Source organism: Aeromonas sp. R1-1, assembly GCF_040908495.1.
Lineage (GTDB): Bacteria > Pseudomonadota > Gammaproteobacteria > Enterobacterales > Aeromonadaceae > Aeromonas > Aeromonas veronii.
The window spans coordinates 1-42,763 of sequence record NZ_JBFODV010000293.1; the positions used below are offsets into that span (position 1 = coordinate 1).

Below are 42,763 nucleotides of genomic sequence, written 5' to 3' on the forward strand. Positions count from 1 at the left end.
AGCAGACCCGCCTGACCCGACTGGTGCACGGAGTGCATCGACTCGATGACATGTAACGGGTGATAAGCACCAAACACGCAAGATGACGGCCAAACAAAAGGGCCCGGCAGCAGTGCCGGGCCCTTTCCATTGGATATCTGCTGATTTGCAGTGAGCCTGAGTCAGCCCTGCTGCTCGGCCGCGTAGAGGGCGGCCCCGATAATGCCCGCCTGATTGAGGCTGGCCGCCGGAATAAGCGGCGCCCGGGTCTCGATGCGATCGACAAACTTATCCAGCTTGGCTGCGCTGCCGCCCCCCAGAATGAAGAGGTCGGGGGAGAAGAGAAACTCGAGGCGCGCCAGATACTTGTTGAAACGCTTGCCCCAACGGTTCCAGGAGAGATCTTCCCGTTTGCGCGCCGCATCGGAGCAGTAGTGCTCGGCGGCCATTCCTTCCAGCATCAGATGGCCCAGCTCGGTGTTGGGCAGCAGATGGCCGTTGACGAAGATGGCGGTGCCGATGCCGGTGCCGACCGTGATGAGGATGATGACCCCCTTGCGATCCTTGCCAGCGCCAAAGCGCATCTCTGCCAGACCGGCGGCATCGGCATCGTTCAGCACATAGCAGGGCTTGCCGGTGACATCGGCAAACAGATGCTCGGCATCGGTCTCAATCCAGCTCTTGTCGATATTGGCGGCACTCTTGGCAACCCCGTTGTGGATAGTGGCGGGAAAGCCGCAGCCCACCGGTCCTTTCCAGTCGAAGTGTTCGACCAGCGCCTTGAGGGTATGGGCGATGGCGGCCGGGGTGGCCGGTTGCGGTGTGGCAATGCGATGGCGCTCGCCAATCAATTCGCCGGTTTTGGTATCGACTAGACAGCCCTTGATCCCTGAGCCTCCAATATCCACTCCCAACATATGCATCAGTGTTGTCCTTGTTGTGTGCCGAGCAGTTTGCAGTGACCACGCTGTTATGGGCACTGCAGGTCGGCAGAGCATGAAAAAAGTGCTGCAATCCGGCAAGGGGCAGATCACTTATGCGTGATCCGACAGACCTTTTTCGATGCAGCGGATCAGCAAACGGGTCTTCTTGTTCTCTTCATCCTGACGCCGGGCAAGGGTGGCCAGCGCCCATTCGATATGTTCGGCCACCATGGGATCGGCGGTGGTCAGCCCCAGTTGCAGGGCGGCGATCACCTCGGGGGTCGCCGGGCCATTGCCAAGGGCGACCGCCAGATTGCGGCGCCAGCGTTGGTAGCCGATGCGGCGGATCGGGCTCCCCTCGGTCTGTTTGAGAAAGTCGCTCTCGCTCCAGCACCACAGCGCCAGCAGGGGCGGGCGGTGCAGGTTGGGGCGGGGGCTGAAGTCGGGTTCCGGGCTGGCGTCTGCGTAGCGATTCCAGGGGCAGATAAGCTGGCAGTCGTCGCAGCCGTAGATGCGGTTGCCCATCAGGGGCCGGAACTCTTCCGGAATAGGGCCGTCATTCTCGATGGTGAGATAGGAGATGCAGCGGCGGCCATCCACCACATAGGGGGCGATAATGGCGCCGGTCGGGCAGATGTTGATGCAGGCGACGCACTTGCCGCACTGCTCCTTCTCCACTGGCTGGTCGAGTGGCAGCGGCAGGTTGAGCAACAGCTCACCGAGAAAGAAGAAGGAGCCAGCCGATTCGTTGAGCAGCAGTGAGTGTTTGCCAACCCAGCCTAGGCCCGCCTTGGCCGCCAGTGGCCGCTCGAGGATGGGGGCGGAGTCAACGAAGGGGCGCCACTCACCCAAGGTCTCTTCAGTGCCTTGAAACAGCTCGGCGCAGCGCGCTTCGATGCGATCACCCAGCTGTTTGAGCCGGTTGCGCAGCACCTTGTGGTAGTCACGGCCGAGAGCATAGCGGCTGATGTAGCCGAGGGTCGGATCGCGCAGGGTAGCGGCGAAGCCCGCCTCGAACGGCAGGTAGTTCATCCGCACCGACAACACCCGCACCGTGCCCGGCAGCAGCTCGTGGGGGCGCGCGCGCATCATGCCGTGGCGCGCCATGTAATCCATGCTGCCGTGATAGCCCGCATCCAGCCAGGCCTGCAATCTCGGCTCTTCGATACGCAGGTCGGTGTCGGTGATGCCCGCTTGGTCAAATCCTAGCTCCCGTGCCCAGAGCTTGATATCGTGGGCCAGCTGGTGGAAGTCAGGTGCGCTCATGTGGCTTGGCCTGGCCGGCGTTTGCTGGCGTGGGTCGATTGATAAGAGGCGGGAGCCGTCATGGTAGAGATCATCAGGGGCGCGTTGGGCACAAAAGAGGGGGGCAGTTTACCACAGGGGCTGTGGCAGACTGAACAGATCCGCGCACTGGAGCGCAACTGGGCCGCGCGTGAGGGGCAACCTCTCTATGCCCTGATGGAGCGAGCCGGTGCCGCGCTGCGCACCTATGCCACCCTGCATTGGCCCGATAGTCGCTGCTGGTGGATCTTCGTCGGCCCCGGTAATAACGGCGGTGATGGCTATGTGCTGGCCCGCCTTGCCCGCCAGATTGGCATCGAGGTGGTGGTGATTGCCGCCAGAGCACCCGACCAGCTGAAGGGGGATGCCAGACGGGCCGCCGATGAGTGGCTGGCGGCCGGTGGCCGGGTCTGGCTGGCCGAGCAGTTTGATGATGCACAACACTCCGCCCCGGATCTGGTGATCGATGCCCTGTTTGGCACCGGCGTCAACACGCCCCTCTCGCCACTACTGACAAAGATCGTCGCAACAATCAATGGCTTGGCTGTGCCCGTGCTGGCGGTGGATCTCCCCTCCGGCCTCAACGGCGATACCGGCCGTGCCATGGGGGCCGTGGTGCAGGCCACTCGCACCCTCACCTTTATCGGTATCAAGCAGGGGATGCTCACCGGCGACGGGGTGGATTGTGTCGGCCAGCTAGACTGCGATCCCCTTGGCGTGACGCCTGATGACACTATGCTGCCCGCCGCCTGGCGTATCGATTATCCGCAGCTGAGCACGCAGGTGACCCCGCGCCCGCGCGCTTCCCACAAGGGCTCTTATGGCAAGGTACTGCTGGTGGGGGGCAATCGCGGCATGCAGGGGGCCATCGTGCTGGCTGCCCGCGCCTGCCTGCGGGCGGGGGCCGGGCTGGTGCGGGTATGTCAGCATCCGGAACATCCGCCGGTCAGCCTCTATCAACCTGAACTGATGAGTCTCACTACCGCAGATGACGAGGGGTGGGCGTCGGTGCGGGTCATTGGCCCCGGGCTCGGTCAGGATGAATGGGGAAGAGCGCAAATCGCTCGTAATCTCACCGATCGGCTGCCACTGGTTTTGGACGCCGATGGATTGAATTGGCTGGCGCAATCTCCCCGCCATCAGGATAATTGGGTGCTCACGCCCCATCCCGGCGAAGCGGCGCGCCTGCTGGGATGCACCATTGCCGAGATTGAAACCGACCGGTTTGCCGCCGTGCAGGCGCTGCAGCGGCGTTATGGCGGTGTGGTGTTGTTAAAAGGGGCGGGAACACTTATTTATGACGGCGAGCGGGTCGCTCTCTGTTGTGAAGGCAATCCCGGCATGGCAAGTGGCGGCATGGGCGATCTGTTATCTGGTATAATCGCCGCCCTTTTGGCCCAGGGCTGGTCTGCCACCATGGCAAGCTGGCTGGGCGCCGTGATCCACGGCGAGGCTGCCGACTTGGCCGCCACCGACGGCGAGCGGGGCATGCTGGCGTCAGATCTGCTGCCGCTGATCCGCAAACTGGTTAATCCCGACACCATTACAAGTTAAAAAGAAGAACATGGCAAAACAGTTGATGATGACACTGCCGGACGAGGCAGCAACCGTGGCACTGGGTGGCCGTCTGGCACAGGCCTGCCAGCAGGCGACCACAGTGTTTTTGCATGGCACGCTTGGCGCCGGTAAAACCACCCTGACCCGCGGCTGGGTGCAGGGCCTTGGCCATCAGGGCAAGGTAAAAAGCCCGACTTACACCCTGGTCGAACCCTATGAGCTCGATGGCTGGCAGGTCTACCATTTTGATCTCTATCGCTTGGCTGATCCGGAAGAGCTGGAATTCATGGGCATTCGGGACTATTTTGCCGCCAACACTCTCTGTCTGGTGGAGTGGTCCGAGAAGGGCGAGGGCTGGTTACCGGCTCCCGACCTGGAAATTACCCTCACTTATGTAGGCGAGCAGCGCGAGGTTCTGATAGAGGCTCGCACTGCTATTGGCGAAGCCATTCTGGAACGGTTGTCATCTACGTGCGCTTGATCCTTGTTATTGCTCTCTCTTTGATGGCGTTACCCTCTTGGGCGAATCAGCTCAAGAGCGTACGAATCTGGCCATCACCGGATAATACCCGGGTGGTGCTCGATATGAGCAGCGCCCCCAATTACAACTACTTCACCCTCACCGGTCCGGATCGGCTGGTGATCGATCTGAAAGGGGCGAGCAACGCCGCCAATCTGGCGCGGATCGAGAACAACAGCGAACTGGTGCGCAAGATCCGCCAGAGCACTCCGCTGGAGAAGGGCGGTCTGCGGCTGGTGATGGATCTCAGCTCCGCCATCAAGCCGGTGGTCTTTCCGCTGGCGCCAGCCGGGCCCTATGGCCACCGTCTGGTCATCGACCTTCCCTATGAAGAGAAGCGCTCGGCGGCTGCGGTGCAGTCCACGCCTGTCGGTGGCAAGGGCAAGGGGGTGGTGATCGCCATCGACCCGGGCCATGGCGGGGAAGACCCGGGCTCCATCGGCCCGCGCCGCACCTACGAGAAGCGGGTCACGCTGGCGGTCTCCCAGAAGCTGGCGGCACTGATCGATCGTGAACCGGGGATGCGTGCCGTGATGACCCGTCGTGGCGACTACTTCGTCGACCTCAACAAGCGCTCCGAGATCGCCCGCAAGGCCAAGGCGGATCTGCTGGTCTCTATCCATGCAGACAGTTTTCATAACTCGACTCCGCGTGGTGCCTCGGTCTGGGTCCTCTCGACCAACCGTGCCAACCGCGAGATGGGCAGCTGGCTGGAGAAGCAGGAGAAGCAGGGCGAGCTGCTGGGCGGTGTCGGCAAGGTGTTGGCGGAATCCGATCCCAACCCCTATCTGGCACAGACCTTCCTCGACCTCTCCATGGACAAGTCCCGTGCCGAAGGATATGACGTCAGCCGCCAGATCCTGCGCTCCATGGGCAAGGTCGCCCGACTGCACAAGAAGGCGCCGGAACACGCCAGTCTGGCGGTGCTGAAGGCGCCGGATATTCCATCCGTGCTGGTCGAAACCGGCTTTATCTCCAACCATGCGGAAGAGAAGCTGCTGGCCACCGCCAGCTATCAGGACCAGCTGGCCCGTGCCATCTTCGAGGGGATCCGCAACTACTACCGCGCCCACCCGACCAAGGGGGCCATGCTGACCGGCAAGGGGCAGGTGAGCCAACCTGTCGCGACCACTCGCCCTGCACCGGTAGCCCGGCAGCCGGTGAGCCAGCCCAGGCAGACACAGTCGCAGCCGGTAGTGACCAACAAGATGCCCGCCACCGTCCGTGACGGCGGTGCTGGGAGCGGCTCTGGCGCCGGGGTGATCAAGCCTTACTCGGCGGCAGCGCAGGAGAGCGGTGCACCGGTCAGCAGTGTGGGCGACTATGACAAATCGCGGATGCTCCGCCATGTGGTCAAACGGGGCGAGAGCCTCTCCCGCCTTGCCGAGAAGCATGGAGTGAGTCAGTCCACTCTGGTGGAGATCAACCAGCTGCGCAGTCGGGATATTCAGATTGGTCAGACCATCTATATTCCCCAGCAGGGGCAGAGCCGCGCTGCCGCCCCCGTTCGCAGTGACGACAAGTCGCAGATGATCCGCCATGTGGTCAAGCGGGGCGAGAGCCTCTCCCGCCTTGCCGAGAAACATGGGGTGAGTCAGGCACGGCTGGTAGAGATCAACAAGCTCAAGTCGCGGAATATTCAGGTAGGGCAGGTGCTCTACATTCCGCAAAACTGACGCACGGGAGCGGGCGATGCCGCTCCCGCTGTTAGCGAATACCATCAGCAAGATTGAAATTCAGGAGTAAATGATGCCGATCCGTATTTTGCCACCCATTCTGGCCAACCAGATTGCAGCCGGAGAGGTGGTGGAGCGGCCCTCTTCTGTGGTGAAAGAGCTGGTGGAAAACAGCCTGGATGCGGGTGCCGACCGGGTCGAGATCGACATCGACAAGGGGGGGGCCAAGCTGATCCGCATCCGTGACAATGGCTGTGGCGTCGCCAAAGACGAGCTGGTGCTGGCGCTGTCGCGTCATGCGACCTCCAAGGTGGCCACGCTGGACGATCTGGAAGGGATCAACAGCCTCGGTTTTCGTGGCGAGGCGCTCGCCTCCATCAGCTCGGTCTCCCGTCTCACTTTCACCTCCCGTACTGCAGATCAGTCCGAAGCCTGGCAAGCCCAGGCGGAAGGGCGGGAGATGAGCGTCACCATCAAGCCGGCAGCCCATCCGGTAGGCACTACGGTGGAGGTGGTGGATCTCTTCTTCAATACCCCGGCGCGGCGCAAGTTCATGCGCAGCGAAAAGACCGAGTTTGCCCATATCGACGAGCTGGTGCGCCGCATCGCGCTCTCCCGCTTCGATGCCACCCTGATCCTGCGCCACAATGGCAAGGTGGTGCGTCAGTACAAGGCCGCCAATACCGTGCCGGAGCAGGAGCGACGTCTCGCCGCCGTTTGCGGCACCCCCTTCATGCACCATGCGCTGGCGGTGGAAAGCGAGCATAGCGACGTGCGTCTGTGGGGCTGGCTGGCGACTCCGGAGGGGGCAAGACCCCAAAACGATCTGCAATACACCTACGTAAACGGCCGGATGATGCGCGACAAGCTCATCAACCACGCCATTCGTCAGGCCTATGACGAGTTGTTGCCTCCCGACCGCTTCGCCGCCTATGTACTCTATATCGAGCTGGATCCCCGTCAGGTGGATGTCAACGTTCACCCAGCCAAGCATGAGGTGCGCTTCCATCAGGCGCGACTGATCCACGACTTTATCTTTCAGGCGCTGTTTACCGCGCTGCGCCGCGAAGGGGTCAGCGCCGCTCATCAGGACGCGCCGCTGGCCGAAACCCTGGTCGAGTTGCCGGTCAGTCCGCAGATTGAATATCCCGGTCAGGCGCCACGCCCGGAGTGGTACGGTGCCGAGCACAGCTACCGGGCACCTGCACAGGTGCGGGAGGGGGGCGGTGGGGCTGGCCGAGCCAGCAATTATCAACCGCACGAGCCCCCAAGCCGGGAGGCGATGCGCGGCATGGGAGCTCTGCTCACTACGCTGCCTATCGCAACTGCGACTGAGGCAGCTCCCGCACAGTCCACCGACACGGTGCCGTCACCCAAACAGGGGGGATGTCGCGCCCTGACACTGGTGGATCAGGCCTACCTGTTGATCGAGCGGGATAATCAGCTGGCGCTGCTCTCGCTGGTGCGCGCCGAGCGGGTGCTGCTGCGCCACTGGCTGCTGGAGACCTGGGGCCAGGGACTGGCGGCCCAGCCACTGTTGCTGCCGGTCTCCTTCAAATTGCCGAAGAATTTGATCGTGCTGGTGACCGAGCAGGAGCGTTTGCTGAAACGGATGGGGCTGGAGTTGAAAAGCGGGGGGCGCGACACCATGATCCTGACTCGGGTGCCGGCTCTGCTGCGCCAGACCGATCTGGTACGTCTGTTACCCGAATTGCTGCAAATTATCGAGGGCGGATCTGACAGTGATGCTGGTCAGCAGGCTGAAGTATTATGCCAATGGCTGGTGGAGCAGGGGATAAGCCGCGAGAAGATATACGATTTTTCAACTGCCAGTCGTCTGCTGACGGAACTTGTGACTGATTTCAGTGACCAACTGGCAGACATTCGCATGGTGCGTCCCCTTTCGTTGGCGACCGTGCTGGAGGAGTTTGAACATGGCGAGTGACTTGCCGACCGCAATTTTTCTGATGGGGCCGACGGCCTCCGGCAAGACGGATCTCGCCATTGAACTGTGTCAGGCATTGCCTTGCGACATCATCAGCGTCGATTCGGCGCTGATCTATCGCGGCATGGATATCGGCACGGCCAAGCCGACCGCTGATGAACTGGCACGTGCCCCGCACCGGCTGATCGACATTCTTGACCCCGCCATGAGCTATTCGGCAGCCGATTTTTGCAAGGATGCCCTGCGGGAGATGAAAGAGATCGCCGACCGTGGCCGCATTCCGCTGCTGGTGGGCGGCACCATGCTCTATTTCAAGGCGCTGCTGGAGGGATTGTCCCCGCTGCCCTCCGCCGATCCCGCCATTCGAGCCGGGATTGAGGAAGAGGCAGCCCGCCTCGGTTGGCAGGCGCTGCACGACGAGCTGGTACGCATTGACCCGGTGGCCGGGGCGCGAATTCACCCCAATGACCCGCAGCGGCTCAGCCGGGCGCTTGAGGTCTACCGTATCAGCGGCAAGACCCTTACCGAGCTGACGCAGGTGCAGGGGGAGGGCTTGCCCTATCGAGTGCAGCAGTTTGCCATCGCCCCGAGCGATCGTGCCGTGCTGCATCAGCGGATCGAACAGCGCTTTGACAAGATGCTGCAAGGTGGCTTTGAACAGGAGGTTCGTGCGCTGATGGCGCGCGGCGATCTGCACCCGGATCTCCCCTCCATTCGCTGTGTGGGTTATCGCCAAATGTGGGACTACCTGTGCGGTGAAGTGGGGTATGATGAGATGCGTTATCGTGGCATTGTTGCCACACGCCAATTGGCAAAACGACAGATGACCTGGTTGCGCGGCTGGCCCGATGTGACCTGGTTGGAATCTGGTGAGTCTGGCAATCTCGACCGCGTGCTTGCTCGCGCTGGTGCGGCTTGACACTCCCTGTATAATCAGGTTGTTATATTGATATTCGGTGTTTAAAAACAACAAACTATAAGGAAAAGAAAAATGGCTAAGGGGCAATCTCTCCAAGACCCGTTTTTGAATGCGCTGCGCCGTGAGCGGATTCCTGTTTCTATCTATTTGGTGAACGGCATCAAACTGCAAGGTCAGATCGAGTCTTTTGACCAGTTTGTTATCCTGCTGAAAAACACCGTGAGCCAGATGGTTTATAAGCACGCCATCTCGACTGTCGTACCGGCCCGTGCCGTCAATCATCACCAGCCCACTCCGGGTGGCGCGGCTGATGAACAGGGTGATGCCGAGGCGTGATATCCCTGGGCGAGTCGACTCGCCAACTCAGATTCATCATGATTCCTGTTAAGGAGCAAGCGCTTGTTTGACCGTTATGAAGCTGGCGAACAGGCCGTTCTGGTGCATGTCAACTTCAGTGATGAGGGTGAGCGGGAGGATCTGGAAGAGCTCAAGATGTTGGTGAGCTCGGCCGGAGTCAATGCGCTGGGGGTAATTACCACCAGTCGCAGTGCGCCCAGTGCCAAATTTTTTGTCGGCAGTGGCAAGGCTGAAGAGATCGCGTCCCAAGTCCAGATGCTGGATGCCGACGTCGTCATCTTCAACCATGCCCTGACCCCTGCCCAGGAGCGCAACCTGGAGCGTCTGTTCCAGTGCCGGGTGGTGGATCGAACCGGCCTGATCCTCGATATCTTTGCCCAGCGCGCCCGAACCCATGAAGGTAAACTGCAGGTCGAACTGGCCCAGTTGCGCCATCTTTCCACTCGTCTGGTGCGAGGCTGGACCCACCTTGAGCGTCAAAAGGGCGGGATCGGTCTGCGTGGCCCGGGTGAAACCCAGCTTGAAACTGACCGACGTCTGCTGCGGGAACGCATCAAGGCGATTTTGCGTCGGCTCGACAAGGTGGCCAAGCAGCGGGAGCAGGGACGCCGCGCCCGCAACCGCAACGAAGTGCCGACGGTGTCACTGGTTGGTTATACCAACGCAGGAAAGTCCACTTTGTTCAACCAACTTACAGCTGCCAGCGTGTATGCTGCCGACCAATTGTTCGCAACTCTGGATCCCACCCTGCGTAAACTGGTGATCCGGGATGTGGGTGATGTGATTTTGGCGGATACAGTTGGATTTATTCGACACTTGCCCCATGATCTGGTCGCGGCCTTCAAGGCTACCCTGCAGGAGACCCGTGAGGCGGATCTGCTGCTGCATGTGGTGGACTGTGCCGATGAGCAGATGCAGGAGAATATCGACTCCGTGCAGCAGGTGTTGGCCGAGATTGAAGCCGATGACAGGCCCCAGCTGATGATCTGCAACAAGATCGACAAGCTGGCGGATCGTCCGGCAGGTCTGGAGCGAGATGACGAGGGGCGCCCGTTGCGCGTCTGGTTGTCGGCCCAGACTGGTGAAGGTTGTGAGCATCTGTTTACGGCGCTGACCGAATTGCTGGCTGGCTCCATGGTGCATCACACCCTGCAGTTGCCTCCTTCTGCCGCGAGATTGCGCAGTGCGCTCTATCAGCTGAAAGGGATTGAGCAGGAAGGTTTTAGCGAGGAGGGTGATTTCGTGCTGGAAGTCCGCTTGCAAGTGGCCGACTGGAACCGCCTCGTGAAACAGGAAGGTGAGAGTTTACAACGCTTTATCAGGCATTGATTCGTTGATGAAGATGAACCCTTAGGGGCTTCGCAACGTATGATGGCCCGATAGAGATGATATCCATCCGCATGTATTAATGGAGACGCTGATGGCTTGGAATGAGCCTGGTAACAACGGCAAAGACCGTGACCCTTGGGGGAATAACGGCAAGAATCAGGGACCCCCTGATCTGGATGAAATGCTGCGCAAAGTGAGTCGCCGTTTCGGTGGCTTGTTTGGTGGCGGCAAATCTGGCGGCGATGTAGGTCGCTTTGGTATCTCCATCGCGCTGGTTGTGGCTGTGGTGGTGTGGGTCGTCAGCGGCTTCTACACCATTCGCGAAGCGGAGCGTGGTGCCGTGCTGCGGTTTGGCAAGTTTTCCCATATTGTCGAGCCGGGCCTGCGCTGGAAGCCGACCTTTATCGATCAGGTGATCCCGGTGGACGTCGAGTCCGTGCGCTCCCTGCCTGCCTCCGGTTTCATGCTGACTCAGGATGAGAACGTGGTACGGGTCGAGATGGACGTGCAGTACCGTGTGGTCAATCCCGAGCAGTATCTGTTCAGCGTGACCAATGCCGACGAGAGTCTGGGTCAGGCCACCGATAGCGCCCTGCGCTACGTGGTGGGTCATACCCGGATGGATGACGTGCTGACCACCGGTCGTGAGAAGGTGCGTCAGGAGACCTGGCAGGTGATCGATGGCATCATCGAGCCCTACCAGATGGGTCTGCAGATCGTCGACGTCAACTTCCTGCCGGCGCGTCCGCCGGAAGAGGTGAAAGACGCCTTTGATGACGCCATCTCCGCTCAGGAAGATGAACAGCGCTTCATTCGTGAAGCAGAAGCCTATGCCCGTGAAGTGGAGCCCAAGGCCCGTGGTCAGGTGAAGCGTCTGGAGCAGGAAGCGGAAGCTTACAAGTCCCAGATCGTGTTGAAAGCCCAGGGTGAAGTTGCTCGCTTCAACGAGCTGCTGCCCCAGTATCTGGCTGCCCCCGAGCTGACCCGTGAGCGTATCTATCTGGAAACCATGGAAGAGCTCTATCAGCAGGCCAACAAGGTGGTGGTCGACATGCCGGCTGGCAACAACAGCATGATCTACCTGCCGCTCGACAAGCTGTCTGGCAAGCCGAAGGTAACCCAGTCTGATCGTGCCACTGCCGCCCCGGTCACAGAGCAGGTCCCCGTTTCCAACGAGGGTGCCAACTCTACCCCGACAATGCCGCTGCGTAGCGGTGACCGCTTCAGCTCAGGGAGAAACTGATAGATGAAAAAGCTAGCTATTGGTGCAATCGCTGTCGCGGCCATGGTCTGCTTCTCCTCTGTCTTTATCGTTGATGAAGGTCAGAAGGGGATTGTGGTGCAGTTTGGCAAGGTGAAGCGGGTTGACTCCGGTGAACCCCGCCTCTATGAGCCGGGCCTGCACTTCAAGGTGCCGCTCATCGACCAGGTTCGCAAGATGGATGCCCGCATCCAGACCATTGACAGCCAGGCCGACCGTTTTGTCACCTCCGAGAAGAAAGACCTGATCATCGACTCCTACGTGAAGTGGAAGATCGAGGACTTCTCCAAGTACTACCTGGCAACCGGTGGTGGCAACAAGCTGCAGGCTGAAGACCTGCTCAAGCGCAAGATCAACAACGGTCTGCGTTCCGAGATTGGTAACCGTACCATCAAGGACATCGTCTCCGGTGAGCGCAGTACCGTGATGGAAGATGCCCTGAAGAAGATGGCGCGCTCCTCCGAGCTCGGTATCAAGGTGGTGGATGTGCGGATCAAGCAGATCAACCTGCCGGTGGAAGTCTCCAACTCCATCTACCAGCGGATGCGTGCCGAGCGAACCGCAGTTGCCCGTGAGCACCGCTCTCAGGGTCGCGAGAAGGCTGAAATCCTGCGTGCCGATATCGACCGCAAGGTAACCGTTATGATCGCTGACGCCGAGAGTAACGCTCGCCAGCTGCGCGGTGAAGGGGATGCGGAAGCCGCCAAGATCTATGCCGACAGCTACAAGAAAGACCCCGAGTTTTTCAGCTTCGTGCGTAGCATGGAGGCCTATCGCAAGAGCTTTGCCGGTGGCAACGACCTGATGGTGCTCAAGCCGGACAGCGAGTTCTTCCGTTACCTCAAGTCTCCTCACGGCACCAAGCAGTAATCGCCACGAGGTCACATTCAAAGGGTCTGCATTGTCAGACCCTTTTGTTTTTGGTGCCAATGCCAGCCGTCGATCCAGGGGGCTGGTTGCATTGAAGGAGGTCGGATGCTGACATCCATGCTGATGGGGTTGGGATTGCTGCTGTTTTTCGAGGGGCTCGGCCCGTTGTTGATGCCCAGGGCATGGCAGCAGATGTTGCGGCTGCTGAGCGATCAGCCACCGGAGCAGTTGCGCCGTATCGGCGGCTCGCTAGTGGTGGCGGGTAGCGTGATCCTCTGGATGCTGAGTCGCTGAGTCTGGCGCAATGCACTGTCCAGCAGATAGCAGACAATAAAAAAGAGGCCGAAGGCCTCTTTTTTCATCCATGTCGTTTACTCAGGCACTGCGCTGCACGGCCATGTGGGCCAGTGTTTCCAGCGCGTGCTTGTGCTGGGAGTCAGGCAGGATGGCGAGCGCGGCAATGGCCTTGTCGGCCTCTTCCCTGGCACGCATGCGGGAGTACTCCAGCGCGCCGGTACGATCGAGAATGGCCAGGATCTGCTCAAGATGCTCCATGCCGTTGCGGTGCTCGATGGCATCGCGCACCAGCTGGCGCTCTTCCGGTGTACCCACTTCCATGGCGTGCAGCAGCGGCAGGGTCGGTTTGCCTTCGGCCAGATCGTCGCCGACGTTCTTGCCCATCTCTTCGCTCTGGGAGCAGTAGTCCATTACGTCATCGATGATCTGGAACGCAGTGCCCAGATACTTGCCGTAATCGGTCATGGCCTGCTCGACGGGCTCGGGCTGATGAGTCAGCACGGCGGCGAGTCGGGTAGCGGCCTCGAACAGCTTGGCGGTCTTGCAGTAGATGACCGTCATGTAGCTCTCTTCGGTGGTATCCGGGTCGTTGCAGTTCATCAGCTGCAACACTTCTCCTTCGGCTATGGTGTTGGTGGCATCCGAGAGGATCTCCATCACCCGCAGGTTGGAGAGTTCGGCCATCATCTGGAAGGAGCGGCTATAGAGGTAGTCACCGACCAGCACGCTGGCAGCATTGCCAAACATGGCGTTGGCGGTCTCCCGGCCGCGGCGCAGGTCGGATTCGTCGACCACGTCGTCATGCAGCAGGGTAGAGGTGTGAATGAATTCGATGATGGCGGCCAGTTTCAGGTGATCCTCACCCTCATAGCCCAGCGCACGCGCAGCCATCACGGTCAGCATGGGGCGCATCCGTTTCCCGCCGGCGCTGACAATGTAGAAACCCAGCTGATTAATCAGACTAACGTCGGACTGGAGTCGGGCCAGGATCAGTTCATTGACCGCCGTCATGTCGGCGGCACAGAGCGCACGGATAGTCTGTTGGTCCATAAGTCTCGTAACGTGACAGCAGCAATAACTGCGATTTTAGTAATGGCAGGGATTCTACACGATTTCACAATGGGTTACAGTTAGGCGTTTATCCACGGCGGCAGATATGCGCACAAAATAAACTTTTTGCTAAATTGGCCTTGCCTGAGCAGATCGATTTGCGTAGAATGCCCGCCCATTGTTATAGGTTTTTGCGCATGTCTAGCCTTGAGCAAAAGACATGCCTTTACGGAGTTAATCAAATGTACGCGGTATTCCAAAGCGGCGGAAAACAACACCGTGTGGCCGAAGGTCAAATCGTTCGTCTGGAAAAGCTGAACGTTGAGACTGGCGCTACCATCGACTTCAACGAAGTTCTGATGGTTGCTGCAGGCGACACTTTTAAAGTAGGTGCTCCTTTCGTTGAAGGTGGCAAGGTTGTAGCTGAAGTTGTGGCTCACGGCCGTGGCGAGAAAGTGACTATCGTCAAGTTCCGTCGTCGTAAGCACCATCGTAAGCAAGCGGGCCACCGTCAGTGGTTCACTGAAGTCAAAATCACTGGCATCAGCGCTTAATTAGAGGAGTCCGATAAATGGCACACAAAAAAGCTGGCGGTTCATCCCGCAACGGTCGCGATTCTGAAGCTAAACGCCTGGGCGTGAAGCGTTTCGGCGGCGAAACAGTTCTGGCTGGCAGCATCATCGTTCGTCAACGTGGTACCAAGTTCCACGCTGGCACCAACGTTGGTCTGGGCAAGGATCACACCCTGTTCGCTACCGCGACTGGTAAAATCCTGTTCGAAGTTAAAGGTCCGCTGAATCGTAAGTACGTTAGCATCGTTGCTGAGTAATTACGGACCGCAAGGATCCGAAGCCCCGCCAACAGGCGGGGCTTTTGTTTTTCTGACGTCTTTCTGATGTCGTTGACGAAAAAACGGAACGCAGCTGACTTTGGCTCTGACGGGCATGATTGGCAAGATGCGTATCGCCCGCAGGGGTCTGTACCACTATAATTGCGTATCGGTTTTTCGAATTAAGGTGACGGTTACCTATGAAGTTTGTTGATGAAGTCCAGATTCGAGTCGATGCCGGTGACGGTGGTAACGGTTGTGTAAGCTTTCGCCGTGAAAAATATATTCCCAACGGTGGTCCGGACGGCGGTGACGGCGGTGACGGTGGCGACGTATATCTGATCGCCGACGAGAACCTCAATACCCTGATCGACTACCGTTTCGAGCGTTTCCATGCTGCCGAGCGCGGTGAGAATGGCCAGAGCGCCAACTGTACCGGTCGCCGCGGCAAGGACAAGATCCTGCGTGTGCCGGTCGGTACCCGAGCGACCGATGAAGATACCGGTGAACTGCTGGGGGATCTGACCCACCACGAGCAGAAGCTGCTGGTTGCCAAAGGTGGTTTCCACGGTCTGGGCAACACCCGCTTCAAGAGCTCCGTCAACCGTGCTCCCCGCCAGAAGAGTAACGGTACTCCGGGTGAAGTGCGTACCCTGAAGCTGGAGCTGCTGCTGCTGGCCGATGTCGGCATGCTGGGTCTGCCCAACGCAGGCAAGTCTACCTTTATTCGCGCCGTTTCTGCGGCTCGCCCGAAAGTGGCTGATTACCCCTTCACTACCCTGGTACCGAATCTGGGTGTGGTGCGTGGTGAAAACTCCCGCTCCTTCGTGATCGCCGATATCCCGGGTCTGATCGAAGGCGCTGCCGAAGGTGCAGGTCTGGGTATCCGCTTCCTGAAACACCTCGAGCGTTGCCGCGTGCTAATCCACCTGGTGGATATCTGCCCGGTTGATGGCTCCGATCCTGCTGAAAATGCCGTGACCATCGTCAAGGAGCTGGAGAAGTACAGCCCGGAACTGGCTGGCAAGCCGCGCTGGTTGGTGTTTAACAAGATGGACCTGATCCTGGAAGAAGAAGCCCAGGAGGTGATGGATCGCGTCAAGGCGGCCCTGAACCACGAAGGTCCGGTCTATGCCATCACTGCCATCAGCAAGGAAGGCACCAAGAAGGTCTGCTACGACATTCTGGATCTGCTGGATACCATGCCCCGTCAGCTGGCGGAAGATGCCAAAGACGCCATCGAGAAGGTGGAGTTCAAGTGGGACGACTACCACAAGAACCAGTTGGCCAAGGCTGAAGCGGAAGCTCTGGCTGCCTCTCTTGCCTTCGATGAAGGGCTTGATGATGACGATTGGGATGACGACGAAGATGATGGCGTTGAAGTCATCTACGTCCGTGACTGATCCCCGTCACTCTCATTGAAAACCGGAGCCTGAACAGGCTCCGGTTTTTTTATGTCTATCGAGCAGCAACTCATTAGGTATATTTGTGATGTCACTTATTGCCTGCTACTGATAACCGATTATACTGCCCACCAAAATTAACAATGACGAAACAATTATCTGGCGATGTCGATTGAATCGATATGCGCCGCTGTATCTTATTATTTTAATGGAAGGTTTGCCTGTGGAGGTATTTATGCGCAGATTTCTGCCTTAAGGGCTTGTTTGTGCATTTTTTTAGAGTATTCTTGCGCCCGTTTTGTCGGTTAATGCATGAATACGCAGGTTGGCCGGGCTAGGGAAAAGTAACATTAGGGCAGTCATATCATGTTGGAAAAGAGTCTCGAAGCACCTGCGGTCAATAATCGCCGTAATTTGTTGATGTTTCTGGTTCCGTCACTTATCGGGATCCTGCTGTTCATGACGCCGGTCGTCTATGACGGTAACGTCACCATCCCGGTGGCCGTGCTGGCCAAGCTGGTACAGCGCGTTTTTGCCGATTATCTGGTCGCCATGGTCAGTGCGGTGATCACCACCACCATGCTGATGACGCTGATTGCCTGGCTGTTCAAGCCAGCGATTCTGGTGCGTCGTCCTTTCCTCAACAGTTTGTTCAATGTCTCCCCTTTCTGGGCCTGCGTGCGGGTATTGGGCGGTATCTTCGTGCTGCTGACCTTCTTCCAGGTGGGGCCTGAGGTGCTTTACTCCGGCGCAACCGGTGGACTGGTGCTCAACGATCTGCTGCCGGTGCTGTTCTCGGTATTCATTTTTGCCGGCCTGCTGCTGCCGTTGCTGCTCGATTTCGGGCTGCTGGAATTTGTGGGCACCATGATGACCCGCATCATGCGTCCGGTGTTCCGGTTGCCGGGCCGCTCCGCAGTGGACTGCTTTGCCTCCTGGCTTGGCGATGGCAGCGTCGGCATCCTGCTGACCAGCAAGCAATACGAAGGGAAGTTCTATACCCAGCGTGAAGCCGCGGTGATTGGCACCACTTTCTCTGCGGTCTCCATCACCTTCTGTCTGGTGGTGATCTCCCAGGTGAAGCTGGAGCACATGTTCGTCCCCTTCTACCTGACCGTCTGTCTTGCGGGGGTGGTCGCCGCTATCGTGGTGCCGCGTTTGCCGCCACTTTGCTGGAAGAAGGACATCTATGCCGATGGCACTCCCCTGTGCCGCAAGCAGGAAGCCGTGCCGCACCAGCACAGCGTAATGAGCTATGGTTTCGAGCGTGCCCTGACCAAGGCTGACAGCATGACTGATCTCGGCGCAGTCGCACGGGAAGGGGTGAAGAATGCACTGGATATGGTGTTTGGCGTGCTGCCGGTGGTGATGGCGATCGGTACCTGTGCCCTGATGCTGGCCGAACATACCCCTATCTTCAACTGGCTTGGCGCCCCGTTTGTCCCCTTGCTGGAGCTGCTGCAACTGCCGGAGGCGGAAGCGGCTTCCAAGACCATCATGGTCGGTTTTGCCGACATGTTCATTCCGGCTGTGCTGGCCTCGACCATCGAGAGCGACATGACCCGCTTCGTGATTGCCGCCATGTCGGTAACCCAGCTGATCTATATGTCGGAAGTAGGCGCCCTGCTGCTGGGCAGCAAGATCCCGGTCAAGTTGTGGGAGCTGTTTGTTATCTTCCTGCTGCGCACTCTGGTCACCTTGCCGGTTATCGCCGGGGTGGCACACCTGCTGTTCTAAGGACGCAACGTAGTGAAAAACGGTCAACCTCGGTTGACCGTTTTTTTATGGCTTTTCCTCTTTTCTCCGGGCTTGATGGATGACGCGGGTTATTCGCAAAACGTCCTGCCTTGCAAGGTGTGGGTCATTCGTCGTGGGCTGAGTGTGGGTAACAAGAGAGAAGGGCCTGCGGGTCCTTGCTCATCAATGTCCCTGCGGGTGGGGCTGTGCCGGCTTGCGGGGACACTGCACCAGCAGGGTATGGATGGTGAAGGTGCTGATCTGGGGGAAGCTCGGGCTAAATCCCCTCATCGGGTCGGTGCCCCCCATGCTCATCTGAACCTTGGTGAAGGTGTGCTGGCTGCGATCGGTTTCCTGATAGCCCTGCGGACAGCTCAAGCTTGCCTGTTGCTGGCAATCATCCGGCGCACTGCACTCGATCTGGAATCGTTGCAGCGAGGAATCTGCGGAGGTGAGCTCAGTGACAGTGACAGTGACAGTGGCGGGGGCGCAACCGGACAGCAATATACTGCCCAGCAGGACAATTCTCTGTGACATAAAAGGCGCGTGCTCTGTGGGACATGAAAAGGGGGGAGCGTGCCAGCCGGACCCTTGGTATCCCGCGCCGGCCGCCCTATGGGTTAGCGTGACGTTATGCTCAGATCGGACACTGGATGGTTAACGAGTGGACCGTGTTGGCGATGCTATAGGGCTTGGCAGCTTGGTAGATTTTCTTCTCCTTGTCATAGCTTCCCCCCAGATACTGGGTGCTGTAGAGCGTCTGCTGGCGGCGGTCGGTCTCCTTGTAACCTTGCGGGCAGGTCTGGTTGGCCTGCTGGAAGCAGGCTTTCATGCTGCTGCACTCGATGTAGAAGCCGCGCTGGCTGGGATCGGCAAGGTGCATCGGGGTGACGGTGGGGGTGGGGGGAGACAACAGGGCGCAACCGGACAGCGTCAGTGCGCCCAGCAGAACGAGATGTTTTGACATAGATAACCTGAACAGTGTGGTGTGACAAAGAGTGAGGGGGAGTCTGTTGCTCCCCCTTCGCTATAGGGGCACCGTTATAACCAGCCCGGGGCGCTCAGGCCAGCCCGCAAATGTAAGAAAATATGATCCACCCCCGGGCTTGCGCGGCCAGCAGGATGAGCGTTCAAACAATACTTGCCTGAGATTTGTTCCGTTCGATTGCTGCCGCTTGGCAGGCAGAGTGTGGCAGGAGATAGTGATTCATTCAGGTATCCCGTGCTACATTGCCCCACTTGTTACTGGCCTGTAAATCAATGGAGTGACCCATGTCTGCCATCCCCTATTCCGCGCTCGATCTGGTGCCTGTTGCCGAAGGTTCCGTGCCTGCCGAGTCGTTTCGCCGTTCACGGGATCTTGCCCGCCATGCCGAGGGTTGGGGTTACCAGCGCTACTGGCTGGCCGAACATCACAACATGCCGGGCATTGCCAGTGCCGCCACCTCGGTGCTGATCGGCCATCTGGCCGAAGCCACCACCACTCTGCGGATCGGCGCGGGTGGCATCATGCTGCCGAACCACTCGCCGCTGGTGATTGCCGAACAGTTTGGCACTTTGGCTTCTCTCTATCCCGACCGCATCGACCTTGGCCTTGGCCGCGCCCCTGGGACCGATCAGCGCACCATGCGGGCGCTACGACGTATGCGCAGCGGTGAGGCGGATGATTTCCCAGCCGATGTGCGTGAGCTGATGAGCTACTTTGGCGACGAGATTGGCGCGGTGCAGGCGGTGCCCGGTCAGGGGCTGCATCTGCCCATCTGGCTGCTGGGCTCCAGCCTCTACAGCGCGCAACTTGCAGCGGCGATGGGCTTGCCATTCGGTTTTGCTTCCCATTTCGCGCCCGCCATGTTGCTGCAGGCGCTGGAGATCTACCGCAGCCAGTATCGCCCCTCCGCTCGCTGGCCCAAGCCCCATGCGGTGGTCTGCATCAACATGATCGCCGCCGACAGCGAGCGTGAGGCCCGCTTCCAGTTCACTACCGTGCAGCAGCAGTTCTTGCGCCTTCATCGCGGTGATGCGGGAAAGCTGCCCGCGCCGGTCGTCCAGCTTGGTGACGAGTGGGCGCCCCGTGAGCTGATGGCGATGGAGCAGACCTTGGCCCGCTCGCTAGTGGGCAACCCGGAGCAGGTTCGTCATGGACTCAAGGCGCTGCTGGCGGAAACCCATGCCGATGAGCTGATGTTCAATGGCCCCATCGTCGATCATCAGGCCCGACTGCGCTCCTTTGAAATTGCCGCCGAGCTGATGCAGAGCCTGTGATTACACATCCGGGCACATCTGCATGTGTGCCAGAGCTTGACCTTATATCTCTTTATATTTATTCAACTAATTGATTTTAAAGAGTTGTCAGGTTGATGTCGGCCATCTGTCGTGTCACCTTTCGCGGCGCAAGCCCTATGCTGGCCCTGTCAATTACCACAAGGAGTTTGAGATGATCGTCAGGAAGTTGAGATTGCAACGGGGTTGGTCTCAGGATCAGTTGGCAACGTTGACTGGTTTGAGTGTCCGCACTATCCAGCGGATCGAGCAGGGGCAGCAACCCGGACTGGAATCTCTCAAGGCCCTGGCCGCCGTCTTTGAACTCGATGTGGCTCAACTGGATGGATCAGAGCAACAGGAGCGCGAGATGAGAGGAAGTGACATTATGGGTCAGGATGCGGTGCAGGTATCTGCAGAGGAGCGGGCGGCAATGCGCTATGTGGAGGAGCTCAAGGGCTTCTATCACCATGTCGCCAGCTACGTGGTGGTGATCTGCGGGCTGTTTGTCATCAACTACCTGAGCAATCCGGAGTACATCTGGGCCTGGTGGCCAACCCTGGGATGGGGGCTGGGACTTGCCTCCCATGCTGTTCGGGTGTTTCAGCCCTTCAAGCTGTTTGGCCCCGAGTGGGAGCGGCGCCAGATCGAGAAACGGTTGGGGCGCAAGTTGTAATCTCAAAGCAGTCACATATCTGCCCATATTTATAGGATAGTCTCATAACTAATATCCATGAGTATGGGCTCATCCAAAAATGTGACATGATTGTATTTTGATATGAAGGCTGAAAAAATTTTTCTCGCGAATATTTGGTTTTTAAATAAAGTTTATAGGTAGCGCTCACCATTTGATGACATTGTTTTATTTATTAAGGACGATGACATGTTGCTTATTCAAATTGTAACTGAGACTCCTATATGGGTCTGGATTTTGTTTGTATTTCTCATAACCACAGGCATAAATGCATTAAGTGATAGAGAAACAAACATTGAAGGGTTATTCATTATGCCATTGTTTTTTCTCCTCTGGGGAGGATTCACAGTGATTGATAATCTGGCTTTTTTGTTCTGTGGCTTTGCTTCGATGATGTCAGGGTTAATAGCTGGCTCTTATATTGGCTGGCGCCACTTTAGCGATGGACCTCAGCTGAAGCGTAAAGAAGGTACTCATTTAATTATCTGGCCCGGTACATCATGGGTCCTCGTTTTCGTAATAATTACTTTCATTATAAAGTATGCGTTGAATGCTTTTTTAAATATGGAGCCTTCTTTAAGATTCTCATTATGGTTTAATATCATCTTTGGTGTTTCAAGTGGATTGATTAGTGGGGTTCTTTGGGGCCGCACAGTGAATTTTTACTTAACATATCGAAAGACCTATTTATGTGGCTAACTATGCTCAAAATAACTTGATTACAGTTAAAAGTTAAAACCATTAAATGATCTGCTTTAATAATATTATTCGTCATGTATCAGTTAATATTATATTGGTATAAAAGTTCGCTGTACGAACGGCAAGCCTTTACTTAATTAGTGAAAATTATCGGTTATTAATGTAAATAGCAGAGTAAGAGAGCCCGGCAAGTTGCCGGGCTCTCTTTTTGGTTCAGGTCTTTGCAATCACTGCCCTAGCTGGCGTGAGTGGGGCAGGGGGTGGCAAAGAGGGCATCATCCTCGTAGCGCCACAGGGTGAGGCTGTTGCCCCAGACACAGCCGGTATCGAGCGCCTTGATATCGCTCTTGCCGGTGTTGCCCATCAGGGCTGCCCAGTGGCCGAACACCAGAATGGGGTCGTCCACGTGATGCTCGCGCTGCTCGAACCAGGGCCGCAGGCCCGGGGTCGACTCCTTGGGGCCCTTCTTGCATTTGAAGTCGAGACGACCGTCGAAATAGCAGAAGCGCATCCGGGTGAAGGTGTTGATGATGTAGCGGTAGCGGTCGATCCCGACCAGATCATCTTTCCAGCCATCGGGCTGGTCGCCGTACATGTTGTGCAGCAGCCAGCTGTACTGGTCTCCGCGCAGCAGGCTCTCTACCTCGCGGGCGCAGTTGCGCGCGGTGCGGACATCCCATGCGGGGGAGATCCCGGCATGCACCATCATGATGGGCAGGTCCGGATGTTCGGCCAGCAGCGGGCGGTGGCGCAGCCACTCCAGCAGTTCATCCCGATCAGGGGCATCCATCAGGCTTTGCAGCTTGTCTTTCTTCTTGAGCGGTGCAACGCCATCGGCGACCGCCAGCAGGTGCAGGTCGTGGTTGCCTAGCACGGTAACGGCGCGGTTGCCCAGCCCTTTGACAAAACGCAGGGTATTGAGGGAGTCCGGGCCGCGGGCGACCAGATCGCCGCAGAGCCAGAGCACGTCATTTTCGGGATCGAACGCGGCAAGATCCAGCAGACGGCGCAAGTCGTCGTAACAGCCCTGGATGTCACCGACAAAACAGTTCGCCATGAAACCTCAGTTGATAATATTGGGGATGGCCAGCGTGAAGGGGGCGATAGGCGCCTCGAACTGCTGACCAGAGCCATCTTGCAGGGTATAGCTCCCTTCCATCACCCCAAGCGGGGTCGCCAGCGGCACGCCGCTCTGGTAGCGGTAGGTCTCACCTTCGGCAATGACGGGTTGTTCCCCGACCACGCCCGAGCCTGCCACTTCCAGCATCTTGCCATTGGCATCGGTGATGAGCCAGCGCCGATGCAGCAGTTGCACCGGGCCGGGCCCCAGATTCTCAATCTCGATCAGATAGTGAAACTGGTAAGGGTCTTTGCTATCCGCCACATACGAGGGGTATGGGCGGACAACGATGTGCGGGAGTGCCACCGGATCAGGCCTTTGGCTGATCTGCCAGCCAGTTGGCGATCATGACAAACTGCTCGAGGGAGAGATTCTCCGGGCGCAGGTTGCCATCGATACCAAGCTCGGTCAGCTGGGCGTCGGTGATGAAGTTGGAGAAGCTGTTGCGGATGGTCTTGCGACGCTGGCCAAAGCCCTCGGTACAGACGCGATTCAGACAGCGAATGTCTTTCGCGACTATGGTCGGATTCTTGTGCGGGATCAGGCGAACTACGGCCGAGTCCACCTTTGGCGCCGGTTTGAAGGCGCCCGGGCCCACTTCCAGTACCGGCACCACCTGGCAGTAGTACTGGGTCATCACGCTCAGGCGGCCATAAGCCTTGCTGCCCGGGCCTGCGGCCAGACGCAACACCACTTCCTTTTGCAGCATGAAGTGCATGTCCTCTACCCGATCAGCGAACTCGCACAGGTGGAAGATGAGCGGGGTGGAGATGTTGTAGGGCAGGTTGCCGAAGATGCGCAGCGGCCCCTTGCCTTCACCCATCAGGGTGCCGAAGTCGAAACGCATGGCGTCCGCTTCGATGACGGTCAACTTGTCTTTGAGGGTCGGGTGCTCGCGCAGGCGAGCTGCCAGGTCCCGGTCAAGCTCGACCACGGTCATTTTGTCCATCTGGGCGGCGACTGGCTCGGTCAGCGCGGCCAGACCCGGACCGATCTCCACCAGATTCTGACCCGGCTGCGGGTTGATGGCGGCGACGATCTGATCGATCACATACCGGTCGTGCAAGAAGTTCTGACCGAAACGCTTACGGGCCGTGTGGCCCATGTGCACCTTACTGCTCATATCTTTTTTTCTCTACCATCTTGATGGCGTGGTTAATCGCGGTGACAAGGCTGCCCGGATCGGCCAGGCCCTTGCCTGCCAGATCCAGCGCGGTGCCGTGATCCACCGAAGTGCGGATGAAGGGAAGCCCCAGGGTGATATTGACCGAACTGCCGAAGCCCTTGTATTTGAGCACAGGCAGCCCCTGGTCGTGGTACATGGCGAGTACCGCATCCGCATCCTTGAGGTATTTCTCCTGGAACAGGGTGTCGGCCGGCAATGGGCCGACCAGATCGATCCCTTCCTGGCGCAGGGTGACCAGGGCGGGTTCGATCACGTCAATCTCTTCACGTCCGAGATGGCCACCTTCCCCGGCGTGGGGGTTGAGGCCGCAGACGTAAATACGGGGTTTGGCGATACCAAACTTGGTGGCGAGATCCTCGTTGAGGATCCGGATCACCTTGCCGAGGCGATCTTCGGTGATGGCCATCGCTACATAGGCCAGCGGAATATGGGTAGTCGCCAGTGCGACCCGCAGCCCCTCGGTTGCCAGCATCATTACCACATCGGCAGTGTTGGATTGTTGGGCAAAGAACTCGGTGTGGCCGCTGAACGAGACCCCGGCCTGGTTGATGATCCCCTTGTGCACCGGCCCGGTCACCACGGCGGCAAATTCGCCGCTCATGTTGCCATCGCAGGCACGCTGCAGGGTCGCTAGCACATAGGCGCCATTGCCTTCGTTCAGCTCGCCCGGCACCACGGGGGCGCCGAGGGTGACCGGACAGACGGTCAGGGTGCCCGCCCGCTGGGGGCGGGCAGGGGTGGCGGCATCGTAGGGCTCAAGCTCGATGCTGAGCCCAAGCTGAGCTGCCCGCTCGCGCAGCAGCGCCGGATCGGCGATCACCACCAACTGGTGGGGCCAATCCTGCTGGGCAATCTGCAGCACTAAGTCCGGGCCGATCCCGGCCGGTTCGCCCGGGGTAACGGCAAGGCGACGGCAGCTCATCAGCTACCGGCTCCTTCGATCTGGATGTAGGCCTCGTCACGCAGCTCATCCAGCCACGCTTGGGACTCTTCCACGAAGCGGCGATTGTAGATCAGCTGGTAGGCGCGCTGCTCCTGAGCTTTGTCGGTCGCATCCTGGCTGCGGCGATCTTCCACCTGCACGATGTGCCAGCCGTGGCTGGTACGGAACGGGGCACTGATCTGGCCTGGTTGCAGACGGTTGACCATGTCGCGGAACTCGGGGACATAGACGTTGGGATCAGACCAGCCCAGTTCGCCACCCTGCACCGCAGAGCCCGGATCTTCGGAGTACTTCTCCGCCATGCTGGCGAAGCTTGCCTTGCCGCTCTTGATGTCGTGCAGAATGCCGTCCAGCATCCCCTTGGCTTTCTCTTCGCTCAAGATGATGGAGGGCTTGATCAGGATATGACGGGCCTTCACCTCGGTCTGCATCACTTGCTGCTGACCCTTGGTGTCGAACACCTTGACGATGTGCAGGCCGGCACCGGAGCGCAGCGGGCCGACGATGTCGCCCTTCTTGGCACCCTGTACCGCTTCCGCCATCAGGGTCGGCATCTCTTGCGGGCTCATCCAGCCCCAGTCGCCCCCTTCCAGCGCCTTGGGACCGTTACTCTCGGCAATGGCCAGTTTGCGGAAGTCGGCACCTTGCTTGAGGGCGGCCAGAATGCGCTCGATCTTGCTCTTTGCTGCATCCAGCTGGGCGGCAGTGGGGTTGTCCGGCAGGGCAATCTGGATATGGCCGACGTGGTATTCGTTCTGCTGTTGACCCTGTTTCTTCAGGATCTCCACCACCTGCTTCACCTCTTGCTCGGAGATGTTGATACGGCGGCGCACCTGGTTGCGGCGCACCTCGTTCATCAGGATCTCGCGGCGAACCTCTTCCCGATACTGGGCATAGGTCATCCCTTCACGGGCGAGCTGGGCCCGCAGCTGATCCAGGGTCATCTTGTTGTCGGCAGCGATGCCCTGAATAGCCTGTTCCAGCTGGGTGTCGCTGATCTTCAGCCCCTGGCGCTCCGCCAGTTGCAGCTGCAGGCTCTCCTGGATCAGCCGATCCAGCGCCTGTTTGCGCAGGGTGGCATCGTCAGGCAGGGACTGGCCGCTCTCCTGAGCGGAGAGTTTTACCTTGTTGACCAGTGCGTCCTGTTGGCTGGACAGCACCACGTCCTTGTTGACCACGGCCAGCACCTTGTCCATCAGCTCGGGCGCAGCCAGTGCGGCCTGGCTCATGGCACCGAACATTCCCGCGGTCAGCAGGGCAATCAGGGTCTTTTTCATATCCATCTCTCAAGGCTGGACCAGCATCATTGCTGGCCTTTCAGATTAAACGGGCGAACATAGGGCAACAGCTCGGTATCCAGTGTGACGCTGCGGCCACCGGTACCCACGCTGCCAAGTCCCTTCATTTCAAACTGCAGACCAATGACTTTTTCCGAAGTGGGCTTCAGGGTGACGTTGTCCGGCTGATTGTGCCACTCCAGGCTCATGTTGATGCTCCAGCAGCAGGAGTCGTATTTGACACCGATCTTGCGGTCAATGTTCACATCCTGCTTGATGTCACGGTAGTAACCGCCATACATCTGCCACTGATCGGCGATCGGCGCCATCATTACCAGACCCGCCTGGCTCAGATCTTCTGCCAGTGCCGTGTTGGTCGGATAGCGATAGTCCAGGTTGCCATCCTTGATGTAGCGGTAGTTGACCTGAGTGGTCAGCTTGCCGGTCCGGTACTCGACTGCACCGTTGCCAGCCGTAAATTCACCCTCGGAGGTATCGTACTGGGTCCCCGCATGGGCAAACCACTCATCGGTGATCCGGGCATCCCCCTCAAACGAGAGCAGGGAGCGTGCGTTGGTACTTTCCGGATTTGAAGGGTAGAGGCGCACCTTGGGTGGTGTCATTTCGAAGGCCTGGGCCACCGCCAGACGCAACCGTTCATCACCCACATTGTCATAGACCCGGCTGGTCAGGCCAACGGTGACCCGATTGGCATCGCTGATGCGGTCGAGACCGGCAAAGCGGCGGTCACTGAACAGGCTGTAGTAGTCCTGACGGGTGGTGGTGGAGTCGTAGATCCCGATCTCGTCCTGATTTTTGTAAGGGATATAGAGGTACTGGAACTCGGGTTCCAGGGTCTGGGTGCCCTTGCCATCATACCAGTCGAGTGGCCGATCGAAGTTGACGCCCCCCTTGAGGCGGAAGGAGGGCAGAGTACGGGTAATGGCGCCCTCTTTCAGGGTCAGTTGTTTGCTGTCTGCATCGGTGAAGCGGCTGCGGTCCTGGTTAACCAGATTATCGGGTACCTCCTGGTTGTAGGAGGTAAACATCAGCTTGTACTGACTGGTCAGGTAGTAACCTGGTGCATCCACCAAGGGCACGGTCAGGGTTGGCGCCAGATGCAGGCGGGTGGCGGTATAGCGCTCACCTGCTTGCAGAGTGGCGGCACTGCCACTGTCATAGCCAAACTTGGTCAGTTCACTGTTCCAGGCCAGATCGAACCACTTGCCTTGCTGATAGTAGTTGTAGTCGATACGCGGCAGCATCTCGTGGGGCAGCAGCGCATATGGACTCAGGATCTGGTAGCGGCGCACCTCGGAGGTGAGGTTCCAGTTAGGCTGGTAGTAGCCGGCGGTAAAGGATTGCTGCAACTGGCTGTCGACCTGAGTGCCCACTTGCGGGCTGAAGTCGTTGAAATAGTTGTAATCCTTGTCGCGCACCTGGGTGTAGTCGATACCAAAACGCAGGCTGCCATCCATCAGGGCGGAACCGTGACGGATGTTCATCAGGTAGCGATGGCCATCGGACAGGCCAGCCAGACTCGGATTGCTCGGGCTGTACTGCTTGTCATCCGCCAGATTTTCAAAATAGAGGGTGCCGGTGTGGGCGGGGTCCGGCATGTAGCGGAACTCCACCTGTTCCATCAGGCCGCGTTTATCCATAAAACGGGAGGTGATGGTGGCATCATAGTTAGGGGCAATGTTCCAGTAGAAGGGCTGGGTGATATCCATGCCGTTGCTGGAGCTCTGCTTGTAACCCGGGTAAAGCAGACCGGTCTTCCGCTCATCCTTGATGGGGAAGTTGATATAGGGGAAGTAGAACACCGGGTAGTCATAGAGCCAGAGGCTGGCGTTCCAAGCTTCGCCGAACACCTCTTTCTGGTCGATGTCGATACTGCCCGCCTTGAGGGTCCACACTTCCTGACCGGGGGGGCAGGTGGTGTACTGGGCCCCCTCCATGGTGATGTTCTGGTTGTTGTTGGTCATCACCACGCGCTTGGCAAAGCCGCGCACTGGTGAGCCATGCACCTGATACTTGCCCTCTTCCAGTTCGGAGTTCTTGGTGTCCAGATTGGATTTGAGGGTCTTGTCGCTGGTGACGGTCACCTGACCGTCGTTGTAATAGATGTTGCCGATGGCGATGACATCCCGGCTCTTCTGGTCGAGTTGGGCATAGTCGGAGTCAAACTTGCGAACACCCTGACGAACCTTGACGTCACCTTCATAGACGGCGGTGCCGCCCTGTTTGGCCTCGAGACGGTCGGCATCAACCTCGACCGGCTGCGCGTTGGCATCCTGAGCCGATGCAGGCTTCTCTATCTTGGGAACATAGTCATAGCAGAGACTATCTAGAATGCCGGTGGCTGGCGGCGCTTCGAACGGGGCCGCCTGCACCATCATAGGGGTGAGTGCGGGGGCCAGGCTGATAGTCAGGGCGATGGGATAGCGGTACCCCAGTGTCCATTTTGTCATGTGAAAGACTCGTGCAATCCGTGATAGATACGGTTGATCCAAGGCATGCATTTTACGACAGGTTTCATCGAGTTGACATTGCATGTCATTGCTTTATGTTAGCCGGCAATGATAAAGCATTATTGCGGCCAGGGCTAACAGCCAAGTGCTGCTTTCCACCTTGGTCCTCTACTTATGCACGATCGCGATTCCCTGCTATTGCAGTGGGCACGCCGTATTTCCGGTGATGCCACTCTCACGCTTACCCTCATTTCCGGTGATGCCAGCTTCCGCCGCTACTCTCGTGGTGGTGGTCTTGTGTGGGTGGATGCCAATCCGAAAACCGAAAAAAATCATGAGTTTGTTCGTAACGCGGCCGCCTTGCAGGCGCGTCAGCTGTTGGCGCCAGAGGTCAAGGCGGTGGACTACGAACAGGGTCTGCTGGCGGTCAGCGACCTGGGTGATACCCAGCTGATCAGCTGCCTGAACGAGCACAACGTGCTGGCCTGGTATGGCAAGGCGATTGATTTGCTGCCCCGCCTGGGGGCGGTTGAACTGGCGCTTGAACCCTTCGATGCGGCATTTATGGCGCGGGAGAACAGCATTTTCCCTGAGTGGCTGCTTGGCCATCATCTGCAACTGACTCTGAGCCATGAAGAGCAGCAACTGCTGGACGAGACCTTTGCTTGTCTCACCGCCTGCAATCTGGCCCAGCCGCAGGGGGTGATGCATAGAGATTTTCACAGTCGCAACCTGATGGTGTGTGGCGGGGATACCCCCGAGAGCAGCCGGCTGGCCATCATCGATTTTCAGGATATGGTCATCGGGCCGCTCACTTATGATCTGGTTTCCCTGCTGAAAGATTGCTACGTGCGCTGGCCGGACGAGGTGATCGATGAAGGGATGTGCCACGGCTTTGCCACCCTGCAACAGGCGGGTCTGCTTGGCGAGCGCGACTACGCCAGTTTCCGCCGCGATGCCGACCTGACCGGCATGCAGCGCCACCTCAAAGCTGCCGGAATCTTTACCCGGCTCTATCATCGCGACGGCAAGTCCGGCTATCTCAAGGATATTCCCCGTACCCTCGGCTATGTGGTGGATGTCTGTCGCACTCACGGTAGCGCCTATCCGGTATTGGCCCGTTTTGGTCAGTGGCTGGAGCGGGTGGTGTTGCCGGGGATCGCCAATGCTGGAGTTAAATCATGAAGGCGATGATCCTGGCCGCTGGCCGTGGCGAGCGGATGCGCCCGCTGACTGACCTGCTGCCCAAGCCGCTGCTGGCGGTGGGGGGCAAGCCGCTCATCGTTCATCACATCGAAAAACTCAAAGCCGCCGGCGTGACCGAGTTGGTCATCAACCACGCTTGGCTCGGCCACAAGCTGGTCGAGAGCCTTGGTGATGGCCGTGCGCTTGGGGTGACCATCCACTGGTCAGCCGAGGAGAGCGCACTGGAGACCGCGGGCGGCATAGTGCAGGCGCTGCCGCTGTTGGGCGCAGACCCTTTTCTGGTGATCAACGGCGATACCTGGCTCGATCTCGATTATCACACTCTGGTCAGCCAGCCCCTTGGCGATGATTTGGCCCACCTTTGGCTGGTGCCCAATCCGCCCCAGCACCCGAGCGGGGACTTTGCCCTGCAAGGAGGGCGAGTTGTGGATACGTCAGCGTTTACCTTCAGCGGGGTCGGACTATATGATCCGGCGGCCTTTGCCGGTCTCGCGGGCGGCGCCCGCAAACTAGCGCCCCTGCTCCGTGACTGGATGGCGCAAGGGCGGGTGGGCGGCAGCCTGCTCGCTGGCGAGTGGCGCGATATCGGCACGGTCGATCGACTGCGCGAGCTGGATGACCAGCTCCAGGCCCGCACTCATTAACTTCAAGAGGTCTTGAACCATGCGTATTTGGGGTAAGGTGCTGGGCGCCTTCTTCGGTTTTCTGCTCGGCAATATCATTGGTGCCCTGATTGGCCTCTGGATCGGCCACCGTTTCGACCGTGGCATGGGGTTACAGGGGGCATTTCGTCGCGGCCCGAGTCAGGAGCAGCAAGCCGTCTTCTTCCACGCCACCTTCTCGGTGATGGGTCACATAGCCAAGTCCAGCGGTCAGGTGACCGAGCAGGAGATCCGGGTTGCCTCCAACCTGATGGATCGGATGCGGCTGGCGGGTGAACAGCGTGCCCGGGCTCAGGAGTCGTTTCGTCTCGGTAAAGAGGCCGACTTCCCGCTGCGCGAAACCCTGGCCGAGTTCCGCCGTGCCAGTCTGGGGCAGCGCGACATTCTGCGCTTCTTCCTCGAGGTACAACTGCAGGCGGCCTTTGCAGATGGTCGGGTAGAGGAGGGCGAGCGCGCCATTCTGCACACCATTGCCGACGAGCTGGGCTTCAGCCGCATCGAGTTAGCCCGCATTCTGGCGATGGCCGAAGCGCAGATGAACTTCTTCAATCAGGCTCATGGCCAGTATCAGGGAGGCCATTCCGGTGGCCAGCAGTATCGGCAGGCGGCACCCTCTGCGGATCGCCTCAAGAATGCCTACCAGTTGCTGGGGGTGAGCGAGAGCGACAGCGATCAGGATATCAAGCGTGCCTACCGCAAGGAGATGAGCAAGCATCACCCTGACAAGCTGGCCGCCAAGGGATTGCCGCCGGAGATGATGGAGATGGCCAAGGAGAAGACCCAGGAGATCCAGCAAGCCTGGGAGTGGATCCGCGAGGCCCGCGGCATCCGGTAAGCGCCAACGTCAGGTTGGAACAGACAACAAAAAGCCCCGCAGTAGTGCGGGGCTTTGTTTTGCCGTGTGGCGCAGGTTGGGTTATTTGGCCGGAATCGCTTCCAGCACGTGCACCAGCAGTTGCCAGAAACGCTCGACTGCCAGGATATGTACCTTCTCGTCAGGGGAGTGGGCACCGCGGATGGTCGGGCCAAAGGAGACCATGTCCCAATCCGGATAGGCGCTCTTGAACAGACCGCACTCGAGACCGGCGTGGATCACCATGACGTTGGGCATGGTGCCGAACAGGGTTTGGTAGCTATTGCGTACCAGCGCCATGACGGGGGAGTCGACGTTCGGCGCCCAACCCGGGTAGGCACCGGTGAATTCGCAGCTGGCGCCTGCCAGGGTGAACAGGGAGCGGGTCATCTGCTCGATGCTCTCGCGGCCGGAGTCAATCAGGGAGCGGATCAGGCACTGGACGTACACTTCGCCATCCTGAGTCTTGATGACCCCCAGGTTGGTAGAGGTTTCGGTCACGCCGGGCATGGCATCGCTCATGCGCATCACGCCGTTCGGGCAGGCCATCAGGGCATCCAGCAGGCGCTGCTGCAGAGAGACGCTCATCAACTTGGCCGGTTTGGCGGCGCTGTTAACCAGCACGGTCAGGTTCGGCTCGGTGGCGGCCAATTCGGTCTGGTAGATCCCGGTGTAGCGGTCAACCAGCGCCTTGAACTCGTTTACGCTGGCAGCAGGCACCAGCAGGGTGGCACGGGCTTCGCGCGGGATGGCGTTACGCAGGGTGCCGCCGTGGATCTCGGCCAGACGAACACCCAGCGGCTCGGCTGCTTTGAGCAGACGCACCAGCAGCTTGTTGGCGTTGCCACGGCCGCGATGGATATCGCAACCTGAGTGGCCGCCACGCAGCCCTTTGACCGCCAGCTCGAACGCTTCGCCTTCGCTGGCGTCAACCAGCTCGAGCGGGAAGCGGATATTGGCATCCACACCGCCAGCGCAGCCCATATAGACTTCGCCATCCTCTTCGGAGTCGGTGTTGAGCAGAATTTCGCCCTCCAGCCAGCCCGCTTCCAGACCGAAGGCGCCGGTCATACCGGTCTCTTCGTCTGTGGTCAGCAGCACTTCCAGCGGACCGTGCTTGATGGTCTTGTCAGCCAGTACGGCCAGGCAACCGGCCATGCCGATGCCGTTGTCGGCACCCAGGGTAGTGCCACGGGCAGTGACCCACTCGCCATCGACATAGGCATCGATGGGGTCGGTCGCGAAGTCGTGTTTGGTGTCGGCGTTGGCCTGCGGCACCATGTCGATGTGGGCCTGCAGTACCACGGCTTTGCGGTTTTCCATCCCCGGGGTGGCCGGTTTCTTGATGATGATGTTGCCGACCTTGTCCTGCTTGACCGCCAGACCTTCCCCTTGAGCCCATTGGATGATCCAGGCGCTCAGTTTGGCTTCATGTTTGGAAGGGTGGGGAATGGAGCAGATCTGTTCGAAGAAATGCCAAATCAGTTTGGGAGAGAGAGAGCTAAGCTGTGCCACGTCGGGACTCCTTACCAGCACGGAATTAACAGGGCCCCATCAGCGGGCCGGGGAAGAGGATAACGATAATACAGTCAATCACACAAAAATGTGAGCAATCAGCGCAAATCGCAGGCAGCTTGTGCTGGCTGATGGCAACCAGGCAGTACGATCGTCAGGTTCGGACAACGTTGACCGATAGAAAAGAAAATGTGTGACCGATCTCACAAAAATATTGAATTTAACGCACCGACTGGTAAATTAGCTCCCGTGGTTCGCCACCCGTCAGGATGACGATGAAAGCCTCCAGGGAACCGAAGCAAAGCAAGTGCGCCTCCATGGAACCGAGTGTTCGTTCAAGGATTTGAGCCCGCATTAAAGGTACGTAACTTGTTAAGCAATCAGGAGTTTCAATATGCCAGGCAGCAACTCAACCTATTGGTTTGCCCCCTCTTTGTATACCCAGGGTTTCAGCTACCCTAATCCCTTCGTCACTCGTCGCTAAGACGAGCTGCCCAACCAGGCAGAGGCGAGAAAGCAGCAGGTGCGTGAGGTAAATCCTCCCCCTGCTATTTTTTTATCTGCGATTTGCCGCACGGCCCATTTGGACTCGGCAGCAGGGACGGCAGGTTGGTCGTTTGGCGCTCGAGATGTGCCGAATGGAGAGGGGGATGCCGATTTTTCCTGTTTTTGGCATACGTTTGCCAGGCATTTTCTCTGCAAACGGTGCTATCATATCGGCCCAACAGCCTGTCCGCGGTTTGGACACATCATCTAACCGATCGCCGGATAAGCCCATCTTGCTTCCATTGTTATCAGATTTGCTGCCGAGGCTTAGCCCTGAGGCAGCCGAAGTGCAATCTGAATTCAGTCGGGCAAGGGCCGCCATTTACTGGCATCCGCAGGGAGAATTGCGGGTGTTTTATTTTAAGTGATTGTTTTTAAATAACTATTCGAGATCGATAACATGCCGAAAAAGTTCTATGTGTCGTGGGACAACCTGCAACGTGAAGCTCGCCGTCTGGCTCGTCGTCAGCTGCCTGTCAGCCAGTGGAAAGGTATCATCGCGGTCAGCCGTGGTGGTCTGGTGCCCGCAGCCCTGATGGCCCGTGAACTTGGCATTCGTAATGTGGAAACCCTCTGCATCTCCAGCTATGACCATGACAGCCAGCGCGAGCTGGTGGTCGTGAAGGCTGCCACCACCGCCGGTGACGGCGAAGGCTGGCTGGTGGTGGAAGATCTGGTGGACACCGGCACTACTGCCAAGGCGATCCGCGAGCTCTACCCGAAAGCCAAGTTCATCGCGATCTTCGCCAAGCCGATGGGCGAAGCGCTGCTGGATGATTTCGAAGTGGCGATCCCGCAGGATACCTGGATCGAACAGCCGTGGGATATGGCACTGGAGTTCGCCACACCGATCTGCGACGAAAAGTAACGGGATCGGGATGTGACGCTCGCTGCGTCCATTGGTCGCAACCGGCAATAATGGTTTCACAGGGCTCCAATTTGGAGCCCTGTTTTTTTGTGTATCAATCTGTTGCGGGGTGGCTGACGGGCAGTAAAAGTGGTTAAGATGAACCATTGCCTGATTGAAAGAGACATTATCTTGGACTTGAACGACGACCTTAATCTGACCGAAAAACTGTTCACCCGGGTCAAGAAGGTATTGGAAACTTCCGAGATCTCCAACTCCAGCCCTGCCGAACTGGCCGAGGCCGAGTCAGACGAGATGTTTATTGACGGCTCCATGTCAAAGAGCTGGTATCGCCTGCTGCGCCGCCCCTCCTGGACCTGGCAGGGGGCTGATCCCATCGAAGTGGAGCAGACTCTGGCCCGTATCGCCATGGCGACCGGCGAGCGTACCCATGACTGCTATCTCGATACCATCAAGGGCTATGTGCCCGGCAACTGGATCTACGAGTGGAGCCAGGTGGCTGGCAACTATTTCAAGCAGGGCCGCGAACTGCGCGAGAAGGGTGATCCTTCTGGCGCCTTGAAACAGCTGCTCAAGGCGGTGCGCTACTACTCCATCGCCAGCTATCCCCATCTCAAGGATGACGAGCTGGCGGATCAGGCCCAGCTGCTCGGTAACATGGCCTATCGCGAGGCGGGTCGCCTGTTCAAGGTGCCGCTCAAAGAGATCCAGGTGCCATTTCGCGGCAAGCATATTCAGGGCTATCTCCACCTGCCGGCCACCGACAAGCCGGTGCCGCTGGTGATCATCAGCGGGGGGATCGACTCCCTGCAGCTTGATTTCCTCAACTTCTATCTCAAGCGGCTCGAGCCCAACGGCATCGGCATGCTCTCCCTCGATATGCCCGGGGTTGGCTATGCCGAGCATTGGCCGCTGGTGCAGGATACCAGCCGCCTTCATCAGGCGGTGCTCCATTACCTTTCCGAAGTGGCCTGGGTCGATCATCAGCGTATCGCCATGGTGGGAATGCGTCTGGCAGGCAATATCGCAGCCAGACTGGCCTTTATCGAACCCTTCAAGCTGCGCACCGTGGTTTGTGTCGGCGCCGGGGTCAATCAGGTGTTTACCAATCAGGAGCTGTTTGCCAAGTGTCCGCGCATGATGCGGGACAGTCTGGCCAACCGGTTGGGGGCCGATGCGGCCGAGTGGGATACCATGCGCACCAAGTGCCAGGTATTTTCACTTAAAACACAAGGATTACTGGGGACTCGCACCTCTGTGCCGATATTGAGTATTGGACACAAGCGAGATTTTATTTGTCCCGAGCAGGATGTACGGGCATTGGCGGCGGCCAGTCGTAACGGCAAGGCCATCGTATTCGACAAGCAGCCCTTGCTGGAGGTGTATGACAAGGCACTGGACGAAATCGTCGAGTGGCTGAAACAGCATCTGTGTACCTGACATTGCGCTAAAGAACTGACGCCATCCCGAGGTGGCGCGGCTTGTTTAACAGGGAGGTTAACATGTCTGAAAGAGTGACCTACAAGCGACTGCTGAGGCAGTTTGCTGCCATTGGCCCCTATTTGCGCGAAGATCTCTGCGAAGAGGGGCGTTATCGTTTCGACTGCCTGTCGGTCTGTGTCAGCGCCAAGCCGGCGCCGGACAAACGGGAGTTCTGGGGCTGGTGGCTGGTGCTGGAGCAGGACGATCACCATTTCCGTTACCACTATCAGCTCGGTTTCTACAATGCTGATGGCGAGTGGCTGGACAAGCCGATCCCCAAGAAGCACCAGGTAGAAGTGGAGCGGACCCTCAACCGTTTCTACAAGCTCATCAGCGACAAACTGACGGCTCTGGAGTGTCAGTTAGCGCCAGCGGATCAGGTCACCAATGAGTTGACCGTGACCGCAGCTTGATCCCTGATGCCCGGTGATCAGCATCCCGCTGTTTGCCGGGCCATCAGTCAGCCATCTCCCCTTCCGACCGCAATTATCCGGGCCTTTGCTTCATCTCCTCACCCCCGGCGTTAATTGCCTTGCAGGGCTCCATGGCCGTGGGTATAAAGATATTCCTTACTTTTTAGCCTTTATGCTCCCATGGAAAACAGAACCATAGTTGTCAAGTTGGGCACCAGCGTGCTCACAGGGGGGTCTTCCCAGCTCAATCGTGCCCATATGGTCGAGCTGGTCAGACAGTGTGCGGCCTTGCACCGTCACGGCCATCGGGTCGTGGTTGTCACATCAGGAGCTATCGCCGCCGGGCGTGAACATCTGGGCCACCCGCCACTGGCGCCAACCCTGCCCAACAAGCAGATGCTGGCGGCGGTTGGTCAGACCCAGCTTATTCGGGTATGGCAGGATCTGTTCAACCTCTACGGTCTGCATATCGGCCAGATGCTGCTGACCCGCGCCGATCTGGAAGATCGGGAGCGCTACCTCAACGCCCGCGATACCATGCGCACCCTGCTTGATCACCGCATTATTCCGGTCATCAACGAAAACGACGCGGTGGCGACCGCCGAGATCAAGGTGGGCGACAACGACAACCTCTCCGCACGGGCCGCCATTCTGGCGGATGCGGATCTGCTGATCCTGCTGACCGATCAGAAGGGGCTCTTTACTGCCGATCCGCGCACCAATCCCGACGCCCAGCTTATTGAAGAGGTGCAGACCATCGACGATACCCTGCGCTCGCTGGCGGGTGACAGTGTCAGCGGCCTCGGCACCGGCGGCATGGCTACCAAGCTGCAGGCCGCCGATGTGGCGCGCCGCGCTGGTGTCAACGTGGTGATCGCGACCGGCCAGATGCCGGAGGTGATCGGCCGTCTCGCCAAGGGCGAGCGGATTGGCACCCTGTTCCCGGCGCTGGCCTCCCCGCTGGAAGGGCGCAAGAGCTGGATCCTGGCAGGCCCGCCCCCTCACGGCGAAGTCCATGTGGATCAGGGGGCTGTCGCCGCCATGAAGGAAAAAGGCTCCAGCCTGCTGCCCAAGGGGATTGTCGCGGTCAAGGGCGACTTTATTCGAGGCGATGTGGTGCGAATTCTTGATCCCAAGGGCGCCGAGTTGGCCCGCGGCATCTGCCGTTACGACCATCTGGAGCTGGATAAGCTGCGCGGCGTCCACTCGGATCAGATTGAGCAGGTACTGGGCTATGGATATGGTTCAGTAGCCATCCATCGAGACGATATGGTGCTGCTCTAATCAGGGCGGCACGGCATGAACAAAGGGAACCGAGATGAGTCTGGAGAAAATGGGGCAGGCGGCCCGTGAAGCCGCCTATCAGCTGGCTACCATCAGCACGGCGCAGAAGAATCGGGCGCTGGCAGCCATCGCCGACGAGCTGGAGGCGCGCAGTGAGCAGATCCTCGCGGCCAACGACAAGGATATCGCGGCAGGGCGTGAGGCTGGCTTGTCAGAAGCCATGCTGGATCGCCTGCTGCTCAATCCGGCCCGGCTGGCCGGTATCGTGGCAGATGTGCGTAAGGTGATCACGCTGGACGATCCGGTCGGCGCCGAAATGGATAGCCGGGTGCTGGAGAATGGCCTGCGTCTCTCCCGTCGTCGGGTGCCCATCGGGGTTATCGGCGTCATCTACGAGGCGCGTCCCAACGTCACCATCGACATCGCCAGCCTCTGCCTCAAGACCGGCAACGCCAGCATATTGCGTGGCGGGCGCGAGACCTTCCACTCCAATCTTGAGCTGGTGCGGGTTATCCAGCATGCGCTGGCGGCCTCCGGCCTGCCCGAGGCAGCAGTACAGTACATCGACAACCCGGATCGGGCGCTGGTGGCCGAGCTGCTGCGCCTCGATCGTTACGTGGACATGATCATCCCCCGTGGCGGTGCCGGCCTGCACAAGATGTGCAAGGAGAACAGCTCGATTCCGGTCATCATCGGCGGGTTTGGCATCAGCCACATCTTCGTCGACGAGAGTGCCGATCTGGTGCGCTCTCTGTCGGTTATCGACAACGCCAAGGTGCAGCGCCCCTCCGCCTGCAACGCCCTCGATACCCTGCTGGTACACGAAAAGGTGGCCGCCACCTTCCTGCCGCAGCTGGTCGCTCTGATGAACGAGCGCAAGGTGACGCTGGTCGCCGCGGCCAACGCCATGACGCTGCTGGCGGGTGCCGACAACCTGTGCGAGGCGGGGCCGGAGGATTTCGATACCGAGTGGCTGGGGCTGACCCTGGGGGTCAAGTTGGTGGCGGATGTGAACGAGGCACTGGCCCATATGCGCGAGCACAACGCCGGTCACTCCGATGCCATCCTGACCAACGATCTGGCCAACGCCGAGCGTTTCGTCAATGGGGCCGGTTCGGCGGCGGTCTATGTCAACGCCTCCACCCGTTTCACCGATGGTGGCCAGTTTGGGCTGGGGGCCGAGGTGGCGGTGTCGACCCAGATGCTGCACGCTCGCGGCCCCATGGGGCTGACCGAGCTTACCAGCTACAAGTGGGTGGGGCAGGCCGATTACCTTAGCCGCGCCTGATAACAGTCTGTTTCACATACAAAAATGCCGACCACTTGGGTCGGCATTTTATTTGGCGGATATCGGGAAGATATCAGGCGCTCGGGTTACTCCCCCTGATAGAGGACCTTGTCACCGGATTTGAGCACATAGCCCTTCCAGGGGAAGAGGGTGTAACCGCAGCCCTGCCACGACCAGTTACCTTCCATGCCCTGACGGGCAAGCTGGTGCTGCTCGCCGGTGGGCAGGGTCAGCTCGGCCTTGCTCTGATCGGTATTGAACAGCACGAACGCGCTGCTGGTCTGGCTGGCATCGGTCGGATTGAGCCGGATGCCCTGCTCGAACAGACGCACGCATTTGCCGGTCAGCGCTGACCACTGATAGCCCGCACTGCCGATGCAGCCGTGGCTGTCGCGATCGCTGCCAACCAGATGTTGTTCCGGTGTACTGCATGCCGCCAGCAGCAGAGAGGCGGCCATCAGAGTCAAGGTTCGCATGGTTACTTCTGATCCTCTTCGAGGTTGTCCCGTTCAATGACGATATTGGAGAACCCCAGCTCTTTGAAGTAGTTCTCCCGGTAATCCTTCACGCTCTTCTTGTCGCGCCGGCACACCTGAGCCAGCTGAGCCTCCATGGCGTGAAAGCTGGCGAGATCGATCCCTTCGGCAGCGGCAACCGCATCATAGATGCTGTTGAACTTGTCGTTGGCATAGCCGATCGTTTTGGCCTGCTTCTTGTAGGTGTAGGTAATCTTGAACGCCATCGCGTTATTCCTTTGATTTGGCTTGCTTGCGCTGAACGTAGAGGTAGAGGCTCTCGACCTTCTCCCGGGCCCATGGGGTCTTGCGCAAGAACTTCAGGCTGGATTTGACGCTGGGCTCATGGGTGAAGCAGCGGATATTGATCTGCTGCCCCAGCTCTTCCCAGCCGTAGTGTTCGACCAGCGCGGTGACGATGGCTTCCAGCGTCAGCCCGTGCAGCGGGTTGTTCTTCTGCGAGGCGTTCGGTTGCTCGCTCATGCCTGCTCCGCCAGCTTGGCAAAGGGCTGACCCATGCGGGTAGTGACCCCGTTGGCCAGATGCGGTTCGAAACCGGCCAGCATGCCCGGGCCAAACAGGCAGACGACAGTACTGCCCAGTTTGAACAGACCCATCTCGGCACCTTTTTGCAGGGTAATGGCCTCGTCGCCGGTGTAGTCCCAGCGCACCACCTTTTTCTCTTTAGTCGGCGCAATGTTGCCAGCCCAGATGGTCTCGATGCTGGCCACGATAGTGGCACCAACCAGCACCAGCGCCATGGGGCCGTGCGGAGTGCGGAAGGTGGCCACCACCCGCTCGTTGCGGGCAAACAGGTTCGGCACATTCTCGGCGGTGAGCGGGTTGACGGAGAAGAGATCCCCCGGCACGAACACCATGCTCTCCAGCACGCCATCCAGCGGCATGTGGATGCGGTGGTAATCCTTGGGCGCCAGATAGATGGTGGCGAAGTCGCCATCCTTGAACGGCGCTACCAGATCCTCATAGCCGCCCAGCAGCTCGCGAGCACTGTAGTCGTGGCCCTTGGCCTGAATGATGCGACCCTGCTGGATCGGGCCGAGCTGGCTGACGGTGCCATCGACCGGCAGCGCCAGGGTCATGGCATCTTCTACCACGGGGCGGATACCGGGCTTGAGCTCGCGGGTGAAGAACTCGTTGAAGCTCTTGTAGTGGGCCGGGCTCTCGTGCAGCGCCTCGCTCATGTCGACCTGGTACTGCTTGATAAAAGCCTCGATCACCTTGGTGGTGATGTTGCCCGCTTCGGCGGCGGCAAACTTGCCAATCAGACGGGAGAGGGCGTGCTTGGGCAGACAGTATTGACCGGCAATTTTCAGGTTGTCAGTAATGCTCATGTTCATCATCAACGTAGGTTAAACAGGGTCACAGGCGCGCCTGTTGGCGACCGTGACGGGCTTCCTGCATGGTTTCCAGGATGCGGTGATAGTTGTGGAAGCGATCGGCGCTGATGGCGCCCGCGTCGACCGCGGCGCGCAGGGCACAGCCGGGATCGTCCTTGTGGGTACAGTCGCGGAACTTGCAGCCACCCAGATAGTCGCGAAATTCGACGAAGCACCAGGTGATGCGGTCGGCTTCCAGATGCCAGAGGGCGAACTCGCGGATCCCGGGGGAGTCGATGAGATCGCCACCGCTCGGGAAGTGGTAGAGCCGCGCCGTGGTGGTGGTGTGCTGGCCGAGCCCCGAGTTTTCGGAGATCTCGCCGGTGAGCACATCCAGCCCAGGCATCAGGGCATTGGTGAGCGAGGATTTGCCCACCCCGGACTGGCCGACGAAGATGCTGATCTTGTCGGTGAGCTTGGCTTTCAGCTCATCGAGCCCTTCACCGCTCTCGCAGCTCACCAGCAATACCTCGTAATTGAGTTTGCGGTAGGTTTCGAGCTGGCGTTCGATGCGCGCGCGGGCCACATCATCAAGCATATCGACCTTGTTCAGCACGATGAGGGGGCGGATCTCCACATCCTCGGCGGCCACCAGATAGCGGTCGACGATGTTGGTGGAGAACTCGGGCATCACCGCCGAGACGATGATGATCTGGTCGATGTTGGCGGCGATGGGTTTGACCCCATCGTAGAAGTCCGGCCGGGTCAGTACCGAGTGGCGCGGATGCACCGCCTCGATGACGCCGGCGATGGCGGCATTAAGGCCGGGACGCCACACCACCTTGTCGCCGCACACCAGACTGCTGATGCTGCTGCGCCGCAGGTTGCTGCGGTGGATGGTGCCATCGCTCGCTTCCACGTCCGCGTGCTGACCGAAACGGCTGATCACCACCCCTTCGATGGCCGGGCCAAACAGGGTGTCATCCACCTCTGTGGTGTGCTCTTTTTGCAGCCGACGCTCGCGGTTGGCCTGGACGCGTCTTTGTTGACCCAGATTGAGTTTTGCTTTCTTTGCCACTCGATTCGCCAGTTTATGAACAGATCCAAAGCCAGTATGATACATGCAAATTGGCAAAATTCCGCCATTCCTCCCAACAGAGAGAGTAATCATGACAGTCAGCGCGCAGAACCTGGTATGGATCGACATGGAGATGACGGGCCTCGACCCCGAAGAGAACGTGGTACTGGAGATTGCCACCATCGTCACCGACAAGGACCTGAACGTGCTGGCCGAAGGGCCGGTTATTGCCATCCACCAGAGCGACGAAGAGCTGGCCAAGATGGACGAGTGGAACGTCAACACCCATACCAAGAGCGGTCTGGTGGCCCGGGTCAAGGCGAGCCAGCATGACGAGGCGAAAGCCGTTGCCGAGACCCTCGCGTTCATTCGCCAGTGGGTTCCGGAGCGCACCAGCCCGTTGTGCGGCAACAGCATCGGTCAGGATCGCCGCTTCATGGTCAAGCACATGAGCGATCTGGAAGCCTTCTTCCACTACCGCAACGTCGACGTCAGCACCATCAAGGAGCTGGTACGCCGCTGGCAGCCGGAACTGCTGGATCAGTTCAAGAAGAGCGGCACCCATCAAGCGCTGGACGACATCCGCGAATCCATCGCCGAGCTGCAGTTCTATCGCAGCCACGTCTTCAAGATCTGATTCCCCGGCAAGGGTTTGTCATGCGCTGGCTGCTAAAATCGACAGTTCGGCCAGCTTTTGAGCGAACGCGCGCAACCAGACAAAAAAGCCCTTGCAATTGGAATGACTGCTCTTATAATTCGGCTCCCGTACAGTAGCGCAAGCAACCAAATGCTGTACGGCCTGTTTTAAGGTAGTTGCGGGAATAGCTCAGTTGGTAGAGCACGACCTTGCCAAGGTCGGGGTCGCGAGTTCGAGTCTCGTTTCCCGCTCCAAAAATCTGATGATGACACTGGTGCAAACCAGCCCGATGCGGGAATAGCTCAGTTGGTAGAGCACGACCTTGCCAAGGTCGGGGTCGCGAGTTCGAGTCTCGTTTCCCGCTCCAATCATCAGCCAGCCTCAAGACAACCAAATTGTTGCGGGAATAGCTCAGTTGGTAGAGCACGACCTTGCCAAGGTCGGGGTCGCGAGTTCGAGTCTCGTTTCCCGCTCCAAAAAATTTGTAAGTGATA

Annotated in this window: 43 protein-coding genes and 3 tRNA genes; 29 read left to right on the forward strand and 17 right to left on the reverse strand. The window is 58.9% G+C overall.

What is annotated here, in order from left to right; genetic code table 11:
* Positions 1-161: 161 nt before the first annotated feature.
* Both ppgK and queG read right to left on the reverse strand, forming a co-directional pair.
* On the reverse strand, positions 162-902 hold the full coding sequence (gene ppgK / locus AB5Y92_RS19775) for a polyphosphate--glucose phosphotransferase (protein WP_368227440.1): 741 nt from the start codon (positions 900-902) through the stop codon (positions 162-164).
* 111 nt (positions 903-1,013) lie between these two features.
* On the reverse strand, positions 1,014-2,168 hold the full coding sequence (gene queG / locus AB5Y92_RS19780; protein ID WP_368227441.1) for a tRNA epoxyqueuosine(34) reductase QueG: 1,155 nt from the start codon (positions 2,166-2,168) through the stop codon (positions 1,014-1,016).
* 60 nt (positions 2,169-2,228) lie between these two features.
* On the opposite strand from queG, the gene AB5Y92_RS19785 reads away from it, so the two are divergent.
* From AB5Y92_RS19785 to AB5Y92_RS19830, 10 genes are all read left to right on the forward strand, one after another.
* Positions 2,229-3,740 carry an NAD(P)H-hydrate dehydratase gene (locus AB5Y92_RS19785; RefSeq protein ID WP_368227442.1) on the forward strand — a complete coding sequence of 504 codons (1,512 nt, stop codon included), beginning with the start codon at positions 2,229-2,231 and terminating at the stop codon, positions 3,738-3,740.
* A 10-nt stretch (positions 3,741-3,750) separates the two neighbouring features.
* Positions 3,751-4,224, forward strand: a complete 474-nt coding sequence (gene tsaE, locus AB5Y92_RS19790; RefSeq protein WP_005339056.1) for a tRNA (adenosine(37)-N6)-threonylcarbamoyltransferase complex ATPase subunit type 1 TsaE — start codon at positions 3,751-3,753, stop codon at positions 4,222-4,224.
* Positions 4,225-4,247: 23 nt separating this feature from the next.
* Complete coding sequence (locus AB5Y92_RS19795; RefSeq protein WP_368227443.1) at positions 4,248-5,939, forward strand: N-acetylmuramoyl-L-alanine amidase; 1,692 nt, start codon at positions 4,248-4,250, stop codon at positions 5,937-5,939.
* 73 nt (positions 5,940-6,012) lie between these two features.
* Positions 6,013-7,884: a DNA mismatch repair endonuclease MutL gene (gene mutL / locus AB5Y92_RS19800; protein ID WP_368227454.1), complete on the forward strand. Its 1,872-nt coding sequence runs from the start codon at positions 6,013-6,015 to the stop codon at positions 7,882-7,884.
* The gene (gene miaA, locus AB5Y92_RS19805) at positions 7,874-8,803 is read left to right on the forward strand and encodes a tRNA (adenosine(37)-N6)-dimethylallyltransferase MiaA (protein WP_162516049.1); all 930 of its coding nucleotides are present in this window, start codon (positions 7,874-7,876) and stop codon (positions 8,801-8,803) included. The genes mutL and miaA overlap by 11 nt, the downstream gene beginning before the upstream one ends.
* Before the next feature lie 72 nt (positions 8,804-8,875).
* Positions 8,876-9,139: an RNA chaperone Hfq gene (hfq, locus tag AB5Y92_RS19810; RefSeq protein WP_005339045.1), complete on the forward strand. Its 264-nt coding sequence runs from the start codon at positions 8,876-8,878 to the stop codon at positions 9,137-9,139.
* Positions 9,140-9,202: 63 nt separating this feature from the next.
* Positions 9,203-10,489, forward strand: coding sequence for a ribosome rescue GTPase HflX (gene hflX, locus AB5Y92_RS19815; protein ID WP_005339043.1), 1,287 nt, complete (start codon positions 9,203-9,205; stop codon positions 10,487-10,489).
* A gap of 91 nt (positions 10,490-10,580) precedes the next feature.
* On the forward strand, positions 10,581-11,732 hold the full coding sequence (gene hflK, locus AB5Y92_RS19820; RefSeq protein WP_005341060.1) for an FtsH protease activity modulator HflK: 1,152 nt from the start codon (positions 10,581-10,583) through the stop codon (positions 11,730-11,732).
* Between the two features lie 3 nt (positions 11,733-11,735).
* Entirely contained in the window at positions 11,736-12,620 is an 885-nt protein-coding gene (gene hflC / locus AB5Y92_RS19825) for a protease modulator HflC (protein WP_005339038.1), read from the forward strand.
* 105 nt (positions 12,621-12,725) lie between these two features.
* Positions 12,726-12,914 carry a DUF2065 domain-containing protein gene (locus AB5Y92_RS19830; RefSeq protein ID WP_368227444.1) on the forward strand — a complete coding sequence of 63 codons (189 nt, stop codon included), beginning with the start codon at positions 12,726-12,728 and terminating at the stop codon, positions 12,912-12,914.
* Positions 12,915-12,995: 81 nt separating this feature from the next.
* On the opposite strand, the gene ispB is transcribed toward AB5Y92_RS19830, so the two are convergent.
* On the reverse strand, positions 12,996-13,967 hold the full coding sequence (gene ispB / locus AB5Y92_RS19835) for an octaprenyl diphosphate synthase (RefSeq protein ID WP_201906631.1): 972 nt from the start codon (positions 13,965-13,967) through the stop codon (positions 12,996-12,998).
* A 242-nt stretch (positions 13,968-14,209) separates the two neighbouring features.
* Here ispB and rplU point away from each other — a divergent pair, with 242 nt between their 5' ends.
* From rplU to AB5Y92_RS19855, 4 genes are all read left to right on the forward strand, one after another.
* Positions 14,210-14,521 carry a 50S ribosomal protein L21 gene (gene rplU / locus AB5Y92_RS19840; RefSeq protein ID WP_005304210.1) on the forward strand — a complete coding sequence of 104 codons (312 nt, stop codon included), beginning with the start codon at positions 14,210-14,212 and terminating at the stop codon, positions 14,519-14,521.
* Positions 14,522-14,538: 17 nt separating this feature from the next.
* Positions 14,539-14,796 (forward strand): 50S ribosomal protein L27, encoded by a 258-nt coding sequence (gene rpmA / locus AB5Y92_RS19845; protein WP_005339028.1) that lies wholly within the window; start codon positions 14,539-14,541, stop codon positions 14,794-14,796.
* A gap of 200 nt (positions 14,797-14,996) precedes the next feature.
* Positions 14,997-16,199 carry an Obg family GTPase CgtA gene (gene cgtA, locus AB5Y92_RS19850; protein WP_005339026.1) on the forward strand — a complete coding sequence of 401 codons (1,203 nt, stop codon included), beginning with the start codon at positions 14,997-14,999 and terminating at the stop codon, positions 16,197-16,199.
* 366 nt (positions 16,200-16,565) lie between these two features.
* The gene (locus AB5Y92_RS19855; protein WP_368227445.1) at positions 16,566-17,936 is read left to right on the forward strand and encodes a YjiH family protein; all 1,371 of its coding nucleotides are present in this window, start codon (positions 16,566-16,568) and stop codon (positions 17,934-17,936) included.
* 183 nt (positions 17,937-18,119) lie between these two features.
* On the opposite strand, the gene AB5Y92_RS19860 is transcribed toward AB5Y92_RS19855, so the two are convergent.
* Positions 18,120-18,473 (reverse strand): hypothetical protein, encoded by a 354-nt coding sequence (locus AB5Y92_RS19860; RefSeq protein WP_368227446.1) that lies wholly within the window; start codon positions 18,471-18,473, stop codon positions 18,120-18,122.
* A 100-nt stretch (positions 18,474-18,573) separates the two neighbouring features.
* Positions 18,574-18,903 (reverse strand): hypothetical protein, encoded by a 330-nt coding sequence (locus AB5Y92_RS19865; RefSeq protein ID WP_201987512.1) that lies wholly within the window; start codon positions 18,901-18,903, stop codon positions 18,574-18,576.
* 305 nt (positions 18,904-19,208) lie between these two features.
* On the opposite strand from AB5Y92_RS19865, the gene AB5Y92_RS19870 reads away from it, so the two are divergent.
* From AB5Y92_RS19870 to AB5Y92_RS19880, 3 genes are all read left to right on the forward strand, one after another.
* On the forward strand, positions 19,209-20,198 hold the full coding sequence (locus AB5Y92_RS19870) for a luciferase-like monooxygenase (protein WP_201987514.1): 990 nt from the start codon (positions 19,209-19,211) through the stop codon (positions 20,196-20,198).
* 172 nt (positions 20,199-20,370) lie between these two features.
* Complete coding sequence (locus AB5Y92_RS19875) at positions 20,371-20,871, forward strand: 2TM domain-containing protein (RefSeq protein WP_127007924.1); 501 nt, start codon at positions 20,371-20,373, stop codon at positions 20,869-20,871.
* A gap of 207 nt (positions 20,872-21,078) precedes the next feature.
* A complete protein-coding gene (locus tag AB5Y92_RS19880; protein ID WP_201298798.1) occupies positions 21,079-21,588 on the forward strand; it encodes a DUF6622 family protein in 510 nt (169 codons plus the stop codon).
* Positions 21,589-21,823: 235 nt separating this feature from the next.
* Here AB5Y92_RS19880 and AB5Y92_RS19885 read toward each other — a convergent pair whose 3' ends face one another.
* From AB5Y92_RS19885 to lptD, 6 genes are read right to left on the reverse strand one after another with little or no spacing between them, the layout of a single operon-like run.
* Positions 21,824-22,645, reverse strand: a complete 822-nt coding sequence (locus tag AB5Y92_RS19885; protein WP_127007889.1) for a symmetrical bis(5'-nucleosyl)-tetraphosphatase — start codon at positions 22,643-22,645, stop codon at positions 21,824-21,826.
* A 6-nt stretch (positions 22,646-22,651) separates the two neighbouring features.
* Positions 22,652-23,014, reverse strand: coding sequence for a Co2+/Mg2+ efflux protein ApaG (gene apaG / locus AB5Y92_RS19890; protein WP_127007891.1), 363 nt, complete (start codon positions 23,012-23,014; stop codon positions 22,652-22,654).
* A 4-nt stretch (positions 23,015-23,018) separates the two neighbouring features.
* Positions 23,019-23,831: a 16S rRNA (adenine(1518)-N(6)/adenine(1519)-N(6))-dimethyltransferase RsmA gene (rsmA, locus tag AB5Y92_RS19895; protein ID WP_127007893.1), complete on the reverse strand. Its 813-nt coding sequence runs from the start codon at positions 23,829-23,831 to the stop codon at positions 23,019-23,021.
* Complete coding sequence (gene pdxA / locus AB5Y92_RS19900) at positions 23,821-24,816, reverse strand: 4-hydroxythreonine-4-phosphate dehydrogenase PdxA (protein ID WP_368227447.1); 996 nt, start codon at positions 24,814-24,816, stop codon at positions 23,821-23,823. Before pdxA ends, rsmA begins: the two co-directional genes overlap by 11 nt.
* Positions 24,816-26,114 (reverse strand): peptidylprolyl isomerase SurA, encoded by a 1,299-nt coding sequence (gene surA, locus AB5Y92_RS19905; protein ID WP_005349338.1) that lies wholly within the window; start codon positions 26,112-26,114, stop codon positions 24,816-24,818. The genes pdxA and surA overlap by 1 nt, the downstream gene beginning before the upstream one ends.
* 26 nt (positions 26,115-26,140) lie before the next feature.
* On the reverse strand, positions 26,141-28,585 hold the full coding sequence (gene lptD, locus AB5Y92_RS19910) for an LPS assembly protein LptD (RefSeq protein ID WP_368227448.1): 2,445 nt from the start codon (positions 28,583-28,585) through the stop codon (positions 26,141-26,143).
* Between the two features lie 174 nt (positions 28,586-28,759).
* Between lptD and AB5Y92_RS19915 the strand changes: the two genes are divergently transcribed.
* The 3 genes from AB5Y92_RS19915 to djlA are packed head-to-tail and all read left to right on the forward strand — an operon-like array spanning position 28,760 to position 31,288.
* Entirely contained in the window at positions 28,760-29,770 is a 1,011-nt protein-coding gene (locus tag AB5Y92_RS19915) for an aminoglycoside phosphotransferase family protein (RefSeq protein ID WP_368227449.1), read from the forward strand.
* A complete protein-coding gene (gene murU / locus AB5Y92_RS19920) occupies positions 29,767-30,435 on the forward strand; it encodes an N-acetylmuramate alpha-1-phosphate uridylyltransferase MurU (RefSeq protein ID WP_368227450.1) in 669 nt (222 codons plus the stop codon). The genes AB5Y92_RS19915 and murU overlap by 4 nt, the downstream gene beginning before the upstream one ends.
* Before the next feature lie 19 nt (positions 30,436-30,454).
* Positions 30,455-31,288: a co-chaperone DjlA gene (gene djlA, locus AB5Y92_RS19925; protein WP_005358354.1), complete on the forward strand. Its 834-nt coding sequence runs from the start codon at positions 30,455-30,457 to the stop codon at positions 31,286-31,288.
* Positions 31,289-31,369: 81 nt separating this feature from the next.
* Here the strand turns inward: djlA and AB5Y92_RS19930 are convergent, their stop codons facing one another.
* Positions 31,370-32,821 (reverse strand): aminoacyl-histidine dipeptidase, encoded by a 1,452-nt coding sequence (locus tag AB5Y92_RS19930; RefSeq protein ID WP_164537631.1) that lies wholly within the window; start codon positions 32,819-32,821, stop codon positions 31,370-31,372.
* 946 nt (positions 32,822-33,767) lie between these two features.
* Here AB5Y92_RS19930 and gpt point away from each other — a divergent pair.
* The 5 genes from gpt to AB5Y92_RS19955 all read left to right on the forward strand — a co-directional run bounded on the left by gpt (position 33,768) and on the right by AB5Y92_RS19955 (position 38,702).
* Positions 33,768-34,235 carry a xanthine phosphoribosyltransferase gene (gene gpt / locus AB5Y92_RS19935; protein ID WP_005339007.1) on the forward strand — a complete coding sequence of 156 codons (468 nt, stop codon included), beginning with the start codon at positions 33,768-33,770 and terminating at the stop codon, positions 34,233-34,235.
* A gap of 171 nt (positions 34,236-34,406) precedes the next feature.
* On the forward strand, positions 34,407-35,675 hold the full coding sequence (gene frsA / locus AB5Y92_RS19940; protein ID WP_368227451.1) for an esterase FrsA: 1,269 nt from the start codon (positions 34,407-34,409) through the stop codon (positions 35,673-35,675).
* A gap of 62 nt (positions 35,676-35,737) precedes the next feature.
* Positions 35,738-36,130: a sigma factor-binding protein Crl gene (gene crl / locus AB5Y92_RS19945; protein WP_005339003.1), complete on the forward strand. Its 393-nt coding sequence runs from the start codon at positions 35,738-35,740 to the stop codon at positions 36,128-36,130.
* Between the two features lie 180 nt (positions 36,131-36,310).
* Entirely contained in the window at positions 36,311-37,414 is a 1,104-nt protein-coding gene (gene proB, locus AB5Y92_RS19950) for a glutamate 5-kinase (RefSeq protein WP_033114873.1), read from the forward strand.
* Between the two features lie 34 nt (positions 37,415-37,448).
* Positions 37,449-38,702, forward strand: coding sequence for a glutamate-5-semialdehyde dehydrogenase (locus AB5Y92_RS19955; RefSeq protein ID WP_368227452.1), 1,254 nt, complete (start codon positions 37,449-37,451; stop codon positions 38,700-38,702).
* An 86-nt stretch (positions 38,703-38,788) separates the two neighbouring features.
* Here the strand turns inward: AB5Y92_RS19955 and AB5Y92_RS19960 are convergent, their stop codons facing one another.
* The 5 genes from AB5Y92_RS19960 to rsgA are packed head-to-tail and all read right to left on the reverse strand — an operon-like array spanning position 38,789 to position 41,632.
* Positions 38,789-39,178: a hypothetical protein gene (locus AB5Y92_RS19960; protein WP_368227453.1), complete on the reverse strand. Its 390-nt coding sequence runs from the start codon at positions 39,176-39,178 to the stop codon at positions 38,789-38,791.
* 2 nt (positions 39,179-39,180) lie between these two features.
* On the reverse strand, positions 39,181-39,444 hold the full coding sequence (locus AB5Y92_RS19965; RefSeq protein WP_033114870.1) for a DUF2960 domain-containing protein: 264 nt from the start codon (positions 39,442-39,444) through the stop codon (positions 39,181-39,183).
* Between the two features lie 4 nt (positions 39,445-39,448).
* Positions 39,449-39,700, reverse strand: coding sequence for a VF530 family DNA-binding protein (locus tag AB5Y92_RS19970; protein ID WP_005341005.1), 252 nt, complete (start codon positions 39,698-39,700; stop codon positions 39,449-39,451).
* Positions 39,697-40,569: an archaetidylserine decarboxylase gene (gene asd / locus AB5Y92_RS19975; RefSeq protein ID WP_026034874.1), complete on the reverse strand. Its 873-nt coding sequence runs from the start codon at positions 40,567-40,569 to the stop codon at positions 39,697-39,699. Before asd ends, AB5Y92_RS19970 begins: the two co-directional genes overlap by 4 nt.
* 28 nt (positions 40,570-40,597) lie before the next feature.
* Positions 40,598-41,632, reverse strand: a complete 1,035-nt coding sequence (gene rsgA, locus AB5Y92_RS19980) for a small ribosomal subunit biogenesis GTPase RsgA (RefSeq protein WP_165791383.1) — start codon at positions 41,630-41,632, stop codon at positions 40,598-40,600.
* A 91-nt stretch (positions 41,633-41,723) separates the two neighbouring features.
* Here rsgA and orn point away from each other — a divergent pair, with 91 nt between their 5' ends.
* From orn to AB5Y92_RS20000, 4 genes are all read left to right on the forward strand, one after another.
* Positions 41,724-42,269 (forward strand): oligoribonuclease, encoded by a 546-nt coding sequence (gene orn / locus AB5Y92_RS19985; protein ID WP_124241374.1) that lies wholly within the window; start codon positions 41,724-41,726, stop codon positions 42,267-42,269.
* Between the two features lie 178 nt (positions 42,270-42,447).
* Positions 42,448-42,523: transfer RNA gene (locus tag AB5Y92_RS19990), tRNA-Gly, on the forward strand.
* 37 nt (positions 42,524-42,560) lie between these two features.
* Positions 42,561-42,636 (forward strand) — tRNA-Gly (locus tag AB5Y92_RS19995).
* Positions 42,637-42,669: 33 nt separating this feature from the next.
* Positions 42,670-42,745 (forward strand) — tRNA-Gly (locus AB5Y92_RS20000).
* The last annotated feature ends 18 nt before the right edge of the window (positions 42,746-42,763 follow it).

Bases quoted from the DNA above. Each gene is read 5' to 3' on its own strand.
- cgtA (WP_005339026.1), top strand. From the start codon at position 14,997: ATGAAGTTTGTTGATGAAGTCCAGATTCGAGTCGATGCCGGTGACGGT.
- AB5Y92_RS19865 (WP_201987512.1), bottom strand. From the start codon at position 18,903: ATGTCAAAACATCTCGTTCTGCTGGGCGCACTGACGCTGTCCGGTTGC.
- gpt (WP_005339007.1), top strand. From the start codon at position 33,768: ATGCCGAAAAAGTTCTATGTGTCGTGGGACAACCTGCAACGTGAAGCT.
- orn (WP_124241374.1), top strand. From the start codon at position 41,724: ATGACAGTCAGCGCGCAGAACCTGGTATGGATCGACATGGAGATGACG.
- tsaE (WP_005339056.1), top strand. From the start codon at position 3,751: ATGGCAAAACAGTTGATGATGACACTGCCGGACGAGGCAGCAACCGTG.
- surA (WP_005349338.1), bottom strand. From the start codon at position 26,114: ATGAAAAAGACCCTGATTGCCCTGCTGACCGCGGGAATGTTCGGTGCC.
- proB (WP_033114873.1), top strand. From the start codon at position 36,311: ATGGAAAACAGAACCATAGTTGTCAAGTTGGGCACCAGCGTGCTCACA.
- AB5Y92_RS19795 (WP_368227443.1), top strand. From the start codon at position 4,248: ATGGCGTTACCCTCTTGGGCGAATCAGCTCAAGAGCGTACGAATCTGG.
- lptD (WP_368227448.1), bottom strand. From the start codon at position 28,585: ATGACAAAATGGACACTGGGGTACCGCTATCCCATCGCCCTGACTATC.
- murU (WP_368227450.1), top strand. From the start codon at position 29,767: ATGAAGGCGATGATCCTGGCCGCTGGCCGTGGCGAGCGGATGCGCCCG.
- rpmA (WP_005339028.1), top strand. From the start codon at position 14,539: ATGGCACACAAAAAAGCTGGCGGTTCATCCCGCAACGGTCGCGATTCT.
- rplU (WP_005304210.1), top strand. From the start codon at position 14,210: ATGTACGCGGTATTCCAAAGCGGCGGAAAACAACACCGTGTGGCCGAA.
- hfq (WP_005339045.1), top strand. From the start codon at position 8,876: ATGGCTAAGGGGCAATCTCTCCAAGACCCGTTTTTGAATGCGCTGCGC.
- AB5Y92_RS19915 (WP_368227449.1), top strand. From the start codon at position 28,760: ATGCACGATCGCGATTCCCTGCTATTGCAGTGGGCACGCCGTATTTCC.
- AB5Y92_RS19860 (WP_368227446.1), bottom strand. From the start codon at position 18,473: ATGTCACAGAGAATTGTCCTGCTGGGCAGTATATTGCTGTCCGGTTGC.
- pdxA (WP_368227447.1), bottom strand. From the start codon at position 24,816: ATGAGCTGCCGTCGCCTTGCCGTTACCCCGGGCGAACCGGCCGGGATC.
- hflK (WP_005341060.1), top strand. From the start codon at position 10,581: ATGGCTTGGAATGAGCCTGGTAACAACGGCAAAGACCGTGACCCTTGG.
- AB5Y92_RS19970 (WP_005341005.1), bottom strand. From the start codon at position 39,700: ATGAGCGAGCAACCGAACGCCTCGCAGAAGAACAACCCGCTGCACGGG.
- hflC (WP_005339038.1), top strand. From the start codon at position 11,736: ATGAAAAAGCTAGCTATTGGTGCAATCGCTGTCGCGGCCATGGTCTGC.
- AB5Y92_RS19885 (WP_127007889.1), bottom strand. From the start codon at position 22,645: ATGGCGAACTGTTTTGTCGGTGACATCCAGGGCTGTTACGACGACTTG.
- djlA (WP_005358354.1), top strand. From the start codon at position 30,455: ATGCGTATTTGGGGTAAGGTGCTGGGCGCCTTCTTCGGTTTTCTGCTC.
- asd (WP_026034874.1), bottom strand. From the start codon at position 40,569: ATGAGCATTACTGACAACCTGAAAATTGCCGGTCAATACTGTCTGCCC.
- mutL (WP_368227454.1), top strand. From the start codon at position 6,013: ATGCCGATCCGTATTTTGCCACCCATTCTGGCCAACCAGATTGCAGCC.
- AB5Y92_RS19880 (WP_201298798.1), top strand. From the start codon at position 21,079: ATGTTGCTTATTCAAATTGTAACTGAGACTCCTATATGGGTCTGGATT.
- AB5Y92_RS19870 (WP_201987514.1), top strand. From the start codon at position 19,209: ATGTCTGCCATCCCCTATTCCGCGCTCGATCTGGTGCCTGTTGCCGAA.
- miaA (WP_162516049.1), top strand. From the start codon at position 7,874: ATGGCGAGTGACTTGCCGACCGCAATTTTTCTGATGGGGCCGACGGCC.
- AB5Y92_RS19955 (WP_368227452.1), top strand. From the start codon at position 37,449: ATGAGTCTGGAGAAAATGGGGCAGGCGGCCCGTGAAGCCGCCTATCAG.
- rsmA (WP_127007893.1), bottom strand. From the start codon at position 23,831: ATGAGCAGTAAGGTGCACATGGGCCACACGGCCCGTAAGCGTTTCGGT.
- AB5Y92_RS19855 (WP_368227445.1), top strand. From the start codon at position 16,566: ATGTTGGAAAAGAGTCTCGAAGCACCTGCGGTCAATAATCGCCGTAAT.
- AB5Y92_RS19875 (WP_127007924.1), top strand. From the start codon at position 20,371: ATGATCGTCAGGAAGTTGAGATTGCAACGGGGTTGGTCTCAGGATCAG.
- queG (WP_368227441.1), bottom strand. From the start codon at position 2,168: ATGAGCGCACCTGACTTCCACCAGCTGGCCCACGATATCAAGCTCTGG.
- AB5Y92_RS19830 (WP_368227444.1), top strand. From the start codon at position 12,726: ATGCTGACATCCATGCTGATGGGGTTGGGATTGCTGCTGTTTTTCGAG.
- AB5Y92_RS19960 (WP_368227453.1), bottom strand. From the start codon at position 39,178: ATGCGAACCTTGACTCTGATGGCCGCCTCTCTGCTGCTGGCGGCATGC.
- ppgK (WP_368227440.1), bottom strand. From the start codon at position 902: ATGCATATGTTGGGAGTGGATATTGGAGGCTCAGGGATCAAGGGCTGT.
- AB5Y92_RS19965 (WP_033114870.1), bottom strand. From the start codon at position 39,444: ATGGCGTTCAAGATTACCTACACCTACAAGAAGCAGGCCAAAACGATC.
- crl (WP_005339003.1), top strand. From the start codon at position 35,738: ATGTCTGAAAGAGTGACCTACAAGCGACTGCTGAGGCAGTTTGCTGCC.
- ispB (WP_201906631.1), bottom strand. From the start codon at position 13,967: ATGGACCAACAGACTATCCGTGCGCTCTGTGCCGCCGACATGACGGCG.
- AB5Y92_RS19785 (WP_368227442.1), top strand. From the start codon at position 2,229: ATGGTAGAGATCATCAGGGGCGCGTTGGGCACAAAAGAGGGGGGCAGT.